Consider the following 56011-nt stretch of genomic DNA (forward strand, 5'->3'; position numbering starts at 1 on the left):
CATGTCGATCCGGGTCGACCACTCCAGCAGCCGCACCGCCAGTACCTGCACGACGATGCCGAGCAGGCCGTAGACCAGGGAGGTGATCAGCCCCTCGGTGAGGTCGCTGGCCGAGTTGAAGATCGCCACGACCACGATGAACGCCATCGACAGCATCCCGGAGCCGGTGACGATCACCGCGTTCGGCAGCCCGTTGCGCACCAGGGTGGACAGCTTGCCGGGCGTGGTCCAGTCGATCGCGTAGAACCCGACCAGCATCAGCAGCAGCCCGATCACGCCGTACAGCAGGATCGCACCGATCCCGCGCACGAGATCGGAGCCGAACGTGTTCGACAGCGCGAGGGTGTGGGTCACGGGGTCTCCCAGTCAGGTGATGTGAGTGATCGCGGGTGGTTTATCACGATTGCGGGATGCGGTGTGGGACGAACGCGGCACCGTCGTCGGTGACCAGGCCGGCCGTCTCGCGGATGCCCAGCCCCGCCGAGCCGTCACCGACGATCCACGCGCCCAGCGCCGGGCGGAACCCGTCGAACTCGGGCAGCGGGTCGAACGCCTGGTAGACGTACCCCTCGGCGCCGTAGACGCCGCCGGTCTCGGTCTCGTAGCCGGGCGCCACGATCTGCACGTTCGCCCCTTCGCGGCCCAGTTTCGGCTTGCGCACGTACTCGGTGAGGATGCCGGGCTGGTCGACGAACGCGGGCAGCAGGTTCGGGTGGCCCGGGTAGTTCTCCCACAGGATCGCCAGCAGCGTCTTGTTGGACAGCAGCATCTTCCACAGCGGCTCGATCCACAGCGTCTGCGGCAGCGACTCGGCGGCGAAGCGGCCGAACTCCTCGTCGACCACCCACTCCCACGGGTAGAGCTTGACCACGGTGTTCATCGGGGCCTCTTCGAGGTCGACGAACCGCTTGAGCACCGGGTCCCAGCCGATCTCCTCGATCGCCAGCCCGACGGTGTCCAGGCCGGCCTCGGCCGCGGTCTCCTGCAGGTAGGAGGTGGTGATGTGGTCCTCGCCCGTGGGGTCGGCGGCCGACCAGGTGAAGTACAGCTCGTTGCTGGGCAGCAGCCCGCGGATCTCCTGCCAGCGCTCGACGAGCCGCTCGTGCACCGAGTTCCACTGGTCGTCGTCCGGGAAGACCTCGGTCTTCCAGTGCCACTGCAGCACCGCCGCCTCCAGCAGGGAGGTCGGGGTGTCGGCGTTGTACTCCAGCAGCTTCGCCGGGCCGCGGCCGTCGTAGCGCAGGTCGAACCGGCCGTAGACGTGCGGGTCGTGGCGCTTCCACGACTCGGCGATGTGCGGCCACACCCACTCCGGGATGCCGAACTCGCGGTAGCGCTCGGTCAGGACGACGTGGTCGACGGCCTCCAGGCACATCGAATGCAGCAGCTCGACGTCGGCTTCGAGGCTGAGCACCTCGTCCATCTCGAGGACGTAGTGCACCGACTCGTCCCAGTACGGCCGGTCCTGACCGGTGCCGTAGCGGGCCGGGGTGCCGAACACGAGGCCCTGCTCTTCGACGATGCGCTGCCAGTCCCGCCGCGGCTGGGCGGTCCCCCTTCGCACCCTAGGATCCCCCGCTCTTCCCGCCGCTGTCGCCGCTGCTACCGCCACTGCTCTTGCCGCTGATGCCGAAGCCGCCGCGCTGCACGGTCTTGCCGGAACTGGTCTTGACCGTGGTGTTGCCGGACGGCTTGGTGTAGGTGCCGCCGGTCACCGGCCTGCCGATGGTGCCGGTGCCGCCGTAGTTGTAGCGGTACTGGCTGTACCCGCCGCCGCCGGGTATCGGAATGAACCAGAAGCCCGTGGACGAGTTGTAGTACCCGCCGTGGGTGGTGGCGTAGTTGTCGTCGCAGTATTCGTCCGGCTGCACGACGTTGTTGCTGTCGGTGCACAGCGCGTTGACGGTCTCCCCGCTGCCCGCGACGTACCAGGTGGCGACCACGGCGACCAGGCCGACGGTGACCCCGCCGCCGATCAGCAGCTTGCGGCGCGTGGCGGCCTTCTGCTCCGCCGCGGCGCGCGCGTCCCGCTCCGCGGCCTCCTGGCGGGCCTGGTCCTCCAGCGCCTGCCGCCGAGCACGCTGCTCGGCCAGTGTCGGCTCCCGCCGTTTCGCGGTCGACGGGTCCTGGAACCGCATCGAGCCGCGCGGGGGCTGTTCTTCCGGGGGCTGCTGCCCTCCCGGCGCACCGTCGTCTGTCATCGCGCTCACCCTAACCACCCGAGGGGTGTCCCGTCCTCACGACGCAGGCATTATGGGACGCGATGCTCGGAGATGGTGTGGAAAAAGGCACGCTGCGCACCCGGCTGGTGATGGCGGGTGTCTTTTTGGGCGCCATCCTGGCGTTGTCGCTGAGCGTCGCCTTCTCGTGGGGCGGCGACGTGACCGGTGGCGGGAAGGTCGAGGAGTCGCCCGAGGCGAAGGCCGCGTTCACCGCGCCGCCCGGCAGTTGCGTGACGTGGACGGCGCCGGACGTGTCGGACATCCACGTCGTGCCGTGCGCCCAGCCGCACCTGTACGAGGTGACGGGCGTGGTGAACATCGGCGACAAGTACCCGCCGCAGGCGCCGGCCCCGACGGTCGAGCAGTGGCGGGACATCGCGCTGGAGCGGTGCAGCGAGGGCGTGTCGGCGTACCTGGGCGGGCAGCTCGACCCGTTCGGCAAGTTCACGGTCAGCGCGCTGCGGCCGGGCAACGACGAATGGGCCGACGGGAACCGCGAGATGCGGTGCGTGCTGCAGTGGGCCGCGCCCGGCGGGAAGCTGGAACCGATCACCGGCAAGGCGGCGGACCAGTCGCAGGCGGCGGTGTGGGAGCCGGGGACGTGCCTGGCGCTGGTCGGCAAGACGGTCGGCAACCCGATCGACTGCGCGCAGCCGCACTCCTACGAGATCGTCGCGACCCTGGACCTGAAGACGAAGTTCCCGGACGGGTATCCCTCGCAGAACGACCAGAAGACGTGGCTGGACACCGAGTGCAACAAGGCGGTGCAGGACTACGCCGGCCAGATCGACCTGGCCGCCCAGAAGCTGATCCTCGGGTGGGACGTGCGTGAGCAGGAGAGCTGGGACGCCGGTTCGACGCTGGTGAACTGCAAGGTCGGCGCGAAACTGCCGGACGAGAGCGGCCTGGCGCCGGTGACGGGCAGCATCCGCAAGGCCGAGGCCCCGGCCGCGCCGCCGAGCACGGGCAGGTAGACCGTGCCGGTGGAGATGTCGGAAGCCCGGTTCGAAGAGCTCGTGGCCGACGCGCTGGACGCCGTGCCCAAGGAGCTGGCCGGCGCGATGGACAACGTGGTCGTGCTGGTGGAGGACCACAACGAGGAGGCGCCCGACATCCTGGGCCTCTACCACGGCGTCGCGCTGACCGAGCGGAGCAGCGACTACGGCGGCGTGCTCCCGGACCGGATCTCCATCTACCGGACGCCGATCCTGCGGATGTGCGAGACGGAGGACCAGGTGGTGGAGGAAGTGCTGATCACGGTGGTGCACGAAATCGCCCACCACTTCGGCATCGACGACAGCCGCCTGCACCAGCTCGGCTGGGGCTAGCAGCAAACCCCGGGGCGACCACCGGGGGTGGGCGCCACTGGCCCGCGCGGCAATTCCTCGTCAGACCCGCCCGGGTGGTTCTCGCCCCCCGCCGGCCCCCCCGCAAGGGGGCTCTTTCCCCCTCATCCGCGTGATCGACATCGCCCGCACCCGTCCCCCGTGGCAACATCGACCGCACAGGGAAACCGGGACAGCACCGAGGGTGATCATGAAGGACAGATGCCCGATCGGCGGCTGAGCTGGCTGCTGTCGGCCAATGCGGTGGGCAACCTCGCCGACGGGATCGGCAAGGTGGCCTTCCCGTTGCTGGCCGCCACCCTGACCCGCGATCCGGTCCAGATCGGCGCCCTGTCCGCGACGCAGTTCCTGCCCTGGCTGCTCTTCGGCGTGCTCGCCGGGACCCTGGCCGACCGCGTGGACCGCAAACGCGCCGTGCTCCTGGCCAACGTCTCCCGCGGGGTGGTGGTCGGCCTGACCGCCGTGCTCGTGTGCACCGGCACGCTGTCGATCTGGCTCGTCTACGTCGCCGCGCTGCTGCTGGGGGCGGCGGAGACCGTGGCGGAGAGCGCGGGCAACGCGATGATCCCGGCGCTCGCCCGGCCGGACCAGCTGGAGAGCGCGAACAGCAAGTTCCAGGCGGCGGAGATCCTCGGCCAGACGTTCCTGGGCGGCCCGGTCGGCAGTCTCACGTTCGCGGTGTTCGCCGCGTTCCCGTTCCTGCTGACCTCGGCCGGGTTCGCGATCGCGGCCGCGCTGCTGATCGGTCTCGCCGGCAGCTTCCGGCCGAGGGCGCCCGCCGAGCCGACCCGGCTGCGCACGGACCTGGCCGGCGGGCTGCGGTGGCTCGTGCGCCACCCGTTGCTGTGCCGTCTGGTGGTGATCGCCGGGCTGATCAGCTTCACCAGCGAGATGGCCCAGGCCCAGCTGGTGCTGTACGCCCTGGAGGACCTCGGGCTGAGCGACGCCGCGTTCGGGTTGTTCACGTTCGTCGGTGGCATCGGCGGGCTGGCCGGTGCCGCGGTGGCGCCCCGGCTGGTCCGTCGCGCCGGGCGGCGGCCGGTGCTCGTCGGCGGCATCTGCGCCGGTGGCGCCGGGTTCGGCCTGATGGGCGTGGTGCACCAGCCGATCGCGTCGGCCGCCCTGTTCGGCCTGTTCGCGGCCGCGGTCGTGGCGGTGAACGTGGTGCTGGCGACCGCGCGCCACACGCTGGTGCCCGGCGACCTGCTGGGCCGCGTGCTCGGCGTGTGGCGGACGGTCGTGTGGGGCGCGATCCCGCTCGGCGCCCTCGCCGGTGGCGCGCTGACGCAGGTGCTCGGCAGCGCGAGCGCGACCTTCGCGGTGTCCGGGGCCGCTCAGGTCGCGCTGGCCGCGCTGGCCGCGCTCCTGCTGGTGCGCTTCTCGCTGGACCGGGAGGCGGTCAGCTCTTCCTGAGCAGGAACCGCTGCACCTTGCCGCTCGGCGTCTTCGGCAGCTCGTCGACGAAGTGGACCTGACGCGGGTAGGCGTGCGCGGCGAACTCCGTCTTGACCAGCTGCTGCAGCTCCGCGACCAGCGCGTCCCCCGGCTCGGCGCCGGGACGCAGCACGACGAACGCGACCAGCACCTCGCCGCGCAGCTCGTCCGGCAAGCCGACGACGGCCGCCTCGGCGACGGCGTCGTGCTGCAGCAGGACGCTCTCCACCTCGAACGGCCCGATGCGGTAGCCGGCCATGAGGATCACGTCGTCGTCGCGGGAGGCGAAGGTGAAGTAGCCGTCGGCCGACTTGGTGGCGACGTCGCCGGTCAGGTACCAGCGGCCGTCCGCGGAGAACCGCTCCGCGGTGCGGTCGGGGGCGTCGCGGTAGCCGGTGAACCACATCAGCGGGCTGCCGTCCAGGTCGATGGCCACCCGGCCCTGCTCCCCGGCCGGCGCGGGCTCGTCGGCGTCGGCGCGCAGCACCTCGGCCCGCCACCCCGGCAGGGCGCGGCCCATCGACCCGCGCCTGAGCTCGCCGCGGATGTCCGGGTGCCAGCCGTTCGCGATCACCATGCCCAGCTCGGTCTGGCCGTAGTGGTCCAGGATCGGCACCCCGAACACCTTCTCGGCCCACTCGATGACGTCGGGGTTCAGCGGCTCGCCCGCGGACGAGCAGTGCCGCAGCTTCAGCCCGTCCGGCACCGGCACGTCGGCGTTGCGCAGCGCCCGGTACACGGTGGGCCCGGCGGTGAAGTTGGTGACGCCGAAGCGTTCCAGCACCGAGTAGGTCAGCTCCGGGGAGAACCCGGCGTGCAGGAGCAGGCTGCGCTGCCCGAGCGTGAGCGGGCCGATCACGGCGTAGTACAGGCCGTACGCCCAGCCCGGATCGGCGGCGTTCCAGAACACGTCGTCCGCGCGGTGGTCCAGGCCGTACTCCTGGTACATCCGGAACGCGGCCAGCGCCCGCGCGGGGATCGGCACACCCTTCGGCGCACCCGTCGTCCCCGAGGTGAACAGCTCGACGATCGTGCCGTCGCCGCCCACGGTCTCCGGTTCCGGCTGCGGTTCGGCACGCAGCAGGTCGGCGAACGCGAGGTCGTCCCCGCTCGCCTCGCCGGTGACGATCACCTGGCGCTCGCCGGGAACCTCGGCCAGCTTGGCGCGCTGCGACGGGTCCGCGACGACCACGCGCACCCCGCCGACCCGGGTCTGGATCGCGGGCGGCGCGAACGCCGTGAACAGCGGCACCTGCACCGCGCCGAGCCGCCAGATCCCGAGCACCGCGACGACGAGGTCCGCGGACTTCGCCATCAGCGTGGCCACGCGGTCACCACGGCCGATCCCGAGACCGGCCAGCGCGGTGGCGAAGCGCGCGGACGCGTCCCGCAGCTCGCCGAAGGTCAGGTCACGGCTGGTCAGGTCGGGCTCGACCACCGTGATCGCGACGTCGTCGGCCGGGTGGTCGTCGCACAGGAGCCGGGCCACGCACGCGTCGGGCCGGTCGTACCGGGACAGCAGGTCGGCAGTGCTCGTCATGAGCCGTATGTTTCCCGCCGTCGCCACCCCTTGCCACCCCCGGATGGGGGCCGATCCGCGTCTGGTGCCCGCGCCCGGCGAGTGCTGGAATGTCCTATGCGGATCAGGGATCCCGAGGAGCCGGTGGCGGCGCAGCGCCGGCTGGTGCTGGTGGGCGTCGCCGGGTTCGCGGTGGGCGCCGGGCTGATCGGGGTGCTCTGGGCGTCGACGTCGGCGGTGGACGGTCCGACCGCCGACGCGAAGGCCGCGTGCGCCGCGCTGGCCCGGGCCGATCCGCTGCCCGAGGGCCGGGTCGGCCGCGGCACGCTCGGACCGGGGGTGCTGCAGCACATCATGGCGGCCGACGCGCTCGCGGCGGCGGCCGCCGAGGTCAGTTCGACCTACAACGACCTCGCCGACCACATCGACGGCGTTCGGCGGATGGCGTTGAGCCTCAACTTCGCCGATCCGCAGGGTCAGCGCCACCTCGGACAGGCCCGCGAACTCTGCGCGACGATCTGAGCGCTACTCGCCGCTGCCCTTCTGGATGGTCTTGACGGTGAGCTGGTCACCGGGGATCTTGTCGCTCGCGCACCCGGTCGTGGACACCTCGACGAACATCGACGCCGTCTCCTGCGGCGGGTAGACCCGCAGACCGCGCACCGGCTGCGGCTGGCACGTCACCGTGTCGTAGTTCTGCACGTTCACGAAGCCGATTTCGGCGAACGCGGTGTCGCCCTTGTTCAGCGTGAACGCGCCGCCCTTCTCGCCCTGCCGCACCGCGGCGGGGCCCACCTGGTGCCCGTCCTCCCCGGCCACGTAGGAGACGCCCGGGAAACCCTGGATGACGCACGGGTGGTCACTCGTGTTGGTGAAGACCAGCGGCCGGTAGACGGTGCCGGCACCGGCGTCGCCCTGGCCGAGGGTGAGCTTGAGGTCGGCGGACTTGCACAGCGTGTCGCCGCTCTTCGTGCTGGTGGCGGCGTCCGGCCGGCTGGTCGCGGGACTCTCGGACGGCGCGCTCGACGTGGTCGCGGGCGTCGTCGGCGCGTTCGCCTGGTTGGTGTTCTCCGTGCCGGCCGTGCCACAACCCGCCACGACAGCCGCGAGCGCGGCCGCCGACACCCCCAGCCCGATCCGCAGTGCGTTCACTCGAACCACGATCTTTCCCCTCCCTGTGCTGATCGGAGCACTACCCGGAGGACGTCCGGTCCACACGCCGGGTTGCGCCGGTCACGCGATTTGCCGACCAGCCGCGGCGACATGCGGTGAAACTACAACAAGGGAGGTGGGGCCACCCGTCGAAATGTCCCCTACATGGGCATTCCGACCCAGCTCAGGCACTGCCAGCGACCGTCCAGGCCGGTCTCCAGCTCCACGATGCCGGTGTTCGGGATCAGGCCCTGGTCGGCCAGCTCGGGCCGCACGTTCGGGGCCAGCCACTCCGCGCCGAGCCGGATCAGCCCGCCGTGGCTGACCAGCACCACGACTCCCGTCGACCGGGTGAAGTCGTGCCTGCGGGTGAGGTCGCGGATCGCCGTGGTGAACCGGTCCCGGGCCTGCTCGCCCGTCTCGCCGCCGGGCATCGGCACGTGCAGCTCCCCGCGCGTCCACGCCCGGACGACGGACATGTACTGCTCGATGGCCGCCTGGTCGTTGCGGCCCTCCAGATCGCCGACCACGATCTCGTGCACGCCCTCGACCCGCTCGACCGGCAGGTCCAGTGCTTCCGCCAGCGGCGCGGCGGTCTGCTGCGCGCGGGTCGCGTGTGAGGCGTAGACGGCCTGCACCGGTTCGGTCGCGAGCTTCTCGGCCAGCTGCCGCGCCTGCTCGCGCCCCAGTTCGGTGAGCGGCGGACCGGGCAGCGCCGTGTCCAGTTTCTTCGCGACGTTGGCCGGGGTCTGCCCGTGCCGGACCAGGTACAGCTTCACGCCTGCTCTCCTCTCTGCACCGCGGCGACCCAGCCGGCGGCGTCGGTGAAGTCCTCGTTGCGCGCGTCCGGTTCGACGGTGGCCGGCACGCCGTCGGCGCGCGCGAACGAGCCCAGGAACCGGACATCACGGCACCGGCGGCGCAGCGCGGCGAGCGCGTCGGCGATCCGCGGCTCCGCGACGTGCCCCTCGAAGTCGATGAAGAACCGGTACTCGCCGAAGTTCTGCTTGTTGGGGCGGGCGTCCAGGCGCGTCAGGTTGATGCCGCGGGTCGCCAGTTCGGTGAGCAGGTCGGCGAGGGTGCCGGTGCGGTTGGCGGCCGCGGCGACGAGCGACGTGCGGTCGGCGCCGGTGGGTTCGGGCAGTGCCACCGGGGGTTTGCGCAGCAACAGGAAGCGGGTGCGGGCGTCTCGCACGTCGGCGACCTCGGTCGCCAGCACCTTGAGCGGATAGTGTTCGACGGCAACCGGTGCCGTCACCGCGGCGTCGAACTCGCCCGCCTGCACGGCGACCGCGGCCGCCGCGGTCGATCCGGCGGCCACGGCGCGCGCTCCGGGGAGGTTCGCTTCGAGCCAGTGGCGCACCTGGGCCAGGGCGTGCGGATGGCTCGCCACAGTACGGATTTCGCCGACGTCCTCGCGGGTGAGGACGCTGAAATGCACCGGTAGCAAGGCTTCCGCAACACCGATCAACGGGTCGTGCTCGGCGAGGCCGTCCAGCGTCGCGGGAACCGCGCCCTCGACGGAGTTTTCGACCGGCACGCACGCCGCGTCGGCCCGTCCCGTGCGCACGGCGTCGAGCGCCTGCGGGATCGTTTCGGCGGCGAGGAGTTCGTCCCCGGCGGTGGTGAGCGTGCGGGCGGCCTGCTCGGTGAACGTCCCGACCGGCCCGAAGTATGCGATCCGTGACACGCGGACAGGCTACGCACCGCGCGGGATGCTGGTCTGTTCAGGCATTCGAGTGGGCCACGCGGTTACGTGCGGTCCCGTTTTTTGGCATGGTGTAGGGGTGACTGCCGAATCGGGCACCCAACCCACCGGCAAGCGAACGGAGGACCAGGTCGCTCCCGCAACTCCCGCCCTGGTGCTGTGTGCCGTCGACGAACCACTCGCCCGCGCATGGCGATCCGTTGTGGACACCATGACGGGATCCGTGCGCGTGCACCGGGGTTCGGTGCTGGACGTGGTGGCCGACGCCGTGGTGAGCCCGGCGAACTCCTTCGGCTGGATGCGCGGCGGGATCGACGCGGTCTACGCGCGGGCGTTCCCGGCGGTGGAGCAGAACGTGCGCAGCACGATCCTCGCCTACCACGGCGGAGAACTCCCCGTGGGCGACGCGGTGGTCGTGCCGACGGGCGAACCGGCCCCCGCGTGGCTGATCAGCGCACCGACGATGCGCGAACCGGGCGAACGCCTGCCCGCCGACACGGTGCACCCCTACCTCGCGGCTCGGGCGGTGTTCCTGCAGTGGCGGGACGGAATCCTCGAGCAGGGCGTGGCGGTGCGATCGGTCATCGAGACGATCGCGATGCCCGGCCTGGGCACCGGCGTGGGCGGCGTGACCCCGGAGACGTGCGCGCGCCAGGTGGCGGCCGCGTGGGAGGAGGTCTTCCGGCGGAAGTGAGCGGAACTTCCCGGAGGTAGCGCACCTTGACCGGCGTTCACCCCGGTCCTTGACCGCCGTTCAGCGACGACGTGCTGCGCGGGCCGTCCCCCACCGCGGCCGGGGGCGGGAAACCCCCTGGCCGGGTGTGCGTGTAGAAGGTCACAGCGCATTCACGCGCGGTAAGCCCTACCGTTGAAGCTGCGTTACGGAGATGTCGACGCCAGCCAAGCCCAGCGACGGGCAAGGAGTGTGGGAATGCCACGGGTACGTGAGCTCAGCCCGTACGTCGAGCTCCATCGGGAGCAGTGGCGGGAACTGCGTCGCAGCACCCCGCTGCCACTGACCGCCGAGGAGTTGCGCCGGCTGCGGGGGCTTGGGGAGCAGATCGACCTCACCGAGGTCGCCGAGGTCTACCTTCCGCTGTCCCGCCTGATCAACCTGCAGGTCGCGGCCCGGCAGCGGCTGTACGAGGCCACGACGACCTTCCTCGGCGAGGACTGCCGCGGCACGAAGGTGCCCTTCGTGATCGGCATCGCCGGCAGTGTCGCGGTCGGCAAGTCGACCACGGCCCGCATCCTGCGCACCCTGCTGGCCCGCTGGCCCGACCACCCGCGCGTCGACCTGGTCACCACCGACGGGTTCCTCTACCCGAAGGCCGAGCTGGTCCGCCGCGGCATCATGCACCGCAAGGGCTTCCCGGAGAGCTACGACCGCCGCGCGCTGCTGCGGTTCGTCTCCGACGTCAAGTCCGGCGCCGATGCCGTCAGCGCGCCGGTGTACTCGCACCTGGCCTACGACATCCTGCCCGGCGAGGAGCAGGTCGTGCGGCGGCCGGACATCCTCATCATCGAGGGCCTGAACGTCCTGCAGCCCGGCCCGAGCCTGACCGTGTCCGACCTGTTCGACTTCTCCATCTACGTCGACGCGCACATCGAGGACATCGAGCGCTGGTACGTCGAGCGGTTCCTGAAGCTGCGCAGCACGGCCTTCGCCGACCCGGCGTCGCACTTCCACCACTTCGCGACCCTGGACGACGTCGAGGCCCGCGGCGAGGCGCGGCACCTGTGGCGCACGATCAACGAGCCGAACCTGGTGGAGAACATCCTGCCGACCCGGCCGCGGGCGACGCTCGTGCTCCGAAAGGACCCGGACCACAGCATCAACCGGGTGCGCCTGCGCAAACTGTAGGCGCCTCCTCGGCCGAATGGCTGAGTCCGCCACCCGAGCGGTAACCGGTTGGCCGATACCGCGCGCACCTCGCAAACCGCACCCTGGTTACAGGAAATACGCCCTGACCAGGGAGGAGGCACGCCGATGCTCGGGATCATCGCCACGTGGATCGGTGCCGTGCTGGGGATCACGGTGCTGCTGGTGATGGCGTTCGGTGCGTTCGTCCTCGATTTCGAAGACGCCCTCGCCGAGCACCGCCGCAGCCGTCGCCGCCGGATCGACGCCGTCGTCCCGGACAGCCCAGCCGCGGTCCCCTGACCCTCCGTGACGGGCGCCGCCGGCCCCGGTCAGTCCTCCGGCCCGGCGTCCAGCTCGTCGAGCGCCGCGGTGTAGTCGTCGAGGTCGAACTCCAGTTCGTCGTCCTCGGTGTAGGTCAGGTGCTCCTCGAGCACCGCCGTCAGCTCGGCCAGCACCTCGTCCCGCTCCAGGCCGGCCTCGGTCAGTCGCTGCGCCGCCGCCCAGGCCTCGGCCGGCTCGCCGTCCCACAGCTGGTCGACGACCGTGGTCAGCGCGACCGCCCGCAGTTCGGAGTCGTCGTCGCCCTCGAACTCCGCCGCGAACTCGGCCAGCACCAGCATGCGGCGCTCCTCGGGGTCGGACGGGTCGAGCTCGACCTCGTCGTCCTCGGTCTCCACCGTCAGCGACGGCAGCGCGAACTGGCGGCGTTCGAGCAGGTCCTGGACGTCCTCCGGGGTCAGGTCCTCCGAACCGGCCAGGTAGGCGTCCAATGAGGATTCCGAATCCGGCTCGCGGTCGTCCAGCCGGTCCTCCACCGCCTCGACCAGTGCGGTGAGGGCGTCCTCGGGCAGGCCGTCGCGGTCGCCGAACACCCGCGCCCACACCGGCAGCAACTCGGCCATCGCCGCGTCCTGCTCCCCGGTCAGCTCGATCTGCCCGTCGTCCACGAAATCCACAAAGGACTCCAGCTTGGCCGGGCCGACGCGCAGCGGGCGGTGCGGGTCGTGCTCCATGCCGAACTCGATCAGCCGCAGCGCGACCACCCGGGCGTCCTCGGTGTCGCCGATCTCGTCGCCGGCGGCGGCGAAGAACGAGTCGATGACCTCGGCCTGCTCCTCGACCGACAGCGGCTCCGGCTCCTCGGCCTCCGCCGGCTCGGGCAGGGTGCGCAGCCGGGCCAGCGCGAGCGCCCGGAACCGGACGAAGTCCTCGCCCACCTCGGGCTCGGCCTGCCACTCGGTGCCGGCGAACGCGTCGGCGATGACCTCGTGCGCGGTCTCCGCACTGATCTCTTCGCTGGTCACGGCGCCTTCGACGCCCCGCAGCTCCGCCAGCACGTCCCGCGGCGACTCGACGATCGCCGCGTCGGTGACCCAGCCGCCGAAGCTGCCGTAGTTGATCGACACGACCAGCCCGTGGTCGCCGAACGACACCAGCACCGAGCTCTCGTCGCCGTAGACGTCGGTGGTGCGCCAGCACTCGCCCGGGGTGGCCCGGTTCAGCCGGGACGCCCACGCCGGCTCGGGGAGTCCGAACTTCTCCAGCGCCAGTCCCGCCGCCTCGCGCTGGTCCTCGTCGGTGGCCAGGACCCGCAGTGCGGCCAGCGGCGCCACCAGGCGCTCCGGCTCCGGCGTGGACGCGGCGAGGTCGATGAGACCGGCCGCGAGGTCGTCGTCGGCCTCCCACCACTCGCCGAGGATCTCGGAGGTGACCAGCTCGACGCGGGTCGGATCGGCGTCGTTCCCCAGCTCGGCGAAGGCGTTCAGGACCTCGTCGAAGGGGGTCTCCAGCTGCGGCACCTCGGTCATGAGGCCCATAGTGGCACCAGCGGCGCCCCGCCCCGCGCGCGGGACCGGCGTTTCACTCCTTGGGCAGCGCGATGCGGGCGTTGCGGATTTCGGTGATCAACCGGACCTTCCGGCGGTGGGTCGCGACCAGTTCGGCGAGGTAGGGCGCGAACTCCGAGGGGCGGCCGACCGTGCGGTACAGGGTGCGTAGCCGGCGCAGCGTGCGGGCGGCCTCGCGGTAGTGCTCGACGGTCTTGCGGCCGATCAGCTCCTCGACGTGCCGGCGGTGGACCTCCAGCAGCTCGGCGGCCTCGTCGCAGCGGCCGGCCGCGGCCAGGGCCCCGATCAGCTCGTCGGCACGTTCCGGCGTCGGCTCGCGCTCGAACTCCGCCCGCTGCAGGCCGAGCACGTCGTCGGCCAGCTCGGTCGCGGCCGGGTCCTGCTTGAGCGCCCGTGCCGCGTAGGTGATCGCCTCGCTCGTGCGGCCCGCCGCCCGCAGGACGCGCACGATCCGCAGGCTCGCCTCCATCCGCGGCAGCTGCCGGGACAGGATCGCGACCAGGCCGTCCACGTCACCCGAGATCTCCACGAGCTGCTCGTGCAGCCGCTCGGCGACGGCCCGCGTCGCCGAGTCGCGCCGCGCCTTGTCGACGTGGGACCGCAGGTGGGCCAGCCCGGTCTCGCCCAGCGCGGCGGCGAAGTCGGGCAGCTCGATGCCCGGCCCGTCGAAGGCGAACCCGGCCAGCCAGTCGGCCAGCTCGACGGGGTCCGGCGGCCGCGCCGCGCAGGCCCGCGCGTACAGGCCGAGCGCGCGCCGCAGCTCCGGGCCGTCGCCCTCGTCCCGGCTGATGCGCTCCACCGTGCGGCGGGCGAGCGGGGCCACGTCGGCGCGGGTGCCGGAATCGAGCAGGCGCTGCACGGTGTCCAGCACCGGGCCGACCGCGCTGGGTTCGGGGTCCCGGCCAGGCGTCCCGGCGCGCTCCTCGAGACGGCTCCGCAGCTCCGGATCGCGCTCGGCCTGCTCGTACAGCAACCCGGCGAGCGTCTCGGGATCGAGGGACTTCAGGTACGCGCGGAGATCCGTCACCCCGCACATCCTGGCCTACTCGCGGCGCAAGGCGATCGGGGCCACACCCTCCGCTTCATGATCGAAATCGGCGTCTTCCTCGGCGAGCAGGTCGCGGAACTCCTCGACGACCTCGTCCAGCTCCTCCAGCAGCCGGTCGATCGCCGCCGGCCGCAGACCCGACCGGGCGCCCGCCCACCGCGCCCACGACGGCAGGACCTCCGGCAACTTCTCGAGGAAGTCCGGCGGGAAGCCCTCGGTGTTGAGCACGTCCTCGAGCAGGAGGTCGAACTTGCCCGGTCCCACCCGCAGCGGACGGCCGAAGTCGTCGTCGCAGCCGTAGTCCACGACGAACCGGACGCAGTCGGTGAACCAGCGGTCGTCGCGCGGCCCGCCGGCCTCGTCGAGGAACGCACGGACCAGCTCGTCCCGTTCGGCCTCGCTGTAGGCCCTCGGTTCCTCGGGTGGCTCGGCCGGCGGCATCACGCGCAGCCGGGCAGCCAGCAGGGCGCGCAACGGGGTGAGCGGGTCCTCGGCCAGGCCGTCCGGCAGCAGCGCGGCGGCGTGGTCGTTGACCGCCACGGCGTCCTCCAGGATCCGGCGGGCGCGGGGCAGCGGGATCTGCCCGGTCACCATCACCTCGCTGGCCTCGGCTCCGGCGCGCATGCCCGCCAGCAGGGCGTCGGGCTCGTCGGTGAGGTAGACGTCGCCCATCCCGCCGCCGCTGAACTCGACCTCCGCGACGATCCCGTGGTCGTGTCCGGCCCGGTCGCACCGCAACAGCAGGGTGGCGCCGTCGCCGAACACGTCGGCCTGCTGCCAGCACCCGGTGACGGTCAGCTCGCGGAGGGCCCCGGCCCACGGCGGCTCCGGCATGGCGGTGAACGCGTCGGCCGCCGCGGCGGCGCGGTCGCGCTGCTCCTCGGTCAGGGCGAGGTGCTGCACCATGCGCAGCAGGGCGCGGGAGGCGGGGCTGGGCTTGCGGGCGGCGTCGTCGATCAGCGGGACCACGACGTCGCGCCCGGCGTCGAAGGGCTGCCAGAAGTCGCCGAGGATGGTCGAGGCGATCAGCTCGACCTCGATCGGGTCCCGCTCGGCGAGCGCGTCCTCGGCGTCGGCGAGCACGGTCTTGAGGAGCTGCCTGCGCTCCTCGGACACACCGGATCGCTTCTTGGTCTTCCTCGTGGGCTTGCGCCCCCGGCTGACCGGGCTCATGCGCCCATGGTGGCAGCTTTCCGGCCGGAAACCACCCTGGGCACCGCGATCCGCGCGTTGCGGACTTCGACCAGCAGGCGGGTCTTGCGCCTGTGGGTATCGACGAGGTCGGCCAGGTACGCGCCGAACTCGGGCACCCGGTCCGCGCGCCGGTGCAGGGTGCGCAGCTCGCGCAGCCGCTGCGCCGCCTCGCGGTAGGCATCGGGGTCGCGCAGCTGGATGAGCTCCTCGACATGCCGCCGGTAGACGGGGATGGCCTCGGCCGGGTCGCACTCGGCGAGGCGGGCCAGCGCGTCGTCCCGTTCGGCCGGCCAGCGGTCCAGCTCCTCGGCCGCGGCGCGCAGCGCGTGGTAGGTGTCCGCGGACGGGTTGCGGCGGAATTCGGCCCGGCGCAGGGCGAGCACACCTTCGCGCGGGTGGACGACGGTGCGCGCGGCGTGCGCGATGGCTTCGCCGTGGCGCCCGGCCGAGCGCAGCAGGCGGACGATCCGCAGGGTGGTGGCCGGGGTGGGCGGCTGGGCGGTGAGGCTCGCCAGCAGCGTGTCGACGTCGCCGGTGACCTCGGCGAGCTGTTCGGTGAGACGGCGGGTGGTCTCGGTGGGCGGCTTGGTGTCGAGCGCGGCCCGGAGGTGCTCGAGGCCCTCCTCGCCGAGGGCGGCGGCGAAGTCGGCGAGGTTGATCTCCGGCCAGCCGGGGCGGTCGAACTGGGTTTCCAGGATCCAGCCGGCGAGCTCGCGCGGGTCCGGGCGGTGGACGGCGCAGGCGCGGGCGTAGAGGCCGATCGCGCGGCGCAGTTCGGCGCCGGTGGCGCCGCCGTCGGCCATGCGGCGGGCGAGCGGGGTCAGGTCGGCCCGGGTGCCCGCGTCGAGGAGTCGTTGCAGGGTGTCGAGGACCGGCCCGACCGTGCCGTGCGCGACCGCGCGCAGTTCGAGCTCGTGCCGCAACCGAGGGTCACGGCCGGCCTGGTCGAGCAGGAGCTCGGCCAGCGTCTCCGCATCGAGAGTGCGCAGGTAGGCACGCAGATCCGGGGCCGTGGTCATGCGAACAATCCTGCCGCACCCGAAGGGAGGAGATCGTCACCCGTGAGCGTCGACTTCGGTGACGCGCTGTGAGCGTCAACAGGGGCTGAGCCACTGGAAGAAGTAGCCGGTCGACGCGCCACGATCGAGGTCGTCCAACAGGGGGACGGGCGAGATCTCCGGAACGCTGCGCGGATACGGGCGCCAGCGGCCCGCGTCGGCGAGGTAGTAGAGCGACCACATCTCGTCGAGGCCATAGCGGAGCTGGGCGAAAGGCCGTTCGGCGGCCCCGCCGTTCGCCCATTCGGCGCGCCGTTCGACAAGCGTGACGATTCGCCCGCGCCAGCGGGACAGGACCGTGTACTCGCCGCGCTGACCTGCCGGAACCCGCCGCTCACACCAGCGATCGATCTGGCGTTGCTGCAGCTCGGGTATCGGCGACATACCCACAGTGATACCGCAACCCGATCGGGTCGTGCGGCACCGGATACTGCCGCCTGTGACGCTCACCGATCTGCAACAGCGGCTGGCCGAGTTCGCCGCCGCACGGGACTGGCAACGATTCCACACGCCGAAGAACCTGGTGATGGCTCTGTCCGGCGAGGTGGGCGAGCTGACGGCGCTGTTCCAGTGGCTGACGCCGTCGGAGTCCTCGTCGGTGCTGGACGATCCCGCCTCGCGCGCCGCGGTGCTCGACGAGCTGGCCGACGTGACGATCTACCTGGCCCGCCTGGCCGACGTCCTCGGCGTCGACCTGCTCGCGGCCGCCGCCGCGAAGGTCGACCGCAACGAGTCGCGCTTCCCCGTTGATCGTTTGGACTAACCTGGCAGTCGCGGCCCGACGGGCACCGGAGTCCCACTTCGTCGCTGCCCCCACCCGCACGTGGATGACGCGTGCCCAGTGGGGGAAACGAAGTGGCTCTGGTTCGGCACAGCGCCGATCATCTTCTGGCGGAAGCGAAAGCCGGCCGGTTGCACGAGACGTTGCGGGAGCAGGCCGGGTTCCGGTGGGAGCACCGGGTCGGCGCGGGCGAGCTGCGCTCGTGGCAGCGCAGCCTGCCGCCGTTCCTGGCCGATCTCGTCGACGCCGGGCTCGGGCACGTGGAGGTCTTGCTCGAGCACAAACTGCCGCACAGCCCGAAGCGCGTGGACGCGGTGCTCTGCGGCGTGCACCCGCGCACCGGCGAGCCCAGTTACGTCCTGGTCGAGCTGAAGCAGTGGTCGAGGGCCGAACTGCTCGCGGCGGACCTGGTCGCGATCGAGGCGTACCGCGAGCCGGTCCTCCACCCGGTCGAGCAGGTGCGGCGGTACTGCGAGTACCTGGTCGACTCGACGCCCGCCCTCGCCGATCGTCCCGGTGCGGTGCACGGGATCGCCTACCTCCACAACGCGGATTCGGCGGGAGTTTCCTCGCTTCGGCAGTACCGGCCGAGCGAGTTCGGCGCGCTGTTCACCATGGACGACAAGGCCGAGCTCGCCGACCGGCTGCGCGCGGTGCTCGACCCGTGCGCGGACCGGGACGCGGCGCGGCGGTCCGCCTCGGAGTTCCTCGGCCACGAGCACGCGCCGACCAAGCCGCTGCTCGACCTCGCCGCGCGGGAGATCCAGGACCGGGAGCAGTTCATCCTGCTCGACGAGCAGCAGGTCGCGGTCGAACTGGTGACGCGGGCGGTCGAGCGGGCCCGGGCGGCGCAGACGCGGACGGTCGTCGTCGTGCTCGGCGGGCCGGGGTCGGGCAAGAGCGTGATCGCGTTGAGCCTGCTCGGGGAACTCGCGCGCACGGGCCGCCGGGTGCACCACGCGACCGGGTCCAGCGCGTTCACCAACACCATGCGCAAGGTCGCGGGCGCGCGGAACCGGCGCGTGCAGACCCTGTTCAAGTACTTCAACAACTACGTGGACTCGCCGGCGCGGGAGCTGGACGTGCTGATCTGCGACGAGGCGCACCGCATCCGCGAGACCAGCGTGAACCGCTACACCAAGCGGCACCTGCGCGAGAAGGCCGGGCGCCAGGTGGACGAACTCATCAACGCGGCGTCCGTTCCGGTCTTCCTGCTCGACGAGAACCAGACCGTGCGCCCCGGGGAGATGGGGTCCCTGGCGGAGATCACCGCCGCCGCGGAGCACCTCGGGTGCCGGCTGGAGGTCGTGCACCTCGACGGCCAGTTCCGCTGCGGCGGGTCCGACGCGTTCGACACGTGGGTCGCGCGGCTGCTCGGCCTCGACCGGCTGCCGCCGGTGCCGTGGAGCAAGCTCGCCGGGGACGACGACTTCACGCTCGCCAGCGCCACCACCCCGTCCGCTCTGGAAGCCTGGCTGCGGCAGCGGATGGACGACCACGGCGGCACCGGGCGGCTGTCGGCGGGCTACTGCTGGCCGTGGAGCGATCCCGCAACCGGCCCGGAGGGCAAGCACCTGGTCGACGACGTGGTGATCGGCGGGTGGCGCCGCCCGTGGAACGCCAAGCCCGGCCGGCGCGTCCCGGACGCGCCCGAGTCGTACTACTGGGCCTCCGACGAGCGGGGCTTCGGGCAGGTGGGCTGCATCTACACCGCTCAGGGGTTCGAGTACGACTGGTCGGGCGTGATCTTCGGACCGGACTTCGTCGTCCGGGACGGGCGGTGGGTCGCGCGCCGCGAGTACTCCCACGACCCCTCGGCCAGGAAGGCCGGCGACCTCGAGTTCGGCCGTCTCGTGCGCAACACCTACAAGGTGCTGCTGACGCGCGGGATGCGGGGAACCTGCGTGTACTCGGTGGACGCGGAGACTCAGGCGTTCCTCGAGGAGATGGCCGGGTAGCCCCTCGGTTCGCCCACGACCCAGCCGCCGACCAGCAGGCCGGCCCCGACCGCGCCGACCGGGATTCCGGTGGCCAGCCCGGCACCGCCGAACAGGGCGATCACCGTCAGGAACATCAGCACGAGACCGGTACCCATCATGATCCACGCGATCCACCGGCGCTCACCGGAAACCGGCGGCGGGGCGGCCGCCGGCAGCGTGACGGTCGGCCGCGGAACAGCGGGCGCCGCCGCGACGACCGGTAGCGGCAGCACGGGTTGCGGTGGCGCCGCGGGCGCCGCCGGGACATCGGGGAGCAGGCCGAGCACCCGCCAGGCGGCCGGCACGTCGACCACGCTCGCCCCGAGTTCGCGGGCGCGGGCGAGCCGCGGTTCGCTCGCGGGCACGTCCTCGGCGACGGCGAGATGCGTCACCGACGCCGTGAGGTTCTTCGCGAGCGGGAACCCGGCCGCCAGCACCGCCGCGCGCAGCGAGTCCGCCGACGCGCTGCTGCCGAGGACGAGAACACGCTTCCTGGCGGTGGACGTGGTCCGGCGGAGATCGGCCACCACATCCGGTACCCCCAGCGCCGCGGCCACGTGCCGCAGGTCGCGTTCCTCCTCGGCCGTGACGATGCCGTCGGACTCGGCGATCGCGCGCATCGCGGTCACGAAGTCCACGTGTGCGCGCCGCACGTCCGCGGTGGCCATGCCGGAGCGCGCGGCCAGCGCGGCCAGTTCCGCGGCTTCCGCGTCGGACAGGTAATGGTCGGCGAGTACGTCGGCGAGCAGGTCCTCGTACGGCGAGCCGCCGGTCCCGATGCGGTCGACCAGTCCGGACACCCAGGTGCCGGCGTGGGCGGGCTCCGGGCGGCTCACGGCGCGCCCGGTCACCGCCGGACGCGGGAGCCGCGGGAGGTCGAAGCGCCGCTCGAAGGCGAGGCCGTGCACGCTGACCAGCGCGGCGACGATCCGCGCGCAGGCGCGGGCACCGGCAGCGGCGACGTGCGCGGGAAAACCGCCGAGGCCGAGCGCCTCCGCCACCGTGGCCGGCCGGTAGTTCGGCAACCGCAGGGCGGCGCGTGCCGCGGCGAGCGCGGACACGCCGGGCAGGGTGGGCAACCGCAGACCGATGCGGTCGAACTCCGCGGCCAGCAAGCCCTGTTCCGACGCCAGGTCGTGGCCGGCGAGCACACTGCCCTCGCACAGGTCGAGCAGGTGCCCGGCGATCTGGCCGAACGACGGCGCGGAATCCAGTTGCGCCCGGGAGATCCCGTGCACGCCCGCGGGTCCCGGATCCACCCCGGGGCCCGGGTTGACCAGCGTCGAGAACTCCCCGAGCACGGTGCCGTCGGCGCGCACCCGGACCGCCGCGACCTCGATGACGGGCCCGGACCGGAGCCCGGCCGTCTCGACGGCGATCGCGGTGAACTCGGTGCCGGCGGCCGGGAACGAGCCGGAAGCGGACATGGGAACGATATCGATGAGCATTCGGGGCTTCCCTGGTCGCGGATTGACGCGTACTTCATCGCGCCGGGCGCGGAAACGTTCCGGGCGACACACAATCGTGATCTTCGGCGATTCTGTAACGCATTCGCGGTTCGCAGCGAGAAAAGAGCCGTGCCCGATGTTCCCGCCGCGCCGAAACGACGCATGCCCGCCTGGATCAAGATCGTCCTCGCCGTGTTCGCGGTGCTCTTCGTGCTCGGCGCCGTGTTCGGAAAGCCCGGCGAGAAACCGGTCGCGCAGCCCGCGCCGACGACCACGACGATCACGACCGCCGCCACTACCACCACCAGCAGCAGCCCTCCCGCGAACCCGGTCTACCGGGTCACCAGCGTGCAGGGTGCGAGCGTGATCGTCAGCGATACCGCGGGAATCCCGAAAACCGTTTACGTCCCCGGGATCCAGCCGGCCGCCGATTGTTACGGAACGGAGACCGCGAGCTGGGCGACCGCATTTCTGGCCGGCCAGGAAGTGACCCTGCAGTCGGTCGTCGAACAGGGCGGGAAAACCCTGGCCCACGTCGTTCTCGCGGACGGCACGGATTACGCGATCGCCGCGCTGCAGGGCGGGTACGCCCGGTTCGCGGCGGACGCGGTCGCCGAGTCGTACGCCAACGTCCTGCGGGCCGCGGAAAGTGCGGCCGGTGCGGCGAAAGCGGGGCTGTGGGGGCCGCCGTGCAACGGCAGCCCGACGACCCCGGCGGTCGCGCCGCCGGTCGCGCCGCCGGCCACCACCGCCGCTCCGCCCCCGGCCAAGCCGAAGTCCACGGCACCGAAGCCGACCACCGCGAACCCGGCCGACGAACCGGACACGAGCGTCTACTACGCGAACTGCGACGCGGCTCGCGCGGCGGGTGCCGCCCCGCTGCACGTCGGGGAACCGGGGTACCGCGCCGGTCTGGACCGGGACAAGGACGGCGTCGCCTGTGAGTGACCCCCTCCGGGGAGCTGTGATATCCACGAACCCGTGGATCCCATCGTGCAGACGAGTTCCGGTGCCGTCCGGGGGTGTACCGACGGGGATGTCAGCTCCTTCAAGGGCATTCCGTTCGCCGGGCCCCTGACGGGTGCCGCGCGGTTCGCGGCGCCGTCGGAGCCTCCGCGGTGGGACGGGACCCGCGACGCGCTCGAGTTCTCCGCCGCGCCGCCGCAGGGGAACCTGTTCCCCGGGGTGCCGTCGGCGTGGCGGCCGGGCGACGGGGACGACAGCCTGAGCGTCAACGTGTGGACCCCGGACCCGGGACGGGCGAACCTGCCCGTCATGGTCTGGATCTACGGCGGCGCATACCTGATGGGCACCGCGCGCCAGCCCGAGTACGACGGCACCAACCTGGCCCGCGCGGGAGTCGTCGTCGTGTCGTTCAACTACCGCGTCGGCCTCGAGGGGTTCGGCTGGCTGCCCGGGGCGCCCGCCAACCGGGCCTTCCTGGACCAGCTCGCGGCGCTGCGCTGGGTCCAGGAGAACATCGCGAACTTCGGCGGCGACCCGGGCAACGTGACCGTCTTCGGCGGCGACCCGGGCAACGTGACCGTCTTCGGCGAGTCCGCGGGCGGCACCTCGGTCGCCGCGCTCACCGCGTCCGACGCCGCGCGCGGGCTGTTCGGCAAGGCGATCGGGCAGAGCATCGCCCACGGGTTCCTCTCCGAGAACCGCGTGCGGCGCACCACCGAACGCATCGCGGACGCGCTCGGGGTCCCGGCCACCGTCGAGGGCTTCGCCCAGGTCCCGTCCGAGGCGATCCACGCCGTGCAGATGGTGCCCGGCGAGATCACGCCGTTCGGCCCGGTCGTGGACGGCGACCTGCTCACCGACCTGCCGTGGCGCACCCTCCGCGCCGACGTGGACCTCGTCGCCGGCTTCACCCGCGACGAGTTCACCCTCTTCGTCGCCGGCCAGGACCTCTCCGGTGCCGACCCCGCCGCGACCGCCGACGCCGTGGGCCTGCCCGCCGGCGCGGTCGCCGAGTACCGCGCCGCCCACCCCGGCGTCTCCGACGCCGACCTGCACGTCCTCATCCTGTCCGACCGCACGTTCCGCATGCCGACGCTGTGGTCCGCGGAGAACCACGCCGGCCGCAGCTGGTGCTACGAGCTGACCTGGCAATCCCCCGCGCTCGGCGGCATCCTGCGCTCCTGCCACGGGCTCGACGTGCCGCTCACGTTCGGCAACTTCGCCGGTCCGCTCGCCGAGATGCTGCTGGGCAACCCGGCGCCGCCCGAGGCCGAGGTGCTGTCGGCGGGCATCCGCGAGGCGTGGGTGTCGTTCGCCACCACGGGCGACCCCGGTTGGCCCGAGTACGACAAGGACGACCGCCTCACCCGGATCTGGGACGTCCCGGTCTCCGTGGCGAGCGACCCGATCGCGAGTTCGCGGAGGATCTGGCAGGCCGCGTGAGGACCGCGGCCGGTCGCCGGGACCGTCCGGCCGCTGCCGGGCTGACTAGGCTGGACGCATGGCCATCGAGGTGCTGCTCGTCGACGATCACGAGGTCGTGCGGCGCGGTCTGCGCGAGATGCTCACCGACGAGCCGGACATCGAGGTGGTCGCCGAGGCGGGCAGTGCCGACGAGGCCCTCGCGGTGGCCATGCACGTCGAACCCGATGTCGCCGTCGTCGACGTGCGCCTGGGGGACGGTGACGGCGTCGCGCTGTGCCGGGAGTTGCGGGCGCGGCCGAACCCGCCGTACTGCCTGGTGCTCACCGCGTTCGACGACGAGGAGGCGATGGTCGGTGCGATCATGGCCGGCGCGTCCGGCTACCTGCTGAAACAGGTCCGCGGTCAGGACGTCGTCAACGCCGTGCGGGAAGTGGCCGCCGGGCGGTCGCTGCTCGACCCGGTCACCACCGCCCGCGTGCTCGACAAGCTGCGGCACCCGGCGGAGGACGAGCTGGCCCGGCTCACCGACCGGGAGCGCACGGTGCTGGAGCTGATCGGCGAGGGCCTGTCCAACCGGGAGATCGCCGAACGCCTGTTCCTCGCCGAGAAGACGGTGAAGAACCACGTCACGTCGGTGCTGTCCAAGCTGGGCATGCAGCGCCGCACGCAGGCCGTCGCGTGGGTGGCGCGCCGGGGCAAGTAGTCAGGCCAGCTGGTAGCCCCGGCCGGGCCGGACCAGCGCGGCGACGAGCCCGATCAGCGCGCCGAGCACCGTGTCGACGAGCCGGTCGGTGGTGACGGTGACCGTGTCGACGGGCGCGGACAGTGAACCGAGCAGCAGCACCAGCGGTGTCACGAACACCATCGCGACCGCGTAGTTGCGGATCACGGTCAGCTCCGCGCCGAGCAGTGCGACGACGATCAGCACGAGCCGGACCGGTTGCGGCAGGTCGAGGGTCAGCAGCAACGCGGCGACGAGCACCCCGGCGATCGTGCCGGAAACCCGCTGCAGGAAGCGGTGCATCGTGTGCTGCAGGTGCGTGGCCTGCAGGATCGCGGCGGCCGCGACCGTCGCCCAGTACGGGTGTCCGAGTCCGAGCGCGTGCGCGAGCAGCCCGGCCGCCAGCACGGCGGCGAACACCTTCAGCGCCCGCGGCCATTCGTGCGACGACCGGTGCAGGGCGGCGCGCAGGCCGTCGCGCCACGAGGTCGTCCGGGTGCGGTCGTGGTCGAAGAACAGCCACCCGGACAACGCCACGGCACAGGCCACGACCGCCCCGGCGGCCGCGGCACCGACCTGGGCCGCGACACCCGGCCAGCTGACCGGGAACGCGGACGTGGTGCCGGCGGCGAAGACGAACATGAGCCCGCCGGGCGGGCCCGACCGGATACCGTCCGTGAACAGTTTCGCGGCGGCCGCGACCGCGGCGACGAGGATCGCGACGGGCAGCGGCCCCCACCCGGCCGCCGAAGCCATCCCGCCGAGGCCGACCGCGACCGTCAGACCTGCGCCGATCACAGCGAGCACGCGGGCCCGCACCGGGTACGGCTCGAACCGGGCGTGCACCGCGGTCATCCCACCGAACGCGGCGGCGGGGGCCAGCTCGGTGTGCCCTGCGATCACAACGGCGACCAGGACTATGTTCGCCCCGACCATGGCCCGTAACGCGGACACCCAGGCCCGGTCCACCGGGCGCAGGCGCCACCAGCCGCGCGGCGAGAGCGCGCGGAGGAGGTCGTGGCGGCCAAAATCATTCACGAGTAAAATACTACCGAACAATTCGTGTACGAAGGAGCTCAGCGGTGAGTGATCTCGTCGACAGGGTGCGGCGCCAGTGGCAGGACGTGCACCCGGACCTCGACACGTCCGGGATGGCCGTGGTCGGCCGCGTGCTGCGCCTCGCGTCGCTGATCCGCCGCGCGACCGACGACCTCCTGCTGGCCCACGACCTCAACCGCCCCGAGTTCGACGTGCTGTGCGCGTTGCGGCGCAACGAGGTCCTCAACCCCGGGCAGATCAGCCGCGAGATGCTGTCCTCCGGCGCCGCGATCACCAAACGCCTCGACCGGCTCGAACGACTGGGCCTGGTGTCCCGGACCGCGAGCGAACGCGACCGGCGCGTGGTGCAGGTGCGGCTCACCGAGCGGGGCGTCGAGCTGATCGACGAACTGCTGCCGGAACACCTCGACGGCGAGAAGGTCGCGCTGGCGAACCTGAGCAGCGCGGAACAGGACGAGCTGGCGGGGTTGCTGAAGGTGATGCTGGAGACGCTGGAAGGCGTGGCCTGAGGAGTGGGACGGCCGGAGCCACCCCACGCCGCAGGCCAGCACCGCACGGTACTCCGGCGCCTTCTTCACCGCGCCGTGTCGTAGGACGCCTCCCGCACGTCCGGGGTCGCACCGTCGGTCGACTCCCCAGCAACTCCCGCGCGAGAGCCCGTGCACATCGGCCAGCGCCCGCTGGAACGCCGCGAACTCGGCCTTCTTCCGTCCAGCAGCTTGCGCGTGCTGCACACGCAGCCGTGCAAGGCGCCCTTCAGGCTCGGTACGTCACCGCGCGCGGGCGGGCCGCCTCCGCCTGCTGCCCGATCGGCTGGAAGAACGCCAGCGCGTCCACCCGCCCGGACTTCGATCGCGGAGGCCGCCGCGCTGCCCGGGTTCACCAGCGCCTCGGTGCCGCTGCCCGGCCCGGTGATGCCGATCTTGCGGCCCACCAGCGCCTGGACCTTCTCCGCCGGTGTTCCCGCGTCCGGGAACTTGGCCAGGTGGAAGGCGTCCGTCCGGCCGCGGAGTTGAAGGACGTCCACCGGGTCGGCCGCCATGCCGGCGGCGGCGAGATCGGCCTGCACCTGCGCCCACATGGGCGGCTTGGCGCCCTCCGGTTAGCGGTCCTGGCACTGCCGCTGGTTCGCGCTGTCCACAGTGGGCAGCCAGACGAACCGCGCCCCGGGGACGCCCCAGCGCACCACGGCATCACGTCCGGCCGACGTCGATGTGCACGTCGTAGGCGGCTCAGGCCTGCTCGGACTCCCGGAGTGCGCCGATCACGCTGCTCAGGTGCGTCCGGACCGCCGCGGACGCCGCCGCGCCGTCGTGCGCGCAGATCGCGTCGATGATGGCCAGGTGCTCCGGCAGCGAGACCGACGGACGGCCCGGCCGCATCGCGAGCCGGAACTGGTGGCGCACGCTCTGCGCGCGCAGCCGCTCCAGCACCTGACCGGCGGTGTGCTGGCCGCTGATCTCGCGGACCCGGCGGTGCAGCTCCTGGTTCAACCCCGAGTAGCCGACGACGTCACCGGACGCGACGGCCTTGCGCATCGCCTCGCCGAGCGCCTGCAGCTCGCGGATCTCCTCCTCCGAGATGCGCTCGGCGGCCTTCTCCGCGCACAGGCCCTCCACGACCATGCGCACCTCGGAGATCTCGATGGCCTCCTCGAGCGACACCGCCCGCACCCGCGCGCCGCGGTTCTGCACGCGCTCGACCAGGCCCTCGTTCGTCAGCTCGAGCAGCGCGATGCGGATGTTGGCGCGGCTGGCGTCGAACTGCGCGGAGAGGTCGGCCTCGACCAGGCGCTGGTTCGGCACGAACTCGCCGCGGATGATCGCCTCCCGGATGGCGTCCACCACCGGCTTCTCGGCTTCGGCCTGCTCTGCCACGCACACTCCCGCTCGCATTGTTGACAATTTTGTCGAGAAGATCGTCTACTCGAATGGTAGCCGGTCGTCGAGGAGGAGCCCCTTATGTCCGGAAAGCCGCCCGTCATCGCCGTCCTCGGCCTCGGGGAGGCGGGTACCGAGTTCGCCCGCGACCTGGGCGCGGCCGGTGCCGTGGTGCGCGGGTACGACCCGGTGGTGGACTCCGAGTTCGGCAGCGAGGCCGAGGCAGCCCACGGCGCCGACCTGGTGCTCAGCGTCAACAGCTCGGCGGCCGCGGTCGGCGCGCTGCGGGCCGGCCTGCCCGAGGTCAGCGGCATCTGGGCCGACCTGAACACCGCCTCGCCCGGCAAGAAGCGCGAGCTCGCCGCGATCGCCGCCGGGTCCGCGGTCGGCTTCGCCGACGTGGCGATCATGGCGCCGGTACCCGGTCGCGGGCTGAAGGTACCGATGCTCGCCACCGGACCCGCGGCCGACGGGGTCGCGAAGATCCTCGGCGAGCTCGGTGCGTCGGTCGAGGTGCTGCCCGGCGAGGCCGGGCTGGCCGCGGAACGGAAGCTGCTGCGCAGCGTGTTCTTCAAGGGCATGTCGGCCGCCGTGGTCGAGGCGCTGGAGGCGGCCCGCACGGCGGGCGTCGAGGACTGGCTGCGCGGGGTGATCGAGGACGAGCTGAGCAACGCGAGCGCCGCCACGGTGGAGCGGCTGGTCACCGGCAGCCACAAGCACGCCCAGCGGCGCACCGCGGAAATGGCCGCCGCGGCGGAGATGCTCGGCGAGCTCGGCGTGGCCGCGGACGTCGCGACGGCGTCGCGTGATCAACTGGCGCGCTTGTCCAGCGGCAGCTCGAACGCGACGAGCGTGCCGAGGCTCGGCGAGGAGTTGAGGTAGAACTTGCCGCCCGCGCGCTTGGCGCGTTCCTCGAGGTGCCGCAGGCCGCGGGTCTGCACGTCCTGCGGCACGCCCGCGCCGTTGTCGCGCACGCGCAGGCGCACCTCGTTCGCGTCGCGCACCAGCGTCACCCTGGTCTCGCTCGCCCCGGAGTGCCGGACCACATTGGACAGCGCCTCGCGCAGCGCGGCGCGGATGTGGTCGGCCCGCTCGGCCGGGATGTCGGCCAGCTCGCCGGACAGCTCCAGCGTGGGCGGGAAGCCGAGCAGCTCCCCGGCGATCCGCACTTCGGCGCGCGCCGACTCCGCCAGGTCGGTCGACGGCGGCTTCTCCGCCTCGGGCTCCGGCGACCGCAGCTCGCGCACGGTGTGCCGGATCTCCTCGATGGTCTGGTCGAGCTGGTCGATCGCCTCGCCGAGCCGGGTCGCGTCGGTGGCGGCGAACCGCTTGCGCATCCGGCGGCGCACGCGGTCGAGCTGCATCCCGGCGGCGTACAACCGCTGCACGATCACGTCGTGCAGTTCGCGCGCGATGCGCTCGCGCTCCTGGTAGAGCGTGATGCGGTGCCGGTCGTTCGCGGCCTCGGCCAGCGCCAGCACGACGCCGACCTGCGCGGCGAACGCCGTCAGCACCTCGACCGTGGCCTCGTCGAACGGCCGGCCGGACCGCTCCCGGTACACGGCCAGCGCGCCCAGCACCCGGCCACCGGACCCGAACGGAGCGGCGGCGAACGGCCCGAACCGGCGCAGCTCGGACGGCACGTACGGGGCGGTGCGCGGGTCGACGGTCATGTCGTCGGCCACCACGGTGACGCCACCGCGGGCGACCTGACCGGCCGCGGACTCGGCCGGCAGCACCACCCCGCGCGGGTCCTCGTAGTGGGTGCCGTGGGCGGCCTCGACGGACACCTTGCCGTCGTCCGCCCGCACCATCACCAGGCACAGGTCGGCACCGGCCAGTTCGGCGGCCCGGTGCACCACCGAGTCGAGGACCGCGTCGGGGTCGCCGCCGGACAGGGCGGCGGTGGTGATCTCCGTGGCCGCGGACAGCGCGCGGGCGGCGAGCGTGGGTTCCATGAGCAGGGTCAAGCGTAGCCGCCTTCCAGGACGGGCATCCGCGCGCTGACCTGCCCGTCGCCCACCTCCAGGACGAGGTCGGCCTCGGCCGCCTCCTCGGGGTGGTGGGTGACGTGCACGACCGTCTTGCCGGCCAGCGCGACGCGGAGGTTGGCGCGCAGCCGCCGGGCGGTCGGTTCGTCGAGGTGCGCGGTGGGCTCGTCGAGCAGCACGAGGTCCGCCCGCGGCGCCGCGACGAGCGCCCGCGCGACCGCGAGCCGCTGGGCCTGGCCGCCGGACAGGCCAGTGCCGGCGCCGCCGAGGACGGTGTCGAGCGGGAGGTCCAGGCAGGCCAGCCGCAGGGCTTCGCGCAACCGGTCGTCGCCGGCGTGCGGGTCGGCCAGGCGCAGGTTCTCCGCGACGGTGGTCGAGACCAGCTGCGGCTCCTGGGGCGCCCAGGCGACGTGGGCGGCCGTGGTGAGACGACCGCGCTGGGCGGGCAGGAACCCGAGCAGGGCGGCGAGCAGGGTCGACTTGCCCGCCCCGGACGGCCCGACGACGGCGACGTGCGCGCCGTCCGGGATCCGCAGGTCGACGTCGGTCAGGACCGGGGTGGTCCAGCCGAGGTCGGCGTGCTCGAACGCGATCGGACCGGTGTCCACCGGCGGTTGCGCCGGCGACTTCTCGACGTCGGCGATGCGGGCCATCGAGGCGCGCAACGGATCCCAGTGCTGGGCGACCGGCGGGAGCATCGCGAGCACCTCGGCCAGCGCGAGCGGCACCAGCGCGAGGACGGGCGCGAGCACCGGCTCGATGCCGGCCCCCGCGGCCAGCCCGACCCCGGCGACCGCGGCGGCACCGGTGACCAGCGTGATGAGCGCGTCGGCCGCGCCCGCGCCGAAGGCCTGGCTCCGGGCCTGGCGCACCAGCCGGCCGTCGGCGTCGGCCAGTTCGGCCCGGCGGATCGAGTGCGCCCCGAACGCGATCAGCTCGGCGGCGGCGTCGAACAGGCCGAGGACGTGGGCGCTCACCGTCCGGCGTCCACTCGCGAGGGTCGCGGTCGCCCGCCTTTCCAGCCGCAACGCCACTGCGGGCGCGGCGACGGCGCCGACCAGCACGGCGACGGCCAGGACGAGCCCGGCGGCCGGCAGCAGGATCGTCTGCACGGCGATCGCCCCGGCCAGGACGAGCACCGCGATCAGCGGTGGCGTGACCACGCGCGGCAGCAGGTCGCGGACGGTGTCGACGTCGGCGACCAGCCGCCGCTGCCCCTCGCCGGACCGCAGGCCGAGCGCGCGGGCGGGCCCGAGCCGGACCAGCCCCCGCCACAGCCGGACCCGCAGCCGCCCGGCGATCCGGAACGCGGCGTCGTGCGTGATCAGCCGTTCCAGGTAGCGCAGGGCCGCGCGGCCGAGCCCGAAGGCCCGCACCCCGACGACCGCGACGGTCAGCGTCAGGATCGGCGGCTGCTGCGAGGCCTTGGCGATGAGCCAGCCCGAGGTCGCGGTCAGCGCCACCCCGGCCAGCAACGCCAGCGCCCCCACGCCGGCACCACCGACCAGCCGGCGGCTCACCACTCCCCGGAGCGGTTCCTTCCTCGCGACGGGCGCCGAGGCGACGTGCGGGGCGGCCTCGGCGGGCCGGAGTGCCGGCAGTGCGCTCTGCCGGTGGTGCGCGGCCAGGAGGACGGCCGTGCCGAGCGGCAGGGTCGACCGGATGGCGGCGTCGACCAGGGCGGCGTTGGCGGCGTCCTGGTGCGCAGTCGGCTCGTCGAGCAGCAGCAGCCACGCGCCGTGCCGGACCCGCAGCAGCGCCCGCGCGACCGCCACCCGCTGGCGCTGGCCGGTGGACAGCTCGTGGACCGGCGCGTCGGCCAGCCCGGCGAGGTTCAGTTCGATGAGCAGCGCGTCGACCTCGACCGGATCGAGCGCCTCGGCGAGGGCCAGCCCCAGCTCGGCACGCACGGTGCCGCCGGTGAACGACGGGTTCTGCGGCACCCACGCGACGTCGCGGCGGAAAGCCGGCATGTCGACCTCGGACAGCGGCACGCCGTCGACGAGCACCGTCCCCGCGGACGGCCGCACGAAGCCCAGCAGCACCGCGAGCGTGGTCGATTTACCGGCGCCGCTGGGCGAGTCGAGCCGGGTGAGCGTGCCGGGGCGCAGCGTGAACGTCTCCCCGTCCGGCGCGAAACCGCCGCGCCGCTCCACGCGCAGGCCCTCGACCCGCACCTCCCCGCGCCCCGGCACCGCGGTCCCCTCCGGCGCGACCGGTTCGGCGAGCACGTCGGTGACCCGGCGGACCGCTTCGACGCCGTCCTCGCTGGCGTGGAAGGCCGCGCCGACCGCGCGCAGCGGCTGGTAGCACTCCGGCGCCAGGATCAGCACGCCGAGCCCGATCGCGAGCGGCAGGTCGCCGCCGACCAGGCGCATGCCGATGGCCACGGCGACCAGCGCGACCGACAGCGTCGCGGCCAGTTCCAGCACGAACGCCGAGGAGAACGCGACCCGCAGGGTCTTCAGCGTCGCGCGCCGGTGCTGCTCGGACACCCGTCGAACCGCCTCGGCCTGCGCCTCCGCGCGGCGGAAGGCGGCCAGCACCGGCAGGGCCCGCACGAGTTCGAGCAGGTGACCGGACATCCGCTGCAGCGCGTCGGTCGCGGCGGCGGACCGGTCGGCGGTGTACTTGCCGACGAGGATCGCGAACGCCGGCAGCAGCGGCACGGTCAGCGCGATGATCACCGCGGACGGCCAGTCCGCGAACAGCACGGCCGCGCCCGCGCCCAGCGGCACCACCGCGGCGGTCACGAGCGCGGGCAGGTAGTCGGTGAAGTACGCGTCGAGCGCGTCCAGGCCCTTGGTGGTCAACGCGGTCAGCTCGCCGGGGCCGCGCCGCGCGATCCACTCCGGACCGAGCCGCAGCGCGCGGTCGACGACCTTCGCGCGCAGCTCCTCCTTGGCACCGGCGGCGGCCCGCGCGGCGACCACCCGCAACGCCCACGCGATCAGGGCGCGGGCGGCGACCACCCCGCCGAGGGCGATCAGCTGACCGGCGACGACGCCGTGCCCGGCCACCACCGCGGCGCACGCGGATGCCAGCAGGAACGCCTGCGCGACCAGCGCCGCGGCGTTGCCGAGCGCGAGCAGGCCGGAGAGGGCGAGCGCCCGGCGCGCGGCCGCGGACAACAAGGGCAGCGCGCCGAGCGGACCCTTTCCCGGACGCGTGGTGTCCGTTGTGGACACCGGTGCGGGAAGGACGGAGCGTCCGGGAAAGCTCATGGTGTGTGCACCGGCGGGATCTGGGCGGCATTGATCCGCTTGCGGAACACCCAGTACGTCCAGCCCTGGTAGACCAGCACGGCGGGGGCGCCGAACGCGCCGACCCAGGTGATGACCTCCAGCGTGTACGGGCTGGACGCGGTGCCGGCGACGGTCAGCGAGTTCGCCGCGTCGAGCGTCGAGGGCAGCACGTCCGGGTAGAGCGCACCGAACAGCGTGACCACCGACGCGGCGATCGTCACGCCGAGCGCGGCGAACGCCTGCCCGTCCCGGTCGGCCGCCAGCTTCCGCCACGCCACCACGGCGGCGGCCACCGCGACGGCCAGCGACACGAGCGTCCACAGTGCACCGTCGCGCCACTGGACCACGGCCAGCAGCAGCACCATCGGCACCAGCGCGACCGGCAGGGCCCGCACCGCGAACACCCGCGCCCGCTCCCGCAGGTCGCCCGCGGTCTTCAGCGCCAGGAACGCCGCGCCGTGCACCAGCGCGAACCCGGCCACCGCGAGCGCGCCGAGCAGCGTGTCCCACCGCACCGCCTCGAACGCCCCGCCGATCCGGTCGCCGTGCGCGTCGAGCGGCAGCCCCAGCACGGTGGTGGTCAGGATCAGCCCGACGCCGAGCGGCGGGACCCACGAGCCGATCACGATGACGCGGTCCCAGTTGCGGCGCCAGCGCTGCGAGTCGACCTTGCCGCGGTACTCGAACGCGACCCCGCGGCCGATCAGCGCGAGCAGCACGACCAGCAACGGCAGGTAGGTGGCCGAGAACAGCGACGCGTACCAGCCGGGGAAGGCGGCGAACATCGCGCCGGCCGCGACGATCAGCCAGACCTCGTTGCCGTCCCACACCGGGCCGATGGTGTTGATCATGACCCGGCGCTCGGTGTCGTTGCGGGCGAGGACCGGCAGCAGCATGCCGACGCCGAAGTCGAAGCCCTCCAGGAACAGGTAGCCCAGCCAGAAGAGCACGATGATGCAGAACCAGATCGTTTCCAGGCTCATGGCGCTTCCCTAGTAGGCGAAGGCAAGTGCGTCCTTGCCCTCTTCGTCGGTCTGTTCCGGCGGGATGACACCGTCGATCCCGCCCCGGACGTACTTGCGCATCAGGAACACCTCGACCACCCCGAGCACGGCGTAGAGGCTGCTCAACGCGATCAGCGACGTCCACACCTCACCGGTGGAGATGCGCGAGACGGCCTGCGCGGTGAACATCCACACCCCGTCCACACCGGACGGGTTCGGCACCACGACGAACGGCTGCCGTCCCATCTCGGTGAAGATCCAGCCCGCGCTGTTGCCGATGAACGGTGTCGCGATGCCCAGCAGAGCCAGGCGCGGGAACCACCTGGTGTCCGGGATCCGGTCCTTGCGGGTCAGCCAGAGCGCGAGCAGGCCGGTGCCGGCCGAGATCGCGCCGAAGCCGATCATGATCCGGAAACCCCAGTAGGTCACCGGGAGGCTCGGCACGTAGTCGACCGGTTTGCCGGCCAGCTCACCGAGCTGCGGGTCGTCCGGGTAGTTGGTGCCGTACTCGGCCTGGTACTCGGTGACCAGGTCCTCGACGCCCTTGACCTCGGTGGTGAAGTCGCTGTGCGCCAGGAAGGACAGCAGCGCCGGGACGTTGAACGTCTTGACGTCCTCGCAGTTCTGCGAGGTCACGTCACCGATCGCGATGATCGAGAAGCTGGCGGGCTGCTCCGTGTGGCACAACGCCTCGGCCGAGGCCATCTTCATCGGCTGCTGCTCGAACATCAGCTTGCCCTGGAAGTCACCGGTGATCGCGAGCACCGCGAACGCGACGATCCCGGTCCAGCCGCCCAGCCGGATCGACGACCGCCACACCGCGCGGTGCTCGTCGTCGCTCCTGCGCTTGCGCCACAGGTGCCACCCGCCGATGCCGACGAGGAACGCGGCGGCGACCGAGAACGCACCGGCGATCGTGTGCGGGATCGCGGCCAGCGCGGTGTTGTTGGTCAGCACCGCCCAGATCGAGTTCAGCCTCGGCTTGCCGTCGGTGAAGGTGACGCCGACGGGGTGCTGCATCCACGAGTTCGCGGCGAGGATGAAGTACGCCGAGGCGATCGTGGCCAGCGAGAACGCCCACGCGCACGCCAGGTGGACCTTCTTCGGCAACCGGTCCCAGCCGAAGATCCACAGGCCGAGGAACGTCGACTCGACGAAGAAGGCGACCAGGCCCTCCATCGCCAGCGGCGCCCCGAACACGTCACCGACGAAGCGGGAGTAGGCGTTCCAGTTCATCCCGAACTGGAACTCCTGGACGATGCCGGTCACCACGCCCATGGCGAAGTTGACCAGCAGGAGCTTCCCCCAGAACTTGGTCATCTTGTAGTAGCGCTGGTCACCGGTGCGCACCCAGGCGGTCTGCATCCCCGCGACGAGGACCGACAGCCCGATCGTGAGCGGGACCATGAGGAAGTGGTAGACGGTGGTGATCCCGAACTGCCACCGCGCCAACTGGAGCACGTCCACGTCATCCAGCCTGCTCGCGCGCGGGGCCCGGCATCAGGTCCCGGGGTCCTGATCTTCCCGGGACCAAGGTCCCGCCCCCCGACACGGCTTTGACAAGCGGGGCGCTCGTTCCTGATCAGCGATCGCACGAGCTGCGCAAAGTCGATTCGCGCTTCGCCGGTGGATACGGATACCTCGCCGACACACGGGGGCCCCTCGTAACGGCTGCTGCGAGCTCAAGATGGGTTTCGGCGCAGCGAAACCCACAATTAGCTCGTCCCAGAAATAATTCTGGTGAACCGAAAACCGGCAATTCGCGAATCCGATGTGCTGGCCATTTCCCCACTCCCCCTTTATCGTGTCAGTGAAAGGGGCGTGGAATCACCGTGAGTACCGCACTGCTGGCACTGCTCAGCGCGTACGTACTTGTCCTGGCCGTCGAGCTGCCGGACAAGACGATGATCGCCACCCTCGTGCTGACCACCCGGTTCCGCGCATGGCCGGTGCTGGCCGGCGTGTCGCTGGCCTTCGCCGTGCAGTCCACGATCGCGGTCCTGTTCGGGCGCGCGCTGACGCTGCTGCCGGAGAGCCTGATCGCGGCGGTCGTCGCGGCGCTGTTCGGGATCGGGGCCGTCCTGCTCCTGCGGGAGGGCTTCTCGGCGGCGGACGAAAGCGGGGAGGACGCCGCACGCCAGGGCGTCAAGCCGGTGACCTTCGTGCGCGCCGCGGCCACCTCGTTCGGCGTGCTGTTCGCCGCCGAGTGGGGCGACGCGTCCCAGCTGGCGACGGCCGGGTTGACCGCCCGCTACGGCCACCCGCTGATGGTGGGCGTGGGCTCACTGCTGGCGCTGATCACCGTGGCGTCGGTCGCGGTGTTCGTCGGGCACAAGGTGCGCGGCCGCCTCAAGCCGAAGCTGCTGCAGCGCATCGCCGGGTTCGCCTTCGCGGTCTTCGCCGTCCTCGCCGTGTGGCAGGCCTTCGCCTAAGAGCCTGTAGATATCAGGAGCCAGTACCGGATCGGTTGACCTTGCCTTGAGGCGCGCTGATCAGACAGGTTCGAAGATCAGCTGCTTGCTGAGCGTGGCACGTACTGGCGAGCGTTCGATGCGTTCCATGACTGTCGGCCGGTGAGGTTCGACCGGGTCGAGGGCGAGCTCGTAGCGGAACCTCGTCGCTGATTCTTCGCGTTCCAGGTGCACGCGCACGCTCACCTCGCCGTGGTCGAGGCCCAGGTCCGCTGCCGCCATCCGCGCGGAGATGGTCATGCACGTAGCCAGCGCTGCTTCCAGCAGTTCATGAGGCCGCAGACCCGCGGAGCCGCCGGTGCCGTCCTTGAAGGTGTCGGCGATGCCGCCATTTGCCCCGGCCCGGTACCTCACCTGCCAGGGTGCCGGAAGCGCTGTTGCCTCGACCGGGCGAGGCGGGTTGCGCGCGGATCCACTCGATCAGGTCATCCACCGCACGCCGCCGTTCGGCGAGCAGGCTCGTGACGCGACCGTGCTCGGCGACGCGGCGCACGTGATGTCGCCGTTCGGCGGGTACGGGGTGAACCTCGCGATGCTGGAGGGCGCCGAGCTGGCGGCCGCGATCGCCGGCGAACCCACGCTCGACGCGGCGATCAGCCGCTACGAAAAGTCGATGCTGCCGCAGGCGGGCGAGCTGGCGGTGGGCGCCAACCAGGCGCTCCAGGAGTTCGTGACCTCGAGCGACCCCGACGGCGCACCCGACCACGAGGCCGAGCACCGCCGCTACGAGGCCGCGGCCGCGGAGTACCGGCGCGCCCGTCAGTGACCGCGCAACACCTCGGCGACCGCCGCGGCCGCCTCCACCACCTGCGGCCCCACGGTCTCGGCGTCCAGCTGACCCAGCGCGATCACGCCGACGCTCGCCCGCAGCCCGGGCACACCGCGGACCGGCGCGGCGATCCCCGAGGTCCCGCGCCGGGGTTCGCCGGTGACCGCAGCCCATCCGCGGCTCCCGCGACGCAGGGTCAGCGCCTTGCCGGCCGCGCCGACACCGATCGGGTGGCGAGCCCCCACCCGGTAGGAGACGTGGAAGTCGGTCCACGTCGGCTCGACCGTGACGACGGGCTCGATCAGGTCACCTTCGGCGATCGACAGGTGCGCTGTCGCACCCGCCTTCTCCGCCAGTTCACGCAGCACCGGGCGAGCCGCCTCCCGCAGTTGCGGCACGACCTGCCCGGCCAGCCGCAACAGGCCGATGCCCAGCCGCACCTTGCTGCCGTCCCGCCACACCAGCCCGCGGGCGGACAACGGCACGAGCAGCCGGTAGACCGCCGCGCGGCTCGCGCCGATCGCGGTGGCCAGCTCGGAGATGGTGGCCGCCTCACCGTCGGCGTCCGCCACCGCCTGCAGCAGCGCCAGGCCGCGGTCGAGGGTCAGCGAGCCTTCCGTGCTCACTACAGCAGCTCGAGCGCCTCGAGGTCGGCGACCGGCTCCGCGAAGCTGGCCGACGCGTAGGACGCGAACAGGGCGCGCACCGCCTTCGCGGCCGGCTCCGACAGCGACCGCGCCTCCTCGGCGAGCGCCTCGCCGTCGGTCGACGCGAGCGCGCCGCGCACGTCCCCGCCGGACAGGCTGCGGGCCACCGCGACGAGCAGGTTCAGGAAACCGTGGTGCGCGATGCCGTTCCCGGGGTCCTCGTGGCGGACCGCGCGGTGCAGGCTGTTGGTCGCCTTGAACGAGGCGCCCGGCGAACCGCTGACGACCGCGAGGAAGTCGGCGACCTCGTCGATGCTGGGGAAGTTCTCGCTGGACTGTCCGCCGCAGCGGATCTTCGGCCAGCTGCCGTGCTCGATCACGCGCCGCACGCCGTCCAGCCAGCCCACCCCGCGCCGCGGTTCGACCACGCGGATCACGTCCTCGGGCACGAACTCCGACACGCGCTCCAGCCACACCTCGTCGACGTCCGAGGGCGCCGGCATCTCCACCATGCGCAGCGACAGCAGCTCACTGCGGGACTCGACGATCGAGATCGCCTTGGGCACCCCGCCCAGACCGGTGTCGATGATCAGCGACAGCGGCAGCGGATCCTTCGGCTTGATCTTGATCAGCTCGGTGATGAGCTCCGGCAGGCGGGACGCCTGGCACAGGAACACACCGAGCAGGCCCGCGTGGTCACCCTCGCGGCCGGCCAGGTAGTTCCGCAGCGCGTCGGGCATCGTGGCCGTTCCGGGCGGGAAGAGCGCGGAGTCGTCTACGAGCCGTGCGAAGAGGGGCGGAATTCCGCGGGGGCCGGGGGGCGTGAGTTCCACAGCGCTTGACACAGGGGACACGCTAGTAGCGTACGGGTACCGGACACATGTGTTCGTCCCCCGGACGGTCAGCCCAGCTTCACCAGTCCCAGAACGGGATACCCGGGCAGGCCCACCACGACCCGCTTGCCCCGCTGCGGCGTGCCGAGCACCCACAGCCTGCCGCTGGCGCGGATGTTGACCAGCAGGTCCAGCGGCTGCCGGGTGAACCGGACCTTCGCCTCGCCGTCGGCGAGCAGCACGCGCCCCTCCGCCTTGCCGCTGCCGCCCGTCGCGCCCGGCTCGATCGCGGTGTACAGCTCGGCGTACAGCTCCTGCCAGTGCTGGGACCGCACCGCGGCCGCGAGCCCCGCGGTCCGGAGCGGGATCGTCAGCGCGAGCACCACGTAGACCACCGCCAGGACGGTCATCGGCGTGCCCGTGGCGTGCCCGTCGAACGCCGTGGAACCGACGGCCCAGACTCCGGCCGCGACCACCACCAGGACCACGACGATCGCCACGGCCCGTGCCCATACCTCCCGCATGAACGCGGTCACCACCGGGTCCTGCGCGGCCGGGACGAGGTGTCGCGACGGCACCACCGGCTCCGCCGATCCCGTCGCGGGCGCGGGCCGCACCCGGCCGAACCGCCCGGTGATCCCGCCGGGGAGGGCGACCATGACGCGGCCCCGCGGGTCCGGCCCGATGAGGTACATCCGGCGCGTGCCGGCGAGCAGGATCCGCTTCGAGCGCGGCAGGCGCACCACCACCCACCGCGGTTCGGGGCCGGGCAGCGCGACACTGACCGTCGAGCCCTTGACCAGCAACTGCCCCTGACCGGGCGTGAGCAGGACCGCCGGGTAGTGCAGCAGCTTGCGCGCGGGCCGCAACCGGAAGACGAGCGCCCAGAGCACGAGCAGGGTGACCACTCCGAGGACGCCCACGAGGCTGAACGAGACGACGTCCGGGTTCAGCACCAGCAGCACCGCACCCAGCACGACGTAGACGACCAGCGAGTTGATCAGGCGGCGGCGCTGCTTGCCGAGGATCTCGACCTCGAGCGCGTCCGAGGCGGGGGGCTCGCCGGGGTGAGGTTCGTACGCGACCACGCGCTCCTGGGTGAAGTCCACACCTCCGAGTCGATCGGGTGGCCGGTCGCGTTACCTGTCAGCCCAGCCGGACCGGCCCCAGCACCGGGTGATCGGGCAGCCCCGCGACCACCGCCGTCCCCCGCTCCGGCGTGCCGAGCACCCACAACCGGCCGGTGGCGCGCACGTTGACCAGCAGGTCCAGCGGCTGGCGGCCGAACCGCGCGTGCACGACGGTGCCGTCGGGCATGGTCACCCGGCCGGTGGCGTGCCCGGTGCCCGGCGAGCCCGGGGTGATCGGGGTGTCCAGGGTGGCACCCAGCTCGGTCCAGTCGCCGGTCCGCGCGGCGCGGGCCAGGCGCCGGACGTGCACCAGCCGCACGATCGCGAACGCCAGGTAGGCGGCGCCGCCGCCGATCGCGCCGCCCACCGGGCTGCCGCCGGGGAACATCTCCGCGATCACCCAGACGAGGGCCCCGGCGACCGGGGCCAGGGCGATCGTGAGTGCGGCTCGTCGCTGCGACTCGCCCAGGAACGCCGCGGAGACGGTGGTGCCGGCCGGTGGTTCCCCGGAACCGGCTGCCGGTGTGGGACGGACGCGGCCGAAGTGACCGGCGATGCTGCCCGGCGCGGCGAGCACGAGCCGCCCGCGACGGTCCGGGCCGAGCATGAAGACGCGTCGTTCGCGGGCCAGGACCAGCTGTTTCGACCGGGGCATCCGGGCCCGCGCCCAGCGCGGTCCGGGGCCGGGCAGCGCGATGCTCACGGTGGTGCCGGAGACCCGCAGCTGACCGGGCCCGGGGGTGAGCACGACGGTCGGCAGTTCCAGCAGCTTCGCCAGCGGCCGCACCCGGCGGATCAGGAGCAGGACGCGGTGCCCGGCCAGCGCGGCGCAAGCGCCCGCCACCGTCCCCCGCCCGGCGCCGCCGGGCAGGAACAGGAGGATCAGCGCCGCGGCGAGAGCGGCGAACGCGCCGGTGGTGATGAGGTGGCTGCGCGTCTTGTCCAGGATCGCGACCTCGAGGGGGTCAGTCGCGGCCGGTTCGCCGAGGTGCGGCTCGTAGACGCGGTGACGGGTGGATTCCACGGTTCCCGTGTCGCGCGGCGACCGGCAACGTTACCGATCGACTTCCCTTCCTCCGTCACTCAGGTTAGGCTCACCTAAGTAGGAGGTGCCCCAGTGATCGAGATCCGACGTCCGCCCGCACCGACCCCGGCCGAGCGTGCGAAGACCATCGCCGTGCGGCACGGGCCGGGCGCGCTGCTGCCGACGACGGGGAACCCCGCCGGCGGCGACCGGGTGGTGCCCGAGCTGCACCACGTTCACGCGAGCGGCAGTGTGAGCGTCCTGCTGCCCGACGATCACCCGGTGCTGGCCAGGGTCCGGGCGGCGGACCGGGGCGAGCTGGCGGTGGTGTTCGAGCTGGCCGACCACGCGCCGGTCGACCTGCGCGAGCCGGTTCGCGGGCTGTTGTGGATCACCGGCTGGCTGCGTTGCCTGAGTGCGGAGTCGGCGCGCGCGAGGGCGGTGTCGATCGCCGACACGCGCCCCGACCCGCGGCTGCTGGACCTGGGGCACGGCCTGAGCCTGCTCCGGCTGACGCCGGCGTCCCTCGTCCTCGCCGACGCCGAAGGCACCCACTCGCTGCGGCCGCACGTGTTCAGCGCCGCCGCGCCGGACCCGTTCCACCGCTACGAGGCCGACTGGCTGCGCCACCTGGAGAGCGACCACGCGGATGTGGTGGCCCAGCTGGCGAGGCACGTGCCGGAGGAGTTGCGCGGCGGGCGGATCCGGCCGCTGGGGCTGGACCAGTTCGGGCTGCGGCTGCGGGTCGAGGCACCCTCGGGAGACCACGACGTGCGGTTGGCGTTCGGCCGGCCGGTGCAGAGTCCGGCGCAGCTGGGACCCGAACTGCGGCGGCTGGTGGGATGCCCGTTCCTGGCGAAGAACCAGCTGCGGGTACAGCCCTGATCTTCGTGGGCCTGAGGGGTGGGTTGGTGGCGGCGGGGTGCGGCAGGCGCGGGTGGCGCGGTGGGTGCCGCCGGTGCGGGCAGTGCGGGGGCCGGCCGTGGGGCCGCGGCGGTGTGGGCGCGGGAAGTCAGGGGGCGGCCGTTCGCACGGCCGTGGAAGGTCCGTTCGTGCCGACGCTGTTCGCCGACCCTTCGCGTGGATGCACCATTGGGTCAGTCGCGGCGACACCGGTGGGCCACCTGTGCCCGCGCCCGTCAATGATCCGCTCGCACCCGCACCAAACGTGCCAGTCACGCCCGCACCGGTGGGCCACCGTGCCTGCTGCCGGAGGGCCACACGCACGGTCACGAAAGACCCGCTCGCATTGCTAGAGGTGGTCCGCTCGCGTTGGCACGAAAGATCCCGTCGCGCCGCCGCCGCCGGTGGGCGACCCCACCCCACCACGAGTGGGCCCGCTGGCGCCGGGGCCAGTGGACCACTCGCGCATGGGGAGCCCAGCGCTCGCCCGCGCGCGGCTGCCGCAGCATTCAAGCCGACGGCGAGCTGAAGCCATCGGCAGCTGCTCAGCCACCGGCAAGTGCTCAACCACCAGCAGCCCCTCAACCACCACCAGCCGCTCAACGACCAGCAGCCGCTCAACCACCGGCACCCGTTGAAGCCACCACCAGCAGCTGCTCAACCACCGGCAGCCGTTGAAGCCACCGGCACCCGCTCAACCACCGGCAGCCGCTCAGCCACCGGCAGCCGGAGCCACCAACCAGCTCACCCCACCGCCAGCCCAACCCATGGCCGGCTCAGGCGGCCTCCGGCGGGAAGCCGCCGGTCGCGATGGGGCCCCAGCGCTCGATCGTCACCCGGATGAGGCTCTTGTTCTGCTTCACCATCGCCGCGCGGTATTCGTCCCAGTCGGGGTGCTCGCCGGAGATGCAGCGGAAGTACTCGACCAGCGGTTCGACCGACTCGGGCGCGTCCAGCACCTCCGCCTGCCCGTCGAACTGCACCCACGGGCCGTTCCAGTCGTCGGAGAGCACGCAGGCCGACACCGCCGGGTTCCGGCGGGCGTTGCGGGTCTTCGCGCGCTGCGGATACGTCGACACGACGAAACGACCTTCCGGGTCGATGCCGGCTGTCACGGGCGACAGCTGCGGTGTCCCGTCGGCACGGGTGGTCATCAGGATCGCGCGGTGGCGGGTGCGGAGGAACTCCAGCAGCCCGGCTCGGTCCACGCGGTCGGCAGTCGCAATCTTGGCCATGTCCACAAACGGTAGCGTGCGAACGTGCTCCACTCCTGGCTCCGCCCAGAACGTCCCGCCCTGCCCGAACCCGTGGACGCCGGCACGGCGCGACGGCTCAAGGTCGAGCTGGTCGTCGTCTTCTCGATCACCCTGGGCCTGTCCGGCGCGCGCAGCCTGCTCTCCCTGATCGACTCGCTCCTGCAACCCGCACCGCTGTCCGACCAGCACGTCGCGCTCAACGCGCCGCAACGCGCCGTCGACCTGCTGGACCTGCTGGCCCAGCTGCTGTCCGCCGTGCAACTCGTCGGCTGGGGCGCGCTCGGCGCCTACCTCCTCGTCCGCGGTGGCCTGAAGCTCGCCGACGTCGGACTGGACCGCACGGCCCCGGGCCGCGACACCCGGTGGGGCATCGGGCTGACCGCGCTCATCGGCATCCCCGGCCTGGCGCTCTACTTCATCGGCTGGAAGCTCGGCGTCAACCTCGCCGTCGTCCCGTCCCGGCTCGGCGACACCTGGTGGCGCCCGATCGCGCTGACGCTATCGGCCTTCGGCAACGCCTTCGCCGAGGAAGTGCTGGTCATCGGCTACCTGCTGACCCGCCTGCGCCAGCTCGCCTGGCGCGAGAACACCGCGCTGCTGGCCGCCGCCGTGCTGCGCGGCTCGTACCACCTCTACCAGGGCTTCGGCGGGTTCGTCGGCAACCTGGTGATGGGACTGGTGTTCGGCCGGATCTGGCAGCGGACCAACCGGCTGGTACCCCTGATCATCGCGCACACCCTGCTCGACGTGGTCTCCTTCGTGGGTTACTCGCTGCTCCGCGGGCACCTCAGCTGGCTCCCCTGAACACCCGCTCAGCGCACTACGCTCGGCCCGTGACCAACGAAACCCCCAGGGTGGACAGCGAGGTCGGGCCCCTGCGCGCCGTCCTGCTCCACCGCCCGGGCAACGAGCTCACGAGGCTCACCCCGCGCAACAACGACAAGCTCCTGTTCGACTCGATCCCGTGGGTCGGTCGCGCGCAGGAGGAGCACGACGCGTTCGCCGAGGTCCTCCGCGGCCGCGGCGTCGAGGTGCTCCTGCTCGCCGACGTGCTGCGCGAGGCGCTGGCCGACTCCCGCGCGCACGCCGCCGGGGTGCACGCCGCGGTCGACGACCTGCGCCTGGGCGAGGACCTCGGTGACGCGCTGCGCTCGCACCTGTCCGCGGTCGACGCCGCGACGCTGGCCGAGGTCCTGATGGCCGGCCTGACGTTCGAGGAGCTGCCCGCCGCCGAGGGCGCTTCGCTGGTCCGCAAGATCCACCACCGGCACGACTTCGCCGTCGACCCGCTGCCGAACCTGCTGTTCACCCGCGACTCGTCGGTGTGGATCGGCGACCGCGTGGCGATCTCGTCGCTGGCCATGCCCGCCCGCCGCCGGGAAACCGCGCTGCTCGACCTCGTCTACGCCTACCACCCGCGCTTCTCGCACGCCGCCCGCGCGTACGGCGCGCACTCGGCGCCGGTCGAGGGCGGTGACGTCCTCCTGCTCGCGCCGGGAGTGCTGGCCGTCGGCATCGGCGAGCGGACCACCGCGGCCGGCGCCGAGTCGCTGGCCCGGTCGCTGTTCGCCGACGACATCGCGCACACCGTGCTCGCGGTGCCCATCGCGCAAGCCCGCGCCACCATGCACCTGGACACCGTCTGCACGATGGTCGCCCCGGACGCCGTGGTGATGTACCCGCTGGCGCGGGACGAGCTGGTGGCGTTCACCCTCCGCCCGGACGGCGACGGCTCCCTGCGCGTGGACGGGCCGGAGCCGTTCCTGCACGCCGCCGCCGAGGCGATGGGCATCGAGAAGCTGCGGGTGATCGACACCGGACTCGACCCGGTGACCGCGGAACGCGAGCAGTGGGACGACGGCAACAACACGCTCGCGCTGGCGCCGGGGGTGGTGGTCGGCTACGAGCGCAACGTGGAGACCAACGCGCGCCTCGAGGATGCCGGGATCGAGGTGCTGGCCATCGCCGGATCCGAGCTGGGTTCCGGGCGCGGCGGCCCGCGGTGCATGTCGTGCCCGGTGGTCCGCGACCCGATCGGCTAATGAGGAAAGGCTAACCTGAATAAGCATTTCCTCATCTCGGTAAGCCTAGCCAAACGAAACGGGAATCACCAGGCCCAAATGGTTAACGATCATCGTAATGGCCTATTCTCGGGTTATGGCGATGCTCAAGAAAGAACCGCGCTCCAAGTTCTACGAGCTCCTGCAGCAGCAGGTGCAGAACGAGTTCAACGCTTCGCAGCAGTACGTGGCGCTGGCGGTCTGGTTCGACAACGAGGACCTGCCCCAGCTGGCCAAGCACTTCTACCGCCAGGCGGTGGAGGAGCGGAACCACGCGCTCGCGATCGTGCAGTACCTGATGGACACCGACCACCACGTGGAGATCCCGCCGACCGGCGAGGTGCGCAACGACTTCGCCGACGCCGTCGAGCTCGTCGAGCTCGCGCTGGAGCAGGAGAAGGAGGTCGCGGCCGACTTCCGGACCCTGGTGAAGGCCGCCCGCGCCGAGGACGACTACCAGGGCGAACAGTTCCTGCAGTGGTTCCTCAAGGAGCAGGTCGAGGAGGTGTCGCAGATGTCCACGCTGCTCAACGTGGTCAAGCGCGCCGCCGGGAACCTGTTCGAGGTGGAGAACTGGCTGGCCCGCGAGAACGTCGGCGACGGCGGCGACCCGGGCATGCCGCCGGTCGCCGGTGGCGCCCTGTAAGACCGCCATACCGCGGAGCGCAGCAGAGCCCGGGCCACCGTGCCCGGGCTCTTCCCGTGTCAGCAGCCGGGCGAGCCGGTCAACTCCCAGCTCACGACGGTGTCGCCGGAATCGACGTAGAACGTGTAATGGTCACCCGATTCGGTGGTCGTGCTGTAATTGCCCGCACCGGCGGTGAGATCAGGGTAGGCATTCCTCAGTTCCGCGACCGTGGAGCCGGTTCCGGTGTTTTCCGGAGTGCGTGCGCCGGTCGCGGTGAAGGCCACCACTCCACCGGACGGCGAAATCGTCACACTCGCGATGTTCCCGGTGCCTTCGGTGAGCCGGTAGGTGGCGCACTGGTCGGGAGCGGTCCCGGCGCCGGCGAGCATCCCGGTCGCCTTGGCCTCGTCGAAGGTCATCCCGAGCCGCAGCTTCCCGTAGCCGGTAGGGCCGAGCACGGCGCGGGCCGGGAGCGCCGGCCGCGGTGTGCCAGAGGTGCTGCTCGGCTTCGGTGACCGGGTCACGGTGGGAGCGGGTGTGGGGGCCTCGGGCGGCACCGGCGCGCCGCTGCTGGGCGGCAGGACGGTCTCGGCCGGGAACGACGGCGGCACGATGACCGGCGCGGGCGCGGAGGTGGACGGCACCCGCGGGGCGGCGGACGGGGGCGGGGCGGCCTCGCGCACGGCCGGCTCCGGGCGGGTGACCGCGAGAGCCGCGGCGACCAGCACTGCGGCGGTGAGCACGCCACCCGAGGCGGCCAGGGCGTTGCGCCGACGGCGGCGGCGACGGGCACCGGCGACGATCGCGTCACCTGCGCGCGGTGGGGCCGGGACGGCGAGCCGTTCGTCGTCGAACAGCCGCCGCAGCTCGGCGCGCAGCTCGTCGTCGGGGTTCACCGCTCGTCCCTCCCCCCGGACACCGAGCCGATCTTGGTGCGCAACGTGGCGATGGCCTTGCTCGCCTGGCTCTTCACCGTGCCCGTGCTGACGCCCAGCGAACTGGCGATCTCCGACTCGGACAGGCCCTCGTAGTAGCGGAGGACGATCACCGCGCGCTGGCGTGGGGGCAGCTCGCGCAGCGCCTGCCACAGCGGCTCGTGCTCGAACGGGTCGACCGGTTCGTCGGTGCGCTGCTCGGGCAGCTCGGCGACGAGGCTCTCGCGGCGCAGACGGCGCCAGCGGCTGATGTGGGCGTTGGCCATCGCGCGGCGGACGTAGGCCAGCGGGTCGGCGGTCTTGCGCTGCACGTGCGTCCAGCGGGAGCCGATCTTCTCCAGCACGGTCTGCACCAGGTCGGCGGCGTCGTGCGGGTTGCCGGTGAGCGCGTGGCCGTAGCGGAGCAGGCCGGGCAGGCTCGCCTGCACGAACTCTCCGAAGTCCGCGAGCTCGTCGCTCACCGATGACCCCCTCCCCACCGGCCGGCCCACTCCCCACGTGATGGCCGGCACGGTCGAGGTCACCGTATCGCCTCCGTCAGCCGTTCGTCTTGCCCCTTCACCGAGACCACGCATGGACGCCCCCTCCGGTTGTCCGCACTATCCGGGGACGCTTCAGCGCGGGTGTCGTTGCGCCAGGCTCGCGGGCAACCGGAAGACGCCGTCGGTGTCCGGGGGAAACGGGTGCACCGCGACGACCGCCGCGGCCGGGATGCGGCCGTAGACGTGCGGGAAGAGGATGCCCTCCGGGTGCGGAGGATCGCCCGCTTCCCAGCGCAGCGGGACGTCCAGGCGGGCCGGGTCGATCTCCAGCAGCACCAGGTCCGTGCGCCCGCGGTAGAGCGCGTTCGCCGGGATCGCCACCGTGCCCGGGTCGGAGCAGTGGATGAAGCCGACGCTGTCGAGGGAGGGGGCGCGGTAGTCCGCGCCCGTCCACTCGTCCGCGCCGCAGAGGTGCAGGATCACTAGCGCAGCGTCAGCTGGCGGCCGATGAGGCCGTCGCGGGCGCGGCGCTCCGCCGCGGTGAGCGGTTCGGCGTCGACCGACTTCAGGGCCTCCTCGAGCCGGTCGCCGAGCTGCTGCGCCGGCTCGGCCCACTCGCGGGCGTGCGCCTCGGGGTCCAGGTCCCACACCGGCACCAGCAGGCCGTGCGCCCGGAACGACCCGGCGTACCGGGAGCCCTCGCCGAGGGACAGCTCGCCCGCCGCGGACAGCCGCGCAAGCGCTTGCATCAGGCGGCCCTCCGGCTCGCGGCGCACCCAGCGCAGGTGCGCCTTCTCGCCGGCGAGCACCCAGTACGAGCCGGTGCCCAGGCGCTCGGTCGGCATGATCGCCTCGTTGGCCCGCTCCAGCGACACCTTGACGTCGCCGCTGGGGTCGGTGTCCTCGGGCAGCCACCAGTCGAAGTTCGGGTGCAGCGTGACGTCCAGCTCGGCGTCGGGCACCAGCAGGTCCTGCAGGCGCTCGCCGTCGGCGGGCGCGCTCGTGGTGTCCGGAACCGGCAGCACGTCGCCCGGTTCGGCGGTCAGCGCCCACCGGATCGCGCGGCCCAGGTCGCGGCTCACGTCGCTGCTGCGGGTCTGCACCTGGAGCCCGACGAACACCTCGCCGTCGGTGCGGACGAACGCGGCGGCGGCCATCGGCAGCACGGTGGCCAGCGTGATCTTCCGATCCCCCGCGTCCACAAGGGACAGCGGCGCGGTGGCCGACGGCACGAACTCGCGCAGCGCGATCAGCTCCGGCTCCGCGGCCAGCCCCTCGAACGGCTGCGCCACGAACACGTCGCGGATCTTCGGTGCCTTGTCCTTCTTCGGACCCCGCTTGCGCGCGCCCTTGCCCATCTCGCCTCCTCGTAAGCCTGGTCGCAGACGCTACCGAACCACGCACACCGCCCCGGATCGGGGATTAGGCTCGGGTCGTGTTCGATCCCCGTGACCCGGCCTTCCTCGCCGACCCGTACCCCGAGTTCGCCCGCCTGCGCGCACAAGCGCCGGTGCACCGGCACGACGGCCTCGGCCTGGCGATCGCCGTGTCGCACGGGGCGGCGTCGGCCGTGCTGCGGCACCGCGGCCTGGGCCGGATCTGGACCGACGCGAGCCCGCCCGAGCAGTTCGTCTCGTTCAACCTGCTGCACCGCAACTCGCTGCTGGAGAACGAACCCCCGGTGCACACGCGCCTGCGCCGGTCGATCTCGTCGGCGTTCGGGCGCGGGCACGTCGAGCGGCTGCGGCCGACGGTGGCGAAGCTGGCGGACGGCCTGGTCGAGAACCTGGCCGGTGCGATCGCCGCCGGCGGGTCCGCCGATCTGCTGGACGCGCTCGCCCAGCCGCTGCCGGTCGCGGTGATCTCCGAGCTGCTGGACGTGCCCGAGGCCGACCGGCCGCGGCTGGTGCCGTGGTCGAACGCGATCGTGAAGATGTACGAGTACGGCCTGCCGGAGTCCGGCCGGGTGGCGGCCGAACGGGCGGCGACGGAGTTCGTGGCCTTCCTGCGCGAGCTGGCCGGACGACGCCGGCGGGAACCGGGCGAGGACCTGATCACGGACCTGATCGAAGCCGGGCTGACCGAGGACGAGGTCGTCGCCACCGCCGTGCTGCTGCTGATGGCCGGCCACGAGGCCACGGTCAACGTCATCGGCAACGGCGTGTGGGCCCTGCTCCGGTACCCGGACCAGTGGCGGCGCCTGCTCGACGACCCCGGCCTGCTGGACACGGCCGTCGAGGAGCTGATCCGCTTCGACGCGCCGCTGCAGCTGTTCGAGCGCACCGCGACCGAGGACGTCGAGATCGCCGGGTTCCGCGTGGCGAAGGGTGAGAAGATCGCCGCCCTGCTCGGCGCGGCGGCCCGTGACCCGGATGTGTTCCCCGACCCGGACGCGCTCGACGTCGGGCGCACCGACGGCGCGCACCTCGGTTTCGGCGCCGGGATCCACTACTGCATCGGGGCGCCGCTGGCGCGGATCGAGATCGCGGCGGCGCTGTCCGCGCTCACCCGTCGGCTGCCCGGCCTGCGGCTGGCGGCCGAGCCGGAGCGGCGGCCGGAGTTCGTGATCCGCGGGCTGAGGAACCTGCCGGTGACGGTCTAGAAGTTTCGGCTGGTTGTCGCCCGACCGGGTCCGCGGCGAGCATGCCGTGATCACCTGGACCAAGGCGTTGTCAGAACGCCCTAGCGGGCCGCGCCGGCGGGGCGCGCGTGGCGCAGTTCGGGCGCGGGCGCGCCCTTCACCGAGCGCACCTGCAGCGGGCGCAGCCGGCCGGGGCGGACCGGCGCCAGCAGCGTCGTGAACCGGTACACCAGCACCGCGCTCAGCCCGGCCAGCACCGCGGCCGAGGTGTTGAGCAGGCCGGTCAGCAGGACCGCGTCGGCCATCGCCTGGACGCCGTCCTTGAAGCGCCACGCGATCACCAGCACCATCAGCACCCCGTTGACCACCCAGGCCGCCCACCAGGCGAGCACCAGCCGCGACGGGCGGGGCCGCCGCGACGGCGGGCGGCCCAGGACGAGGTGCTCCAGCTCGGCGACGATCGAGCCGGCCATCACCAGGTTCACGCCCGGCACCAGCACCCCGGCGACGACCTCGCGCGTCGACCGGGCCGGTTCCTGCCCGGCGGCCTCCGCGGCGGCACCGCGGGCGACCAGCAGCCACCACAGCGTCGCCGCGATGCCGATCAGTCCGAACACGACGGTCAGCAGCGACGCGATGATCTCCAGCGCGTCGGAGAACGCCACGGTCGCGGCGTGCAGGGCCGACGTGCGGCTCATCACCAGCAGCGCGTAGCGCCAGAACTCCGCCCCCGCGGCGATGGCCGCGAGACCGGTGATGAACCACAGGATCGTGACCGCGTTGCGGTGCAGCACGCGCACCCGCTCGACCGGGCTCGGGTAGCCGGACGGCGTGCCGGGCACCGCCGTCGGCACCCGCCAGGCCAGGTGCGGGAAGCCCCAGCGCGGCGGCACGTGGTACGACGGCGGGCCGTCGTAGCGCTCGGCCGGCCGGGCCGGCCGGGGCCGGATCGCACCCGGCGGAGGGCTGGCCACCCAGCGGACACGGGGTCGCGGGCGGTACGGCCTCGGGGACGGGTGCACGCCGGACCTACAGGACTTCCGGTGGACCGTCGTGCTCGCCGACGACCGGGCGGCCCTCGGTCTCCCACGACTTCATGCCGCCGGCCACGTTGATCGCGTCCCAGCCGCTCGCGTTGAGCCAGGCCGCGGCGCGCGCGGAGCGGCCGCCCGTGCGGCACACCACGTACAGCGGCTTGTCGTCGGGCAGCTGGGCCAGCTCGTCGGTGCGCGCCGGCAGCTCGCCGAGCGGGATGTGCACCGCGCCCGGGGCGTGGCCGGCGTCCCATTCGTCCTGCTCGCGCACGTCCAGCAACACCAGCCCGTCCGCGGGCAGTTCGGAGACGGACGCGGTCGGAATGTCACCTGGTTGCACGTTCACATACTGACACGCAACCCCATCAACTGCACGTGAACCCCGAACCCAAGAAGGCCACCTCCGCGAGGGAGGTGGCCTTCTTTCCGCCAGCGGGGTGTCAGTGCGTCGTCGCCTTCTCGGCGTGAGCGCCGGTCAGCGAACGGACCTCCATCTCGGCGTACTTCTTCTCGTTGCGCTCCTTCGACAGGACGGTGCCGAGGAAGCCCAGCAGGAACGACGCCGGGATGGACACCAGGCCCGGGTTCTCCAGTGGGAACCAGTGGAAGTCCACACCCTTGATCATCGGCTTCGACCCGCCGGACACCGCCGGCGAGAAGACGATCAGCACGATGGTGATCACCAGCCCGCCGTACATGCTCCACAGCGCGCCCTGCGTGTTGAACCGCTTCCAGAACAGCGAGTACAGCAGCGTCGGCAGGTTCGCCGAGGCCGCCACCGCGAAGGCCAGCGCGACCAGGAAGGCCACGTTCTGGTTCTTCGCGAGGATGCCGCCGACGATGGCGAGCGCACCGATCACCAGCGCGGTGATGCGGGCGACCCGCACCTCGGCCTGCTTGCTGTCGACCTGACCCTTCTTGATCACGTTGGCGTACACGTCGTGCGCGAACGACGCCGACGCGGTGATCGTCAGGCCGGCCACCACGGCGAGGATCGTCGCGAACGCGACCGCGGAGATGAAGCCGAGCAGCACCGGGCCGCCCAGTTCGAGCGCCAGCAGCGGCGCCGCCGAGTTCGTCGTGCCCGGCGCCTTGTTGATCTTTTCCGGGCCCACCAGTGCGCCCGCGCCGTACCCCAGCACCAGCGTGAACAGGTAGAAGATGCCGATCAGGACGATCGCCCAGACGACCGACTTCCGCGCGTCCTTCGCCGTGGGCACGGTGTAGAAGCGCATCAGCACGTGCGGCAGGCCCGCGGTGCCCAGCACCAGCGCGATGCCCAGCGACAGGAAGTCCAGCTTGCTGGTCCCGGTCTTGCCGTACTGCTTGCCCGGGTCGAGCAGCGCCGCGCCGGTCTTGCCACCGCTGTCGACAGCACCCTGCAGCAGGTTCGAGAAGTTGAACCCGAACTTGCCCAGCACCCACAGGGTCATCGCCAGCGCGCCCAGGATGAGCAGGACGGCTTTGATGATCTGAACCCAGGTGGTGCCCTTCATGCCGCCGATGAGCACGTACACGATCATCAGCACACCGACGATCGCGATGACCGCGTTCTGGCCCCACTCCCCGGTGATCCCGAGCAGCAGGTTGACCAGGCCGCCGGCCCCGGCCATCTGCGCGAGCAGGTAGAAGAACGACACCGCGAGGGTCGACACCGCCGCCGCGGCGCGGATCGGCCGCTGCCGCATGCGGAACGCGACCACGTCGCCGAGGGTGAACTTGCCGGTGTTGCGCAGCAGCTCGGCGACCAGCAGCAGCGCGACCAGCCAGGCGACGAGGAACCCGATGGAGTAGAGGAACCCGTCGTACCCGTTGATCGCGATGGCGCCGGCGATACCGAGGAACGACGCCGCGGACAGGTAGTCACCCGAGATCGCGATGCCGTTCTGCGGGCCGGTGAACGAGCGGCCGGCCGCGTAGTAGTCGGAGGCGGTCTTCGTGTTGCGGCTGGCGCGGAACACGATGACCAGCGTGATCGCGACGAAGATCGCGAAGATGATGATGTTCAGCGTCGGGTTGCTGCCCTCGACGCCCGCGGCCAGGTGCATCACTGGGCGCCTCCTTCGATCTCGCCACGGATCTTGTCGGCGACCGGGTCGAGCTTGCGGTTGGCGTACCGCACGTACAACCCGGTGATGACGAACGTCGACACGAACTGCAGGAGACCGATGAGCAGGCCGACGTTGAAGTTGCCGATCAGCTTCGTCGACATGAAGGCGTGCGCGTAGGCGGCGAGCAGGACGTAGACGAGGTACCAGATGAGGAAGAGGACGGTCATCGGGAAGACGAAGGTCCGCAACCTCTTGCGGAGCTGGGCGAACTCGGGGCTCGCCTGCACCTTCTGCCAGTTGTCGCCCGGGCCCGTCTCGTCGACGAGGCCCTGGTCGCTGGTGCTCACGGGACAACCTCCCTGTCCATGGTCTCTACCTCTTCGGGTCGTGTGATGCGGGTAGATCTTGCCCTGAAACGTCGGACTTGTTGTTAATCCTTTCGAGTGAATGATCTTACGGAGAGTTGACGATCTTACGCCGGTTTAACGCGGGTATGTCCAATTCGGGAATAACCAAATGAGCAAGATTCTCCCCAGCGTCAACCGAGGGTAAAGACAACCGCTGAACGGGTTAACTGTGCGAGGGGTACCCGGTTGGTCACTTGCGGTGGCTAGCACACGGCCCGTTCGGGGAGGGATCCGGGTCGGCCGCGCCTCGGCGGACTTGACGGGGTTGCAGAACGGGGGATGTCAAGGCCGCCGCCGGGCCTGCCGGCGTGGCGGCAGCTACTTGCGGTGCCGGCCGCGGCTCATGCGCGCTCGTTCCTCCGCCTGACCGAAGCGCGCGACCGCCCGGTCACGCATGAAACCCAGCCGGTCGGGGGCGTGCAGTCGCAGCATCACGGCGTTCACGTCGACCGGTTTGCCGTTCGGCGTCGCGAGGCTCACCAGGACCGTCACGGCGAACGCCACCGGCACCGTCACCAGCGCGGGCTGCCCGGCGAACCACGGCGCCCAGTCCCCGGTGAACCGGCTGACCATCCCGACGACCAGCGCGCCCAGCACCAGCCCGCCGCCGATGATCATGCCCGCCATCGCGCCCGGCCAGGTCAGCCTGCGCCACCACACCCCGAGCAGCAGCAGCGGCGAGAACGTCGACGCGGCCAGCGCGAACGACATCCCGACGCTCAGCGACAGGTCTTCCGGCCGCAGGAACAACGCCAGCGCCAGCGGCACCAGCCCCACCAGCCCGGCGGCGATGCGGAAGTCCAGCACCCGGCCCTTCGACAGGTCCGTCGACACCACGCCCGCCAGGCTCACCAGCAGTCCCGACGACGTCGACAGGAACGCCGCGAACGCGCCGGCCAGCACCACCGCCCCGAGGATCTGCCCGGCCACCCCCGGCACCATCGCCGACGGCAACCGCAGCACGGCGGCGTCCGTCTGGCCGGTCACCAGCAGCTCCGGCACGTACATCCGGGACAGCGCGCCGAGGATCGTCGGGAACAGGTAGAACAGCCCGAGCAGCAGCAGCACGTGCACGGTGGTCCGTCGAGCCGCCCGCCCGTCCGGGTTGGTGTAGAAGCGCACCAGCACGTGCGGCAGTCCCATCGTGCCCAGGAACGTGGCGAAGATCAGCGAGTACGTCTGCAGCAGGTCCTCGAGCCCGTCCGACCCCGGCCGCAGCCACTCGGCGTTGACGACCTCCGCGTCCGACACCGTCGGCACCGGCGTGCCGGCCGGGAACCGCACCTCGGTGCCCTTCGCCAGCTCCTGCGTCGAACCCCGCACCCAGACCTGCTCGTGCGCGGCCGCCTCGCCCGGGTGCCGGATCATCACCTGGGTCAGCGTGTGCACGTCGAACGCGACGTCGGTGCGGACGTCCACAGTGGTCTCGGACGCGAACACCGGCGGCGCGGGCGATCCGAGCGCACCGGCCGGTCCCGGCTTCCCGCCCACCAGGAACACCGCGCACAGCACGAACGCCGGCACCGCGATCGCGAACAGCTTCAGCCAGTACTGGAACGCCTGCACCACGGTGATCGCGCGCATCCCGCCCGCGATGACGTTGATGGCCACCAGCGCGAACACGGTGAGCGAACCGACCCAGCCGGGCACGTTCAGCACCGTCGTCAGCGCCAGCCCGGCGCCCTGCAACTGCGGGACCATGTACAGGATCCCGACGAACACCACGAAGAACGTGCCGCACCGGCGCAGGGCGACCGAACCGAGCCGCGCCTCCAGGAAGTCCGGCAGCGTGTAGGCACCCGACCGGCGCAGCGGCGCGGCCACGAACAGCATCAGCGCGAGGTAGCCGGCGGTGAAGCCGATCGGGAACCACAGCCCGTCGGCGCCATCCTTGAGGATGATGCCGGTGATGCCGAGGAACGACGCGGCGGACAGGTACTCACCGGAGATGGCGGCGGCGTTGCGGCGGGACCGGACGGTACGGCGCGCGACGAGGAAGTCGTGGGTGGTGTTGGCGAACCGGGACGAGCGGTGACCCAGGTAGAAGGTCAGCACGGCGACGGTCGCGATGCCGCTCAGCGCCCACGGATTCAGCTGCACGATGCGGATTGTCCCCTGCCCGCGCTCCGGGCCGACGGACCGGTCACGACTCGATCATGTCCACGAAGTCCCGCTCGTGCCGCTCGGCCAGCCGGTTGTAGGTCAGGCCCGCGAGCAGCAGCAACGGGAACGGCAACAGCCCGAGCAGCAGCCACGCCAGCGGCACGCCGACCACGCGCAGCGCCGCGAAACCCGGCCACAGGTAGAACGCCAGCGGCAGCGCCCCGAGCAGCACCAGCACCACCGCGCTCAACCCGAGGGCGGTGCGCAACTGGTGCTTGACCAGGTCGCGGATCAGCAGCTCGCCCCAGCTGGTCTGCTGCTCCAGTTCCAGACGGGCGCGCAGCGTCGGGGTGGTCCGGCGGGAGCGCGGGTCGGCCAGCACCACCCGCTGCCGCTTCGGCGGTTTGGCCGGCTCCGCCGGCTTCTCGGGCGGCGGCGCCGGCGGCACCGGTTCCACCGACGCCGGCTGGTAGTTCTTGCCCAGCGTCGGATCCGGTTCGCGGACACCGTCGGCGCGACGGAAGTACTCCTCGGTCATCGACCACCCGTGAGACGGTCCTTGAGCTCACGGGTGTGGCGCCGGGAGACCGGGAGCAGCTTCTCCTCGTTGCCGATCACGACCTGGTAACCGCCCTGGCCCATGCGCAGCTCGGTGATCAGGTTCAACGCCACCAGGAACGACCGGTGGATCCGCACGAAGCCGGCCTTCTCCCAGCGCTCCTCGAGCTGGGTGAGCGGGATGCGCACGAGGTGGCTGTTGCCGTCCTTGGTGAACAGGCGCGCGTAGTCGCCCTGCGCCTCGACCCAGCGGACCGACGAGCGCGGCACGAGCTTGGTGGTCCCGGCGAGCTCGACCGGGATCACCTCGTCGTCGTCCGCCGCGGCGGCCGCGGCGGCGCTCGGACCGGGCGCGGTCACCGTCTTCAGCTTCTCCAGCACCCGCTCGACCGCGCGGTCCAGGCGGTGCTGGCTGCACGGCTTGAGCAGGTAGTCCACCGCACCGAGGTCGAACGCGTTGACCGCCTCGTGGGCGTGCCCGGTGACGAACACCAGCACCGGCGCCGGGCTCATCGCCGAGAACACCCGGGCCATCTCCATGCCGGACAGGCCGGGCATCTGCAGGTCGGCGAACACCGCGTCGATCGCGGGCAGGCCCCGGTCCTTGCGCTCACGGATCTCCGGGTCCTCCGAGGCCAGCACGCGCAGCGCCTCGGACGCGTCGACGGCCGTGAACACCCGGCCGATGTGCGGGTTGTTCCGCAGCGTGTCGACCAGCAGGTTCAACCCGTGGGGCTCGTCGTCCACCGCGAGGACGAGCAGTCTTCTCGTGTCTTGTTGCGCACTCACAGTGACTCGCATCCTGCCTACCGGACGCGGTCATGTCCATACCGCTTGCGGGCGAGCGGCTCAGATTCCGTAGCGTGACCAGGCAACTCGCTGTGCTACCGCGTCCAGGAGCGCCTGGGCGGCCGCGGGTGCGCCGATGCCCAGCCGGGCCAGCAGGGGCTTCTTCGGCTCCGCGACCACGATCTCGGCGTCCGGGTAGCGCTGCTCGACGACCTGGCGCAGGTTCCCGATCCCGTCGACCAGACCCAGCTCGGCGGCCTTCGCCCCGAGCCACACGTCACCGGTGAACAGCTCCTCGGTGTCGGCGAGCCGCTCCCCGCGGCGCTCCTTCACCCAGTCCACGAACATCTCGTGCAGCTGGGCGTGCATCTTCTTCAGCCACTCGACGTCCTCCGGCTTCTCCGGCGCGAACGGGTCGAGCCGCTTCTTGTTCTCGCCCGCGGTGTGCACGCGGCGCTC

At 72.2% G+C, this 56011-nt stretch carries 59 protein-coding genes (2 of these 59 running past the window's edge); 21 read left to right on the top strand and 38 right to left on the bottom strand.

Features of this window, described 5'->3' with window-relative positions; genetic code table 11:
- The 3 genes in view from FB470_RS10045 to FB470_RS10055 are tightly spaced (at most 43 nt apart) and all read right to left on the bottom strand, a layout consistent with a single transcriptional unit that may run on beyond the window.
- On the bottom strand, positions 1 to 354 hold the 5' portion of the coding sequence (locus FB470_RS10045) for a DUF350 domain-containing protein (protein ID WP_306990620.1). Its footprint begins 99 nt before the window's first position; the window shows 354 of its 453 coding nt (coding positions 1-354); it begins with the start codon at positions 352 to 354; the stop codon falls past the left edge of the window.
- Positions 355 to 397: 43 nt separating this feature from the next.
- Complete coding sequence (locus tag FB470_RS10050; RefSeq protein ID WP_306990621.1) at positions 398 to 1564, bottom strand: glutathionylspermidine synthase family protein; 1167 nt, start codon at positions 1562 to 1564, stop codon at positions 398 to 400.
- Position 1565: 1 nt separating this feature from the next.
- On the bottom strand, positions 1566 to 2138 hold the full coding sequence (locus FB470_RS10055) for a hypothetical protein (protein ID WP_306999162.1): 573 nt from the start codon (positions 2136 to 2138) through the stop codon (positions 1566 to 1568).
- A 125-nt stretch (positions 2139 to 2263) separates the two neighbouring features.
- Between FB470_RS10055 and FB470_RS10060 the strand changes: the two genes are divergently transcribed.
- From FB470_RS10060 to FB470_RS10070, 3 genes are all read left to right on the top strand, one after another.
- Positions 2264 to 3196, top strand: a complete 933-nt coding sequence (locus FB470_RS10060; RefSeq protein ID WP_306990622.1) for a septum formation family protein — start codon at positions 2264 to 2266, stop codon at positions 3194 to 3196.
- A 3-nt stretch (positions 3197 to 3199) separates the two neighbouring features.
- The gene (locus FB470_RS10065) at positions 3200 to 3550 is read left to right on the top strand and encodes a metallopeptidase family protein (protein WP_306990623.1); all 351 of its coding nucleotides are present in this window, start codon (positions 3200 to 3202) and stop codon (positions 3548 to 3550) included.
- Positions 3551 to 3769: 219 nt separating this feature from the next.
- Positions 3770 to 4981, top strand: coding sequence for an MFS transporter (locus tag FB470_RS10070; RefSeq protein WP_306990624.1), 1212 nt, complete (start codon positions 3770 to 3772; stop codon positions 4979 to 4981).
- Here the strand turns inward: FB470_RS10070 and FB470_RS10075 are convergent.
- Entirely contained in the window at positions 4968 to 6542 is a 1575-nt protein-coding gene (locus FB470_RS10075; protein WP_306990625.1) for an AMP-binding protein, read from the bottom strand. The two genes, FB470_RS10070 and FB470_RS10075, sit on opposite strands and share 14 nt — an antisense overlap.
- A gap of 96 nt (positions 6543 to 6638) precedes the next feature.
- Between FB470_RS10075 and FB470_RS10080 the strand changes: the two genes are divergently transcribed.
- Entirely contained in the window at positions 6639 to 7043 is a 405-nt protein-coding gene (locus FB470_RS10080) for a hypothetical protein (protein WP_306990626.1), read from the top strand.
- Positions 7044 to 7046: 3 nt separating this feature from the next.
- Here FB470_RS10080 and FB470_RS10085 read toward each other — a convergent pair whose 3' ends face one another.
- The 3 genes from FB470_RS10085 to pheA form a co-directional block, all read right to left on the bottom strand.
- Positions 7047 to 7673, bottom strand: a complete 627-nt coding sequence (locus FB470_RS10085) for a DUF4232 domain-containing protein (protein ID WP_306990627.1) — start codon at positions 7671 to 7673, stop codon at positions 7047 to 7049.
- 161 nt (positions 7674 to 7834) lie between these two features.
- Positions 7835 to 8452: a histidine phosphatase family protein gene (locus FB470_RS10090; protein WP_306990628.1), complete on the bottom strand. Its 618-nt coding sequence runs from the start codon at positions 8450 to 8452 to the stop codon at positions 7835 to 7837.
- A complete protein-coding gene (pheA, locus tag FB470_RS10095) occupies positions 8449 to 9363 on the bottom strand; it encodes a prephenate dehydratase (RefSeq protein ID WP_306990629.1) in 915 nt (304 codons plus the stop codon). Before pheA ends, FB470_RS10090 begins: the two co-directional genes overlap by 4 nt.
- Positions 9364 to 9460: 97 nt before the next feature.
- Here pheA and FB470_RS10100 point away from each other — a divergent pair, with 97 nt between their 5' ends.
- From FB470_RS10100 to FB470_RS10110, 3 genes are all read left to right on the top strand, one after another.
- Entirely contained in the window at positions 9461 to 10075 is a 615-nt protein-coding gene (locus tag FB470_RS10100) for a macro domain-containing protein (protein ID WP_306990630.1), read from the top strand.
- Between the two features lie 237 nt (positions 10076 to 10312).
- Entirely contained in the window at positions 10313 to 11245 is a 933-nt protein-coding gene (gene coaA, locus FB470_RS10105; RefSeq protein WP_306990631.1) for a type I pantothenate kinase, read from the top strand.
- A 126-nt stretch (positions 11246 to 11371) separates the two neighbouring features.
- A complete protein-coding gene (locus FB470_RS10110; RefSeq protein ID WP_306990632.1) occupies positions 11372 to 11545 on the top strand; it encodes a hypothetical protein in 174 nt (57 codons plus the stop codon).
- Between the two features lie 29 nt (positions 11546 to 11574).
- Here FB470_RS10110 and FB470_RS10115 read toward each other — a convergent pair whose 3' ends face one another.
- The 5 genes from FB470_RS10115 to FB470_RS10135 form a co-directional block, all read right to left on the bottom strand.
- Positions 11575 to 13053, bottom strand: a complete 1479-nt coding sequence (locus FB470_RS10115; RefSeq protein WP_306990633.1) for a hypothetical protein — start codon at positions 13051 to 13053, stop codon at positions 11575 to 11577.
- Between the two features lie 52 nt (positions 13054 to 13105).
- Positions 13106 to 14128: a hypothetical protein gene (locus FB470_RS10120; RefSeq protein ID WP_306990634.1), complete on the bottom strand. Its 1023-nt coding sequence runs from the start codon at positions 14126 to 14128 to the stop codon at positions 13106 to 13108.
- Between the two features lie 6 nt (positions 14129 to 14134).
- Positions 14135 to 15313 (bottom strand): hypothetical protein, encoded by a 1179-nt coding sequence (locus tag FB470_RS10125; RefSeq protein WP_306990635.1) that lies wholly within the window; start codon positions 15311 to 15313, stop codon positions 14135 to 14137.
- Positions 15310 to 16353 (bottom strand): hypothetical protein, encoded by a 1044-nt coding sequence (locus tag FB470_RS10130; RefSeq protein ID WP_306990636.1) that lies wholly within the window; start codon positions 16351 to 16353, stop codon positions 15310 to 15312. The genes FB470_RS10125 and FB470_RS10130 overlap by 4 nt, the downstream gene beginning before the upstream one ends.
- A 75-nt stretch (positions 16354 to 16428) precedes the next feature.
- Positions 16429 to 16776 carry a DUF3024 domain-containing protein gene (locus tag FB470_RS10135; RefSeq protein ID WP_306990637.1) on the bottom strand — a complete coding sequence of 116 codons (348 nt, stop codon included), beginning with the start codon at positions 16774 to 16776 and terminating at the stop codon, positions 16429 to 16431.
- Between the two features lie 55 nt (positions 16777 to 16831).
- Between FB470_RS10135 and FB470_RS10140 the strand changes: the two genes are divergently transcribed.
- Positions 16832 to 17155: a nucleotide pyrophosphohydrolase gene (locus tag FB470_RS10140; RefSeq protein ID WP_306990638.1), complete on the top strand. Its 324-nt coding sequence runs from the start codon at positions 16832 to 16834 to the stop codon at positions 17153 to 17155.
- Positions 17156 to 17247: 92 nt separating this feature from the next.
- Positions 17248 to 19131 (top strand): DNA/RNA helicase domain-containing protein, encoded by a 1884-nt coding sequence (locus FB470_RS10145; RefSeq protein ID WP_306990639.1) that lies wholly within the window; start codon positions 17248 to 17250, stop codon positions 19129 to 19131.
- Here FB470_RS10145 and FB470_RS10150 read toward each other — a convergent pair.
- Positions 19101 to 20579 (bottom strand): 3'-5' exonuclease, encoded by a 1479-nt coding sequence (locus FB470_RS10150; protein ID WP_306990640.1) that lies wholly within the window; start codon positions 20577 to 20579, stop codon positions 19101 to 19103. The genes FB470_RS10145 and FB470_RS10150 overlap by 31 nt on opposite strands.
- A 150-nt stretch (positions 20580 to 20729) precedes the next feature.
- Between FB470_RS10150 and FB470_RS10155 the strand changes: the two genes are divergently transcribed.
- The 3 genes from FB470_RS10155 to FB470_RS10165 are packed head-to-tail and all read left to right on the top strand — an operon-like array spanning position 20730 to position 23694.
- Positions 20730 to 21548, top strand: coding sequence for an excalibur calcium-binding domain-containing protein (locus FB470_RS10155; RefSeq protein ID WP_306990641.1), 819 nt, complete (start codon positions 20730 to 20732; stop codon positions 21546 to 21548).
- A gap of 33 nt (positions 21549 to 21581) precedes the next feature.
- Positions 21582 to 23009: a carboxylesterase/lipase family protein gene (locus FB470_RS10160; protein WP_306990642.1), complete on the top strand. Its 1428-nt coding sequence runs from the start codon at positions 21582 to 21584 to the stop codon at positions 23007 to 23009.
- Positions 23010 to 23067: 58 nt separating this feature from the next.
- The gene (locus FB470_RS10165; RefSeq protein WP_306990643.1) at positions 23068 to 23694 is read left to right on the top strand and encodes a response regulator; all 627 of its coding nucleotides are present in this window, start codon (positions 23068 to 23070) and stop codon (positions 23692 to 23694) included.
- Here the strand turns inward: FB470_RS10165 and FB470_RS10170 are convergent, their stop codons facing one another.
- Entirely contained in the window at positions 23695 to 24750 is a 1056-nt protein-coding gene (locus FB470_RS10170; protein ID WP_306990644.1) for an FUSC family protein, read from the bottom strand. It abuts the gene before it with no gap.
- Between the two features lie 44 nt (positions 24751 to 24794).
- On the opposite strand from FB470_RS10170, the gene FB470_RS10175 reads away from it, so the two are divergent.
- A complete protein-coding gene (locus FB470_RS10175) occupies positions 24795 to 25280 on the top strand; it encodes a MarR family winged helix-turn-helix transcriptional regulator (protein WP_306990645.1) in 486 nt (161 codons plus the stop codon).
- 65 nt (positions 25281 to 25345) lie between these two features.
- Here FB470_RS10175 and FB470_RS10180 read toward each other — a convergent pair whose 3' ends face one another.
- The gene (locus FB470_RS10180) at positions 25346 to 25852 is read right to left on the bottom strand and encodes a hypothetical protein (RefSeq protein WP_306990646.1); all 507 of its coding nucleotides are present in this window, start codon (positions 25850 to 25852) and stop codon (positions 25346 to 25348) included.
- A gap of 151 nt (positions 25853 to 26003) precedes the next feature.
- Positions 26004 to 26648, bottom strand: coding sequence for a GntR family transcriptional regulator (locus tag FB470_RS10185; RefSeq protein ID WP_306990647.1), 645 nt, complete (start codon positions 26646 to 26648; stop codon positions 26004 to 26006).
- Positions 26649 to 26732: 84 nt separating this feature from the next.
- Here FB470_RS10185 and FB470_RS10190 point away from each other — a divergent pair, with 84 nt between their 5' ends.
- On the top strand, positions 26733 to 27533 hold the full coding sequence (locus FB470_RS10190) for an NAD(P)-dependent oxidoreductase (protein WP_306990648.1): 801 nt from the start codon (positions 26733 to 26735) through the stop codon (positions 27531 to 27533).
- Here the strand turns inward: FB470_RS10190 and FB470_RS10195 are convergent.
- Genes FB470_RS10195 through FB470_RS10210 form a run of 4 tightly spaced genes read right to left on the bottom strand, consistent with a single transcriptional unit; the run spans position 27461 to position 34358 of the window.
- Entirely contained in the window at positions 27461 to 28609 is a 1149-nt protein-coding gene (locus FB470_RS10195) for a GAF domain-containing sensor histidine kinase (RefSeq protein WP_306999164.1), read from the bottom strand. The two genes, FB470_RS10190 and FB470_RS10195, sit on opposite strands and share 73 nt — an antisense overlap.
- Positions 28610 to 28617: 8 nt before the next feature.
- Complete coding sequence (cydD, locus tag FB470_RS10200) at positions 28618 to 31866, bottom strand: thiol reductant ABC exporter subunit CydD (protein ID WP_306990649.1); 3249 nt, start codon at positions 31864 to 31866, stop codon at positions 28618 to 28620.
- Positions 31863 to 32870 (bottom strand): cytochrome d ubiquinol oxidase subunit II, encoded by a 1008-nt coding sequence (gene cydB, locus FB470_RS10205; RefSeq protein WP_306990650.1) that lies wholly within the window; start codon positions 32868 to 32870, stop codon positions 31863 to 31865. Before cydB ends, cydD begins: the two co-directional genes overlap by 4 nt.
- Positions 32871 to 32879: 9 nt before the next feature.
- Entirely contained in the window at positions 32880 to 34358 is a 1479-nt protein-coding gene (locus FB470_RS10210; protein WP_306990651.1) for a cytochrome ubiquinol oxidase subunit I, read from the bottom strand.
- A gap of 365 nt (positions 34359 to 34723) precedes the next feature.
- Between FB470_RS10210 and FB470_RS10215 the strand changes: the two genes are divergently transcribed.
- Positions 34724 to 35323: a TMEM165/GDT1 family protein gene (locus FB470_RS10215; RefSeq protein ID WP_306990652.1), complete on the top strand. Its 600-nt coding sequence runs from the start codon at positions 34724 to 34726 to the stop codon at positions 35321 to 35323.
- A gap of 60 nt (positions 35324 to 35383) precedes the next feature.
- Here the strand turns inward: FB470_RS10215 and FB470_RS10220 are convergent, their stop codons facing one another.
- Entirely contained in the window at positions 35384 to 35716 is a 333-nt protein-coding gene (locus FB470_RS10220) for an OsmC family protein (RefSeq protein ID WP_306990653.1), read from the bottom strand.
- Positions 35717 to 35762: 46 nt separating this feature from the next.
- Here FB470_RS10220 and FB470_RS10225 point away from each other — a divergent pair, with 46 nt between their 5' ends.
- On the top strand, positions 35763 to 36128 hold the full coding sequence (locus tag FB470_RS10225) for an FAD-dependent oxidoreductase (RefSeq protein ID WP_306990654.1): 366 nt from the start codon (positions 35763 to 35765) through the stop codon (positions 36126 to 36128).
- Here FB470_RS10225 and FB470_RS10230 read toward each other — a convergent pair.
- The 4 genes from FB470_RS10230 to FB470_RS10245 form a co-directional block, all read right to left on the bottom strand.
- Positions 36122 to 36757 (bottom strand): IclR family transcriptional regulator, encoded by a 636-nt coding sequence (locus FB470_RS10230; RefSeq protein ID WP_306990655.1) that lies wholly within the window; start codon positions 36755 to 36757, stop codon positions 36122 to 36124. The genes FB470_RS10225 and FB470_RS10230 overlap by 7 nt on opposite strands.
- The gene (locus FB470_RS10235; RefSeq protein WP_306999166.1) at positions 36757 to 37611 is read right to left on the bottom strand and encodes a hypothetical protein; all 855 of its coding nucleotides are present in this window, start codon (positions 37609 to 37611) and stop codon (positions 36757 to 36759) included. The genes FB470_RS10230 and FB470_RS10235 overlap by 1 nt, the downstream gene beginning before the upstream one ends.
- A gap of 68 nt (positions 37612 to 37679) precedes the next feature.
- Positions 37680 to 38720: a hypothetical protein gene (locus FB470_RS10240; protein WP_306990656.1), complete on the bottom strand. Its 1041-nt coding sequence runs from the start codon at positions 38718 to 38720 to the stop codon at positions 37680 to 37682.
- A gap of 37 nt (positions 38721 to 38757) precedes the next feature.
- On the bottom strand, positions 38758 to 39765 hold the full coding sequence (locus FB470_RS10245; RefSeq protein WP_306990657.1) for a hypothetical protein: 1008 nt from the start codon (positions 39763 to 39765) through the stop codon (positions 38758 to 38760).
- A gap of 93 nt (positions 39766 to 39858) precedes the next feature.
- Here FB470_RS10245 and FB470_RS10250 point away from each other — a divergent pair, with 93 nt between their 5' ends.
- A complete protein-coding gene (locus FB470_RS10250; RefSeq protein ID WP_306990658.1) occupies positions 39859 to 40650 on the top strand; it encodes a DUF2470 domain-containing protein in 792 nt (263 codons plus the stop codon).
- A 794-nt stretch (positions 40651 to 41444) separates the two neighbouring features.
- Here the strand turns inward: FB470_RS10250 and FB470_RS10255 are convergent.
- Positions 41445 to 41903: a PPOX class F420-dependent oxidoreductase gene (locus tag FB470_RS10255; RefSeq protein ID WP_306990659.1), complete on the bottom strand. Its 459-nt coding sequence runs from the start codon at positions 41901 to 41903 to the stop codon at positions 41445 to 41447.
- A gap of 60 nt (positions 41904 to 41963) precedes the next feature.
- Here FB470_RS10255 and FB470_RS10260 point away from each other — a divergent pair, with 60 nt between their 5' ends.
- From FB470_RS10260 to FB470_RS10270, 3 genes are all read left to right on the top strand, one after another.
- Positions 41964 to 42728 carry a CPBP family intramembrane glutamic endopeptidase gene (locus tag FB470_RS10260; RefSeq protein WP_306999168.1) on the top strand — a complete coding sequence of 255 codons (765 nt, stop codon included), beginning with the start codon at positions 41964 to 41966 and terminating at the stop codon, positions 42726 to 42728.
- A 50-nt stretch (positions 42729 to 42778) separates the two neighbouring features.
- The gene (locus FB470_RS10265) at positions 42779 to 43966 is read left to right on the top strand and encodes an arginine deiminase (protein ID WP_306999170.1); all 1188 of its coding nucleotides are present in this window, start codon (positions 42779 to 42781) and stop codon (positions 43964 to 43966) included.
- A gap of 115 nt (positions 43967 to 44081) precedes the next feature.
- Complete coding sequence (locus tag FB470_RS10270; protein ID WP_306990660.1) at positions 44082 to 44630, top strand: ferritin; 549 nt, start codon at positions 44082 to 44084, stop codon at positions 44628 to 44630.
- Positions 44631 to 44689: 59 nt separating this feature from the next.
- Here FB470_RS10270 and FB470_RS10275 read toward each other — a convergent pair whose 3' ends face one another.
- The 4 genes from FB470_RS10275 to FB470_RS10290 form a co-directional block, all read right to left on the bottom strand.
- On the bottom strand, positions 44690 to 45508 hold the full coding sequence (locus tag FB470_RS10275) for a hypothetical protein (RefSeq protein WP_306990661.1): 819 nt from the start codon (positions 45506 to 45508) through the stop codon (positions 44690 to 44692).
- Entirely contained in the window at positions 45505 to 46008 is a 504-nt protein-coding gene (locus FB470_RS10280; RefSeq protein ID WP_306990662.1) for a SigE family RNA polymerase sigma factor, read from the bottom strand. Before FB470_RS10280 ends, FB470_RS10275 begins: the two co-directional genes overlap by 4 nt.
- Before the next feature lie 153 nt (positions 46009 to 46161).
- The gene (locus FB470_RS10285; protein ID WP_306990663.1) at positions 46162 to 46512 is read right to left on the bottom strand and encodes a DUF952 domain-containing protein; all 351 of its coding nucleotides are present in this window, start codon (positions 46510 to 46512) and stop codon (positions 46162 to 46164) included.
- Positions 46512 to 47387: a DUF5926 family protein gene (locus tag FB470_RS10290; protein WP_306990664.1), complete on the bottom strand. Its 876-nt coding sequence runs from the start codon at positions 47385 to 47387 to the stop codon at positions 46512 to 46514. The genes FB470_RS10285 and FB470_RS10290 overlap by 1 nt, the downstream gene beginning before the upstream one ends.
- Before the next feature lie 77 nt (positions 47388 to 47464).
- Between FB470_RS10290 and FB470_RS10295 the strand changes: the two genes are divergently transcribed.
- The gene (locus FB470_RS10295; RefSeq protein ID WP_306990666.1) at positions 47465 to 48631 is read left to right on the top strand and encodes a cytochrome P450; all 1167 of its coding nucleotides are present in this window, start codon (positions 47465 to 47467) and stop codon (positions 48629 to 48631) included.
- 80 nt (positions 48632 to 48711) lie between these two features.
- Here FB470_RS10295 and FB470_RS10300 read toward each other — a convergent pair whose 3' ends face one another.
- From FB470_RS10300 to FB470_RS10335, 8 genes are all read right to left on the bottom strand, one after another.
- Entirely contained in the window at positions 48712 to 49584 is an 873-nt protein-coding gene (locus tag FB470_RS10300) for a DUF4328 domain-containing protein (RefSeq protein WP_306990667.1), read from the bottom strand.
- A gap of 55 nt (positions 49585 to 49639) precedes the next feature.
- Positions 49640 to 49990 carry a rhodanese-like domain-containing protein gene (locus FB470_RS10305; protein WP_306990668.1) on the bottom strand — a complete coding sequence of 117 codons (351 nt, stop codon included), beginning with the start codon at positions 49988 to 49990 and terminating at the stop codon, positions 49640 to 49642.
- Positions 49991 to 50084: 94 nt separating this feature from the next.
- Complete coding sequence (locus tag FB470_RS10310; RefSeq protein ID WP_306990669.1) at positions 50085 to 51695, bottom strand: solute symporter family protein; 1611 nt, start codon at positions 51693 to 51695, stop codon at positions 50085 to 50087.
- Positions 51692 to 52042, bottom strand: coding sequence for a DUF485 domain-containing protein (locus FB470_RS10315; RefSeq protein WP_306990670.1), 351 nt, complete (start codon positions 52040 to 52042; stop codon positions 51692 to 51694). The genes FB470_RS10310 and FB470_RS10315 overlap by 4 nt, the downstream gene beginning before the upstream one ends.
- A gap of 378 nt (positions 52043 to 52420) precedes the next feature.
- Complete coding sequence (locus tag FB470_RS10320; RefSeq protein WP_306990671.1) at positions 52421 to 54202, bottom strand: sodium/solute symporter; 1782 nt, start codon at positions 54200 to 54202, stop codon at positions 52421 to 52423.
- Between the two features lie 43 nt (positions 54203 to 54245).
- Positions 54246 to 54743 carry a hypothetical protein gene (locus FB470_RS10325; protein WP_306990672.1) on the bottom strand — a complete coding sequence of 166 codons (498 nt, stop codon included), beginning with the start codon at positions 54741 to 54743 and terminating at the stop codon, positions 54246 to 54248.
- Complete coding sequence (locus FB470_RS10330) at positions 54740 to 55564, bottom strand: LytR/AlgR family response regulator transcription factor (protein WP_306990673.1); 825 nt, start codon at positions 55562 to 55564, stop codon at positions 54740 to 54742. The genes FB470_RS10325 and FB470_RS10330 overlap by 4 nt, the downstream gene beginning before the upstream one ends.
- A gap of 48 nt (positions 55565 to 55612) precedes the next feature.
- Positions 55613 to 56011, bottom strand: partial view of a S49 family peptidase gene (locus tag FB470_RS10335; protein WP_306990674.1) — the final stretch only. It continues 453 nt past the right edge of the window; the window shows 399 of its 852 coding nt (coding positions 454-852); its start codon lies off the right edge, out of view — the gene reads right to left on this strand; it ends in the stop codon at positions 55613 to 55615.

The organism is Amycolatopsis thermophila, assembly GCF_030814215.1.
Taxonomy (GTDB): domain Bacteria; phylum Actinomycetota; class Actinomycetes; order Mycobacteriales; family Pseudonocardiaceae; genus Amycolatopsis_E; species Amycolatopsis_E thermophila.

Bases quoted from the DNA above. Each gene is read 5' to 3' on its own strand.
- FB470_RS10130 (WP_306990636.1), bottom strand. From the start codon at position 16,353: ATGACCACGGCCCCGGATCTGCGTGCCTACCTGCGCACTCTCGATGCG.
- FB470_RS10325 (WP_306990672.1), bottom strand. From the start codon at position 54,743: ATGACCGAGGAGTACTTCCGTCGCGCCGACGGTGTCCGCGAACCGGAT.
- FB470_RS10060 (WP_306990622.1), top strand. From the start codon at position 2,264: ATGCTCGGAGATGGTGTGGAAAAAGGCACGCTGCGCACCCGGCTGGTG.
- FB470_RS10055 (WP_306999162.1), bottom strand. From the start codon at position 2,138: ATGCGGTTCCAGGACCCGTCGACCGCGAAACGGCGGGAGCCGACACTG.
- FB470_RS10080 (WP_306990626.1), top strand. From the start codon at position 6,639: ATGCGGATCAGGGATCCCGAGGAGCCGGTGGCGGCGCAGCGCCGGCTG.
- FB470_RS10165 (WP_306990643.1), top strand. From the start codon at position 23,068: ATGGCCATCGAGGTGCTGCTCGTCGACGATCACGAGGTCGTGCGGCGC.
- FB470_RS10195 (WP_306999164.1), bottom strand. From the start codon at position 28,609: ATGGAACCCACGCTCGCCGCCCGCGCGCTGTCCGCGGCCACGGAGATC.
- FB470_RS10125 (WP_306990635.1), bottom strand. From the start codon at position 15,313: ATGAGCCCGGTCAGCCGGGGGCGCAAGCCCACGAGGAAGACCAAGAAG.
- FB470_RS10135 (WP_306990637.1), bottom strand. From the start codon at position 16,776: ATGTCGCCGATACCCGAGCTGCAGCAACGCCAGATCGATCGCTGGTGT.
- FB470_RS10070 (WP_306990624.1), top strand. From the start codon at position 3,770: ATGCCCGATCGGCGGCTGAGCTGGCTGCTGTCGGCCAATGCGGTGGGC.
- FB470_RS10110 (WP_306990632.1), top strand. From the start codon at position 11,372: ATGCTCGGGATCATCGCCACGTGGATCGGTGCCGTGCTGGGGATCACG.
- FB470_RS10115 (WP_306990633.1), bottom strand. From the start codon at position 13,053: ATGACCGAGGTGCCGCAGCTGGAGACCCCCTTCGACGAGGTCCTGAAC.
- FB470_RS10190 (WP_306990648.1), top strand. From the start codon at position 26,733: ATGTCCGGAAAGCCGCCCGTCATCGCCGTCCTCGGCCTCGGGGAGGCG.
- FB470_RS10150 (WP_306990640.1), bottom strand. From the start codon at position 20,579: ATGTCCGCTTCCGGCTCGTTCCCGGCCGCCGGCACCGAGTTCACCGCG.
- FB470_RS10075 (WP_306990625.1), bottom strand. From the start codon at position 6,542: ATGACGAGCACTGCCGACCTGCTGTCCCGGTACGACCGGCCCGACGCG.
- cydD (WP_306990649.1), bottom strand. From the start codon at position 31,866: ATGAGCTTTCCCGGACGCTCCGTCCTTCCCGCACCGGTGTCCACAACG.
- FB470_RS10255 (WP_306990659.1), bottom strand. From the start codon at position 41,903: ATGGCCAAGATTGCGACTGCCGACCGCGTGGACCGAGCCGGGCTGCTG.
- FB470_RS10330 (WP_306990673.1), bottom strand. From the start codon at position 55,564: ATGCGAGTCACTGTGAGTGCGCAACAAGACACGAGAAGACTGCTCGTC.
- FB470_RS10180 (WP_306990646.1), bottom strand. From the start codon at position 25,852: ATGTGGGCGCAGGTGCAGGCCGATCTCGCCGCCGCCGGCATGGCGGCC.
- FB470_RS10120 (WP_306990634.1), bottom strand. From the start codon at position 14,128: ATGTGCGGGGTGACGGATCTCCGCGCGTACCTGAAGTCCCTCGATCCC.
- FB470_RS10290 (WP_306990664.1), bottom strand. From the start codon at position 47,387: ATGGGCAAGGGCGCGCGCAAGCGGGGTCCGAAGAAGGACAAGGCACCG.
- coaA (WP_306990631.1), top strand. From the start codon at position 10,313: ATGCCACGGGTACGTGAGCTCAGCCCGTACGTCGAGCTCCATCGGGAG.
- FB470_RS10270 (WP_306990660.1), top strand. From the start codon at position 44,082: ATGGCGATGCTCAAGAAAGAACCGCGCTCCAAGTTCTACGAGCTCCTG.
- cydB (WP_306990650.1), bottom strand. From the start codon at position 32,870: ATGAGCCTGGAAACGATCTGGTTCTGCATCATCGTGCTCTTCTGGCTG.